47 protein-coding genes (2 of these 47 cut by a window edge) are annotated in these 57,671 nt (G+C 61.8%); 24 read left to right on the top strand and 23 right to left on the bottom strand.

Translation table 11 applies throughout. The features are described 5' to 3' along the window. Nucleotides 1–131, top strand: partial view of a dihydroorotase gene (locus MOP87_RS00975; protein WP_145279384.1) — the 3' portion only. Its footprint begins 1,141 nt before the window's first position; the window shows 131 of its 1,272 coding nt (coding positions 1,142–1,272); the start codon falls outside the window, past its left edge; it ends in the stop codon at nucleotides 129–131. A gap of 642 nt (nucleotides 132–773) precedes the next feature. Here MOP87_RS00975 and MOP87_RS00970 read toward each other — a convergent pair. After that, on the bottom strand, nucleotides 774–1,643 hold the full coding sequence (locus MOP87_RS00970; protein WP_242810018.1) for a DMT family transporter: 870 nt from the start codon (nucleotides 1,641–1,643) through the stop codon (nucleotides 774–776). A gap of 869 nt (nucleotides 1,644–2,512) precedes the next feature. Between MOP87_RS00970 and hslV the strand changes: the two genes are divergently transcribed. The 5 genes from hslV to phaZ all read left to right on the top strand — a co-directional run bounded on the left by hslV (nucleotide 2,513) and on the right by phaZ (nucleotide 7,785). Beyond that, nucleotides 2,513–3,043 (top strand): ATP-dependent protease subunit HslV, encoded by a 531-nt coding sequence (hslV, locus tag MOP87_RS00965; protein ID WP_023533032.1) that lies wholly within the window; start codon nucleotides 2,513–2,515, stop codon nucleotides 3,041–3,043. Nucleotides 3,044–3,118: 75 nt separating this feature from the next. Then, complete coding sequence (hslU, locus tag MOP87_RS00960; RefSeq protein WP_023533050.1) at nucleotides 3,119–4,462, top strand: ATP-dependent protease ATPase subunit HslU; 1,344 nt, start codon at nucleotides 3,119–3,121, stop codon at nucleotides 4,460–4,462. A gap of 134 nt (nucleotides 4,463–4,596) precedes the next feature. Further along, nucleotides 4,597–4,974: a DUF971 domain-containing protein gene (locus MOP87_RS00955; RefSeq protein WP_023532890.1), complete on the top strand. Its 378-nt coding sequence runs from the start codon at nucleotides 4,597–4,599 to the stop codon at nucleotides 4,972–4,974. Between the two features lie 259 nt (nucleotides 4,975–5,233). Further along, nucleotides 5,234–6,910 (top strand): class II poly(R)-hydroxyalkanoic acid synthase, encoded by a 1,677-nt coding sequence (gene phaC, locus MOP87_RS00950; RefSeq protein WP_027914042.1) that lies wholly within the window; start codon nucleotides 5,234–5,236, stop codon nucleotides 6,908–6,910. Nucleotides 6,911–6,972: 62 nt separating this feature from the next. Further along, a complete protein-coding gene (phaZ, locus tag MOP87_RS00945) occupies nucleotides 6,973–7,785 on the top strand; it encodes a poly(3-hydroxyalkanoate) depolymerase (RefSeq protein ID WP_042139516.1) in 813 nt (270 codons plus the stop codon). A 54-nt stretch (nucleotides 7,786–7,839) separates the two neighbouring features. Here phaZ and MOP87_RS00940 read toward each other — a convergent pair whose 3' ends face one another. Further along, entirely contained in the window at nucleotides 7,840–8,115 is a 276-nt protein-coding gene (locus MOP87_RS00940) for a polyhydroxyalkanoic acid system family protein (RefSeq protein WP_242810017.1), read from the bottom strand. Nucleotides 8,116–8,239: 124 nt separating this feature from the next. Here MOP87_RS00940 and ubiE point away from each other — a divergent pair, with 124 nt between their 5' ends. The 11 genes from ubiE to MOP87_RS00885 all read left to right on the top strand — a co-directional run bounded on the left by ubiE (nucleotide 8,240) and on the right by MOP87_RS00885 (nucleotide 18,465). Beyond that, nucleotides 8,240–9,010 (top strand): bifunctional demethylmenaquinone methyltransferase/2-methoxy-6-polyprenyl-1,4-benzoquinol methylase UbiE, encoded by a 771-nt coding sequence (gene ubiE / locus MOP87_RS00935; protein WP_027914043.1) that lies wholly within the window; start codon nucleotides 8,240–8,242, stop codon nucleotides 9,008–9,010. Then, nucleotides 9,010–9,633: an SCP2 sterol-binding domain-containing protein gene (locus MOP87_RS00930; RefSeq protein WP_027914044.1), complete on the top strand. Its 624-nt coding sequence runs from the start codon at nucleotides 9,010–9,012 to the stop codon at nucleotides 9,631–9,633. The genes ubiE and MOP87_RS00930 overlap by 1 nt, the downstream gene beginning before the upstream one ends. Then, nucleotides 9,630–11,246: a ubiquinone biosynthesis regulatory protein kinase UbiB gene (gene ubiB, locus MOP87_RS00925; protein WP_027914045.1), complete on the top strand. Its 1,617-nt coding sequence runs from the start codon at nucleotides 9,630–9,632 to the stop codon at nucleotides 11,244–11,246. The genes MOP87_RS00930 and ubiB overlap by 4 nt, the downstream gene beginning before the upstream one ends. A 72-nt stretch (nucleotides 11,247–11,318) precedes the next feature. Further along, on the top strand, nucleotides 11,319–11,711 hold the full coding sequence (hisI, locus tag MOP87_RS00920; RefSeq protein WP_023533064.1) for a phosphoribosyl-AMP cyclohydrolase: 393 nt from the start codon (nucleotides 11,319–11,321) through the stop codon (nucleotides 11,709–11,711). Nucleotide 11,712: 1 nt separating this feature from the next. Next, nucleotides 11,713–12,048, top strand: coding sequence for a phosphoribosyl-ATP diphosphatase (locus tag MOP87_RS00915; RefSeq protein WP_023532983.1), 336 nt, complete (start codon nucleotides 11,713–11,715; stop codon nucleotides 12,046–12,048). Between the two features lie 54 nt (nucleotides 12,049–12,102). Further along, the gene (locus MOP87_RS00910) at nucleotides 12,103–12,384 is read left to right on the top strand and encodes a twin-arginine translocase TatA/TatE family subunit (RefSeq protein WP_027914046.1); all 282 of its coding nucleotides are present in this window, start codon (nucleotides 12,103–12,105) and stop codon (nucleotides 12,382–12,384) included. A 3-nt stretch (nucleotides 12,385–12,387) separates the two neighbouring features. Further along, nucleotides 12,388–12,765 (top strand): Sec-independent protein translocase protein TatB, encoded by a 378-nt coding sequence (tatB, locus tag MOP87_RS00905; protein WP_027914047.1) that lies wholly within the window; start codon nucleotides 12,388–12,390, stop codon nucleotides 12,763–12,765. Beyond that, complete coding sequence (gene tatC, locus MOP87_RS00900) at nucleotides 12,762–13,547, top strand: twin-arginine translocase subunit TatC (protein ID WP_027914048.1); 786 nt, start codon at nucleotides 12,762–12,764, stop codon at nucleotides 13,545–13,547. The genes tatB and tatC overlap by 4 nt, the downstream gene beginning before the upstream one ends. After that, on the top strand, nucleotides 13,544–14,251 hold the full coding sequence (locus MOP87_RS00895) for a 16S rRNA (uracil(1498)-N(3))-methyltransferase (protein WP_028687261.1): 708 nt from the start codon (nucleotides 13,544–13,546) through the stop codon (nucleotides 14,249–14,251). Before tatC ends, MOP87_RS00895 begins: the two co-directional genes overlap by 4 nt. Before the next feature lie 97 nt (nucleotides 14,252–14,348). Continuing rightward, the gene (locus MOP87_RS00890) at nucleotides 14,349–16,265 is read left to right on the top strand and encodes a methyl-accepting chemotaxis protein (protein WP_145279380.1); all 1,917 of its coding nucleotides are present in this window, start codon (nucleotides 14,349–14,351) and stop codon (nucleotides 16,263–16,265) included. Nucleotides 16,266–16,521: 256 nt separating this feature from the next. Next, entirely contained in the window at nucleotides 16,522–18,465 is a 1,944-nt protein-coding gene (locus MOP87_RS00885) for a methyl-accepting chemotaxis protein (protein ID WP_028687263.1), read from the top strand. 69 nt (nucleotides 18,466–18,534) lie between these two features. On the opposite strand, the gene MOP87_RS00880 is transcribed toward MOP87_RS00885, so the two are convergent. The 7 genes from MOP87_RS00880 to pip all read right to left on the bottom strand — a co-directional run bounded on the left by MOP87_RS00880 (nucleotide 18,535) and on the right by pip (nucleotide 27,336). Next, nucleotides 18,535–19,269 (bottom strand): amino acid ABC transporter ATP-binding protein, encoded by a 735-nt coding sequence (locus MOP87_RS00880; protein WP_027914052.1) that lies wholly within the window; start codon nucleotides 19,267–19,269, stop codon nucleotides 18,535–18,537. Next, nucleotides 19,262–20,224, bottom strand: a complete 963-nt coding sequence (locus MOP87_RS00875) for an amino acid ABC transporter permease (RefSeq protein WP_027914053.1) — start codon at nucleotides 20,222–20,224, stop codon at nucleotides 19,262–19,264. The genes MOP87_RS00880 and MOP87_RS00875 overlap by 8 nt, the downstream gene beginning before the upstream one ends. Before the next feature lie 111 nt (nucleotides 20,225–20,335). Continuing rightward, nucleotides 20,336–21,136 carry a transporter substrate-binding domain-containing protein gene (locus MOP87_RS00870; protein WP_023533017.1) on the bottom strand — a complete coding sequence of 267 codons (801 nt, stop codon included), beginning with the start codon at nucleotides 21,134–21,136 and terminating at the stop codon, nucleotides 20,336–20,338. A gap of 242 nt (nucleotides 21,137–21,378) precedes the next feature. Continuing rightward, nucleotides 21,379–23,952, bottom strand: coding sequence for a glucans biosynthesis glucosyltransferase MdoH (gene mdoH / locus MOP87_RS00865; protein WP_027914054.1), 2,574 nt, complete (start codon nucleotides 23,950–23,952; stop codon nucleotides 21,379–21,381). Continuing rightward, nucleotides 23,945–25,666, bottom strand: coding sequence for a glucan biosynthesis protein G (locus MOP87_RS00860; RefSeq protein WP_201870985.1), 1,722 nt, complete (start codon nucleotides 25,664–25,666; stop codon nucleotides 23,945–23,947). The genes mdoH and MOP87_RS00860 overlap by 8 nt, the downstream gene beginning before the upstream one ends. A 264-nt stretch (nucleotides 25,667–25,930) precedes the next feature. Then, nucleotides 25,931–26,368 carry a D-aminoacyl-tRNA deacylase gene (gene dtd, locus MOP87_RS00855; RefSeq protein WP_028687265.1) on the bottom strand — a complete coding sequence of 146 codons (438 nt, stop codon included), beginning with the start codon at nucleotides 26,366–26,368 and terminating at the stop codon, nucleotides 25,931–25,933. After that, on the bottom strand, nucleotides 26,365–27,336 hold the full coding sequence (gene pip, locus MOP87_RS00850; protein ID WP_027914057.1) for a prolyl aminopeptidase: 972 nt from the start codon (nucleotides 27,334–27,336) through the stop codon (nucleotides 26,365–26,367). The genes dtd and pip overlap by 4 nt, the downstream gene beginning before the upstream one ends. 181 nt (nucleotides 27,337–27,517) lie before the next feature. On the opposite strand from pip, the gene MOP87_RS00845 reads away from it, so the two are divergent. Continuing rightward, entirely contained in the window at nucleotides 27,518–33,037 is a 5,520-nt protein-coding gene (locus tag MOP87_RS00845; RefSeq protein ID WP_242810016.1) for a DUF6543 domain-containing protein, read from the top strand. A gap of 48 nt (nucleotides 33,038–33,085) precedes the next feature. Here MOP87_RS00845 and hutG read toward each other — a convergent pair whose 3' ends face one another. The 7 genes from hutG to hutC all read right to left on the bottom strand — a co-directional run bounded on the left by hutG (nucleotide 33,086) and on the right by hutC (nucleotide 41,308). Then, on the bottom strand, nucleotides 33,086–33,889 hold the full coding sequence (gene hutG, locus MOP87_RS00840; RefSeq protein WP_027914059.1) for an N-formylglutamate deformylase: 804 nt from the start codon (nucleotides 33,887–33,889) through the stop codon (nucleotides 33,086–33,088). A 10-nt stretch (nucleotides 33,890–33,899) separates the two neighbouring features. Then, nucleotides 33,900–35,105 carry an imidazolonepropionase gene (hutI, locus tag MOP87_RS00835; protein WP_049696736.1) on the bottom strand — a complete coding sequence of 402 codons (1,206 nt, stop codon included), beginning with the start codon at nucleotides 35,103–35,105 and terminating at the stop codon, nucleotides 33,900–33,902. Nucleotides 35,106–35,120: 15 nt separating this feature from the next. Then, nucleotides 35,121–36,524, bottom strand: a complete 1,404-nt coding sequence (locus tag MOP87_RS00830; RefSeq protein WP_028687268.1) for an amino acid permease — start codon at nucleotides 36,522–36,524, stop codon at nucleotides 35,121–35,123. Nucleotides 36,525–36,591: 67 nt separating this feature from the next. After that, a complete protein-coding gene (gene hutH, locus MOP87_RS00825) occupies nucleotides 36,592–38,124 on the bottom strand; it encodes a histidine ammonia-lyase (protein WP_242810015.1) in 1,533 nt (510 codons plus the stop codon). A 98-nt stretch (nucleotides 38,125–38,222) separates the two neighbouring features. Then, on the bottom strand, nucleotides 38,223–39,896 hold the full coding sequence (gene hutU / locus MOP87_RS00820; RefSeq protein WP_027914063.1) for a urocanate hydratase: 1,674 nt from the start codon (nucleotides 39,894–39,896) through the stop codon (nucleotides 38,223–38,225). Between the two features lie 135 nt (nucleotides 39,897–40,031). Then, nucleotides 40,032–40,601 carry a HutD family protein gene (locus MOP87_RS00815; protein ID WP_059183449.1) on the bottom strand — a complete coding sequence of 190 codons (570 nt, stop codon included), beginning with the start codon at nucleotides 40,599–40,601 and terminating at the stop codon, nucleotides 40,032–40,034. Next, nucleotides 40,598–41,308: a histidine utilization repressor gene (gene hutC / locus MOP87_RS00810; RefSeq protein ID WP_173645899.1), complete on the bottom strand. Its 711-nt coding sequence runs from the start codon at nucleotides 41,306–41,308 to the stop codon at nucleotides 40,598–40,600. The genes MOP87_RS00815 and hutC overlap by 4 nt, the downstream gene beginning before the upstream one ends. Nucleotides 41,309–41,451: 143 nt before the next feature. On the opposite strand from hutC, the gene MOP87_RS00805 reads away from it, so the two are divergent. Then, entirely contained in the window at nucleotides 41,452–42,816 is a 1,365-nt protein-coding gene (locus tag MOP87_RS00805; RefSeq protein WP_145279372.1) for a formimidoylglutamate deiminase, read from the top strand. Nucleotides 42,817–42,920: 104 nt separating this feature from the next. Here MOP87_RS00805 and MOP87_RS00800 read toward each other — a convergent pair whose 3' ends face one another. From MOP87_RS00800 to MOP87_RS00780, 5 genes are all read right to left on the bottom strand, one after another. Next, nucleotides 42,921–43,493 (bottom strand): lipocalin family protein, encoded by a 573-nt coding sequence (locus MOP87_RS00800; protein WP_027914067.1) that lies wholly within the window; start codon nucleotides 43,491–43,493, stop codon nucleotides 42,921–42,923. Then, nucleotides 43,490–43,744: an outer membrane protein assembly factor BamE gene (gene bamE, locus MOP87_RS00795; protein ID WP_027914068.1), complete on the bottom strand. Its 255-nt coding sequence runs from the start codon at nucleotides 43,742–43,744 to the stop codon at nucleotides 43,490–43,492. The genes MOP87_RS00800 and bamE overlap by 4 nt, the downstream gene beginning before the upstream one ends. Nucleotides 43,745–44,034: 290 nt before the next feature. After that, nucleotides 44,035–44,631 carry a DUF924 family protein gene (locus tag MOP87_RS00790; RefSeq protein ID WP_027914069.1) on the bottom strand — a complete coding sequence of 199 codons (597 nt, stop codon included), beginning with the start codon at nucleotides 44,629–44,631 and terminating at the stop codon, nucleotides 44,035–44,037. A gap of 3 nt (nucleotides 44,632–44,634) precedes the next feature. Further along, nucleotides 44,635–45,645 (bottom strand): class 1 fructose-bisphosphatase, encoded by a 1,011-nt coding sequence (locus tag MOP87_RS00785; RefSeq protein WP_023532920.1) that lies wholly within the window; start codon nucleotides 45,643–45,645, stop codon nucleotides 44,635–44,637. Nucleotides 45,646–45,887: 242 nt separating this feature from the next. After that, on the bottom strand, nucleotides 45,888–48,338 hold the full coding sequence (locus MOP87_RS00780; protein WP_242810014.1) for a glycogen/starch/alpha-glucan phosphorylase: 2,451 nt from the start codon (nucleotides 48,336–48,338) through the stop codon (nucleotides 45,888–45,890). Between the two features lie 185 nt (nucleotides 48,339–48,523). Here MOP87_RS00780 and MOP87_RS00775 point away from each other — a divergent pair, with 185 nt between their 5' ends. Beyond that, nucleotides 48,524–48,928, top strand: a complete 405-nt coding sequence (locus MOP87_RS00775; protein ID WP_242810013.1) for a YkgJ family cysteine cluster protein — start codon at nucleotides 48,524–48,526, stop codon at nucleotides 48,926–48,928. Between the two features lie 141 nt (nucleotides 48,929–49,069). On the opposite strand, the gene typA is transcribed toward MOP87_RS00775, so the two are convergent. Continuing rightward, nucleotides 49,070–50,890, bottom strand: coding sequence for a translational GTPase TypA (typA, locus tag MOP87_RS00770; protein ID WP_023532979.1), 1,821 nt, complete (start codon nucleotides 50,888–50,890; stop codon nucleotides 49,070–49,072). A 126-nt stretch (nucleotides 50,891–51,016) separates the two neighbouring features. Continuing rightward, a complete protein-coding gene (thiI, locus tag MOP87_RS00765; RefSeq protein WP_027914071.1) occupies nucleotides 51,017–52,471 on the bottom strand; it encodes a tRNA uracil 4-sulfurtransferase ThiI in 1,455 nt (484 codons plus the stop codon). Between the two features lie 469 nt (nucleotides 52,472–52,940). Here thiI and glnA point away from each other — a divergent pair, with 469 nt between their 5' ends. The 4 genes from glnA to ntrC form a co-directional block, all read left to right on the top strand. Next, nucleotides 52,941–54,347 carry a type I glutamate--ammonia ligase gene (glnA, locus tag MOP87_RS00760; protein WP_023532915.1) on the top strand — a complete coding sequence of 469 codons (1,407 nt, stop codon included), beginning with the start codon at nucleotides 52,941–52,943 and terminating at the stop codon, nucleotides 54,345–54,347. Between the two features lie 153 nt (nucleotides 54,348–54,500). Further along, complete coding sequence (locus MOP87_RS00755; RefSeq protein WP_110606977.1) at nucleotides 54,501–55,043, top strand: chorismate mutase; 543 nt, start codon at nucleotides 54,501–54,503, stop codon at nucleotides 55,041–55,043. Between the two features lie 254 nt (nucleotides 55,044–55,297). After that, nucleotides 55,298–56,383 carry a nitrogen regulation protein NR(II) gene (gene glnL / locus MOP87_RS00750; RefSeq protein WP_027914073.1) on the top strand — a complete coding sequence of 362 codons (1,086 nt, stop codon included), beginning with the start codon at nucleotides 55,298–55,300 and terminating at the stop codon, nucleotides 56,381–56,383. After that, nucleotides 56,380–57,671, top strand: partial view of a nitrogen regulation protein NR(I) gene (gene ntrC / locus MOP87_RS00745; RefSeq protein WP_027914074.1) — the 5' portion only. It continues 151 nt past the right edge of the window; only the first 1,292 of its 1,443 coding nucleotides appear in the window; its start codon is at nucleotides 56,380–56,382; its stop codon lies beyond the right edge, outside the window. The genes glnL and ntrC overlap by 4 nt, the downstream gene beginning before the upstream one ends.

Raw genomic sequence — 57,671 nt, 5'->3', positions numbered from 1 at the left:
ATCCACAGGCCTCGACCGTGGCGGGTGAGCATTGGTACTCCCGTGGCGACAACTGCCCGTTCATCGGGCACTGCCTGCCGGGTGCTGTGCGCTATACGTTGGTCGATGGGCGCGTCTGTCACGAGGCGTGAGCGAGGTAGGCCGGTCAACGGGCTGCGGGGCGGTTTAGGGCTTCAGCTTCGCAGCTTGTATCGTTGGCACAGCCGTTATGGCTCACCGCTCCTGAGGGACAGAAGAAGTCCGACGCGCCCACATTGGAAATGAGCTGAACATTGACATCCGGAGATTGCGCTAGAAACCACGGGATTGGTTGATGACATCTTCCATGCAATGAGCGGGACACCGCGATACGAATAAGCCCTTGCGGGCTTTCGAGAAAGCTTTCCTTCAACCTAAATACAGTGGCCGAAGATTCCAGCAACTCTTTTCAGTGCGAATATATTTCGCGCACCCTCGGCATTAACCTTCAACCTACACGTACTGCGTTCCAGCAATCGAATCGAAAAGGCGTTCTCAAGCTTGGACACTTGCTTGCTGACTGCCGGTGCGGTCAAACTTAGACGGGCCGATGCATGAACAAAACTCCCCGTTTCTACAACAATTGCAAAAGCCGCCATGCAGGGCAACTTATCCACATGGCTTTTCGGTAGGTAGCCTCGATAGTCCATTATTAGGACCACTCCTGTCTACAGCCCAACAACGAAAACATAAGCCCTTGGCATTGCCCGCAAAAGTCCAAAAATCGCCGCCATCGTCTGCACCGTCGAAAAACTTCAACCATAAAGATGCAGAAGCACAGCCCCTAACAACACCAGACTGATCCCGCCAAGCTGAATGACCGACAGCCGCTCGCGGTAAAAGAAATACCCCAGAACTGCGGCAATACCGCCCGACAGGGTGCTGATCACGGTAACAACAGAAACCGAACCACTGAGTGCTCCCCAGGAAAAAGCGGAGAATCCCCCTAGGTTGAACAGGCTGGCGCCACATAGGGAGCCAAAGGTCTTGAACCTGATCGTTGCGAGGTGCCGCAGCAGCCTGAAAGCCTCAGGAATGAGCAAAATGACCCCCACTGCATAGCCCAGCGCCAGCATGTTCACCGGCCCCAGAGCCGGCAAGGCAAACTTGCCCTGGATCCAGAAGCTCATGCCGTAAAGCATGGCCGCCAGCAAAGCGAACCCTACTGAGGTCGTGCTGGTGGTCTTGCGTTCGAAATCACCTCCATGATCACTGCGACTGGCCAGTAAAACCCCAAAGAAGCAAACGAAAATACCACTCACCTGCCAGACTGACAGGGCATCACCGCTCAGCCACGCCAACAGTGTGGTAAAAACGCCATAGGAGGTGACCAAAGGTGCTACAACTGCAGTTTTGCCGATAGCAAAAGATTTCGACAGCGCGAGTGCTCCCACCACGGTACACAAAGAAGCAACTACCCCCATCCCTATCGCACGCCAGGGCGAAGAAATGAGCTTTTCCCACTGACTGGTTGAAATTACAACAATCATGCCCATTAATAAGAGCCCTAAAAACTGCCCGAAAAACACCGCCCGCTTTACCCCAACCGCTCGAGCGTTAACGCCAACCAAAAAATCTGTCGTCCCCCAACATACCGCCGCTAACAACCCCATTAATACGTCCAAAGCAGCCTTCCTTATTATGAGTGCTCCTAGGCTTCTCCAGACGATAATCGGACTTACGCCAAAAATCAAACACCTCTACGCGACGGCGCTTTATCCACAACGGCATTCCTGCCAGAACACTTACTCAAAAGCGAAATTAACGGATTAGTTAACACTGTCGAAGCAAAGGCCAGCATCAACAGAACACTGTAGGAACTTTCAGACAACACTCCCACCTGAAGTCCTACACTAAGTAATACTAATTCCACGAGCCCTTTCGTGTTCATCAACACCCCAACCTCAATGGAATAAACTGATTTCAATCCATATATTCTTGCACCGATATATGAGCCCAGCACCTTGCCCCCCGTACCCCCTAGTAGGAATCACAACAGCCACTGCCGAAGGGCTCGTTCAAAGTGCTCAGCGAAACCTGGATACCCGAGCAGGCAAAGAAGATCGGGGTAAGAAACAGATGAGCAAATCTGCCGATCCATCGACGTCATGCATGCTCCATCGAGAACAGGTCGTGAAACACTTACGCCGTCATGACCGCACCGATAGCCTGGTGGAAACCGAGCATCGCGGTAACCTGTGCTGATAACAGACAGTAAAAAAGCCAATTGCGACACGGGAGCGTTCACTCTGCGCAGTGTGGCTAGTCCGGTTTCTCAGCCATACCGCGGCCCCAACGATACGGGCTACGGAACCAAAATCCTGGGCTGCTGTGTACCCCATCTCAGCGTTTCTCAGAATTTGGGCAATACCCCGTTACTGATCCCGCACCCGCTCCCCCTCGAACCGTTCATCCCCCGCGGTTGAAATCCCGTCCTGCACCCCCATATGAGTTTGCAACAGGCATTTTCGCCCCGCTGCGTGGAGACTCTCCCTTGACCACCATCGTTTCAGTCCGCCGCAATGGCAAAGTCGTCATGGGCGGCGACGGCCAGGTATCCCTCGGCAACACCGTGATGAAAGGCAACGCCAAGAAAGTGCGTCGCCTGTACCACGGTCAGGTCATCGCGGGCTTTGCCGGCGCCACTGCCGATGCCTTCACCCTGTTCGAACGCTTCGAAGGCCAACTGGAGAAACACCAGGGCCACCTGATCCGCGCGGCCGTGGAACTGGCCAAGGAATGGCGTACCGACCGCTCCCTGAGCCGCCTCGAAGCCATGCTGGCGGTGGCCAACAAGGATGCCTCGCTGATCATCACCGGCAACGGTGACGTGGTCGAGCCCGAAGACGGCCTGATCGCCATGGGTTCCGGCGGCGCCTACGCCCAGGCCGCAGCCCGTGCACTGCTGAACAAGACCGACCTCTCGGCCCGCGAAATCGCCGAGACCGCGCTGAACATCGCCGGTGACATCTGCGTGTTCACCAACCACAACCTGACCATCGAGGAGCAGGACCTGGCCGAGTGATCAGCTGCTTTGGCGCCCCGTCTCGGTGACGGGGCTTTTCCACGCTGAATCATTCGTACGAGGACCCTATTGATCATGTCCATGACCCCCCGCGAGATCGTCCACGAGCTCAACCGTCACATCATCGGCCAGGACGACGCCAAGCGCGCCGTGGCCATCGCCCTGCGCAACCGCTGGCGCCGTATGCAGCTCCCTGCCGAGCTGCGCGCCGAAGTGACGCCCAAGAACATCCTGATGATCGGCCCCACCGGCGTGGGCAAGACCGAGATCGCCCGGCGCCTGGCCAAGCTGGCCAATGCCCCGTTCCTCAAGGTCGAAGCCACCAAGTTCACTGAAGTGGGCTATGTGGGCCGCGATGTGGAATCCATCATCCGCGACCTGGCCGACGCTGCTCTGAAGATGCTGCGTGAGCAGGAAATCATCCGTGTGCGCCACCGCGCCGAGGATGCCGCCGAAGAGCGCATCCTCGACGCCCTGCTGCCACCGGCACGGGCCAGCAGCTTCAGCGAGGAAGCCGCCCAGACCAGTTCCGATTCCAATACCCGCCAGCTGTTCCGCAAGCGCCTGCGTGAAGGCCAGCTGGACGACAAGGAAATCGAAATCGAGGTGGCCGATGCCGTGGGCGTCGAAATCGCCGCCCCCCCTGGCATGGAAGAAATGACCAACCAGTTGCAGAGCCTGTTCGCCAATATGGGCAAGGGCAAACGCAAGTCGCGCAAGCTGAAGGTTCGCGAAGCGCTGAAAATGGTGCGCGACGAAGAAGCCGGTCGCCTGGTCAATGAAGAAGAGCTCAAGGCCAAGGCGCTGGAAGCGGTCGAACAGCACGGCATCGTGTTCATCGATGAGATCGACAAGGTCGCCAAGCGCGGCAATGTCGGCGGCGCCGATGTCTCCCGTGAGGGTGTACAGCGCGACCTGCTGCCGCTGATTGAAGGCTGCACGGTCAACACCAAGCTGGGCATGGTCAAGACCGACCACATCCTGTTCATCGCCTCGGGCGCGTTCCACTTGAGCAAGCCGAGCGACCTGGTGCCTGAGCTGCAAGGTCGTCTGCCGATCCGCGTGGAACTCAAGGCCCTGACCCCGGAAGATTTCCAGCGCATCCTGCGCGAGCCGCATGCCTCGCTAACCGAACAGTACCAGGCACTGCTCAAGACCGAAGGGCTGAACATCGAGTTCGTCGAGGATGGCATCAAGCGTTTGGCCGAAATCGCCTACCAGGTCAACGAGAAAACCGAGAACATCGGTGCCCGTCGCCTGCACACCTTGCTTGAGCGCCTGCTCGAAGAGGTGTCGTTCAGCGCCGGCGACCTGGCCAGTGCCCATGACGAAGCGCCGATCCAGATCGACGCAGCCTATGTGAACAGCCACCTGGGCGAGCTGGCCCAGAACGAAGACCTGTCCCGCTACATCCTGTAACGGGCCCGCGCCAGGCTGCAAGCGCCCCGTGCGACGCTTGCAGCCTGGCAAAACAGGTTTTTTGCTCAAGAAGCTGGCGAGCATTTCGTGCAGCGGGTAGCGTGCGGTGTGTAACTCAAACAGAGATCACGCCCATGGCTCGCATGCCTACCGCCATCAACCTGCACAAAGCCTCCAAGACCCTGCGCCTCACCTATGGGCCCGATGAGGTCTACCACCTGCCCGCCGAATTCCTGCGCGTGCACTCCCCCTCGGCCGAAGTCCAGGGGCACGGCAACCCCATCCTGCAGTTTGGCAAGGTCAACGTCGGCCTCGTCGGGCTGGAACCGGCTGGGCAATACGCCCTGAAACTCACCTTCGACGATGGCCATGACAGTGGTCTGTTCACCTGGGAATACCTGGAACAGTTGTGTCTGCGTCAGGACGTCTTGTGGGCCGAATACCTTGAGGCACTGCACAAGGCCGGCAAGACGCGAGACCCTTCGGAATCCGTGGTCAAGCTGATGCTTTAACTGTTCTCCTGGCAAACGCCTTCGCCCGCCATGCCGACCCAACTGACAGTGATAAGGAACATACGACAGCGCCAGGTTGCTTCGCGCCTGAAACTCGGGTAACCAGTAGAGGTGGCCATTTACCAGCATGGCGCGGCAGGCGCCTGATCGCCCGTAGCAGTGCAGGACGTGGTCACGGATTACCCGAGTAGCGGTATCGGGGACACGTCGGTGCACCCCTCGGCAGCCGGTACTCGTCTCAGACAACGGAGCGTCGCGGATGAGTAACAAAAACAATGAAGATCAGCAGCAGGCCCCGCAACGCGCCGCGGGCCTGAACCCGATGGTCGGCGTTCAACGCAAGGACCTGTTGGGCACGGCCCAGACCGTGCTGCGCCAGGCCGTACGCCAGCCCTTGCACAGTGCCAAGCACGCGCTTGCCTTCGGGCTCGAACTGAAGAATGTGGTGCTGGGCAAATCGAGCCTCGCCCCTGCCAGCGATGACCGCCGCTTCAGCGACCCGACCTGGTCACAGAACCCGCTTTACCGACGCTACCTGCAAGGCTACCTGGCATGGCGTAACGAACTCCAGGCGTGGATCAGCAGCAGTGACCTGCCCCCTGAGGACATCAGCCGTGGGCAGTTCGTCATCCAGCTCATGACCGAAGCATTGGCGCCTACCAACAACCTGTCCAATCCTGCCGCACTCAAGCGTTTCTTCGAGACCGGCGGCAAAAGCGTGCTTGATGGCCTGTCGAACCTGGCCAGGGATGTGGTCCACAACGGCGGCATGCCCCGCCAGGTGAACATGGATGCTTTCGAGGTGGGCAAGGACCTGGGCAGCAGTCGCGGCGCGGTCGTGTACCGTAACGAGGTGCTGGAATTGATCCAGTACAGCCCCCTCACCGAGCAGGTGCATGAACGGCCATTACTGGTGGTGCCCCCACAGATCAACAAGTTCTACATCTTTGATCTGTGCCCGCAAAAAAGCCTGATGCGCTTCTGCCTGGACGCCCGCCAACAGACCTTCATGGTCAGCTGGCGCAACCCGACCAGGGCGCAGCGCGATTGGGACTTGTCCACCTATGTGCGAGCACTGGGCGAGGCAGTGGACGCCGTGCTGAGCATCACCGGCAGTGCGACCCTGAACATGCTCGGTGCATGCTCAGGGGGCATCACCTGCACCGCGCTGCTGGGCCACCTTGCGGCGCGCCATGAAACCAAGGTCAATGCCTTGACCTTGCTGGTCAGCGTGCTGGACGCCACGCTCGACAACGCGCTGGCGTTGTTCGTCGACGACCAGGCGCTGGATGCGGCCAAGCGTCAATCCCAGCAGGCGGGGGTGCTCGAGGGCAGCGATCTGGCCCGGCTGTTTGCCTGGATGCGTCCCAACGACCTGATCTGGAACTACTGGGTCAACAATTACCTGCTCGGCAACGAGCCGCCAGCGTTCGACATCCTGTACTGGAACAACGACACCACGCGCTTGCCCGCCGCATTCCATGCCGACCTGATCGAGATGTACAGGGGCAATCCGCTCACCCGTCCCGGTGGCATCACCGTTTGCGGTACCGCCATCGACCTCAAGCAGGTCAAGTGCGATCTCTTCAGCGTGGCGGGCAATGCCGACCATATTACGCCCTGGCAGGCTTGCTACCGCTCGGCGCGACTGTTCGGCGGCAAGGTCGAGTTCGTGCTCTCCAACAGCGGGCACATCCAGAGCATCATCAACCCGCCAGGCAACCCGAAGGCGCGCTTTCAGGCCGGCGGTGGCCAGCATGACGATCCGCTGGCGTGGCAAGAGGACGCCGTCAGGCATGTCGATTCATGGTGGCTGCACTGGCAGGGCTGGCTGGTCGAGCGGGCCGGGGCATTGATCGAGGCGCCGGGCCACCTGGGGTGCCCCAGTCATCCTGCAGCCGAGTCTGCGCCAGGCCGCTACGTGCACCAGCGTTGAACCCCTGCGCCGTGGCCACCTGCGCGGTGCCAAGGCGTTTACCTGCTCCAGGAGCCATGCGCATGCCGTCACCCTACGTGTTCAAAACGGTCGAGCTCGATGGCCTGTCCATCCGTACCGTCGTGCGGCCAGGTCAGTCGACCCTGGCGCCCTTGCTGATCTTCAACGGCATCGGGGCCAACTTCGAGCTGATATTTCCGTTCATCGAGGCACTGGACCCCGACCTGCAGGTCATCGCCTTCGATGCCCCGGGTGTGGGCGGTTCATCCACGCCGCAGCGGCCCTATCGGTTTTCAGGGCTTGCCCGGCTCGCCGCTCGGCTGCTCGACGCGCTAAATTACGGCCAGGTCAACGTCATCGGTGTGTCGTGGGGAGGTGGGCTGGCTCAGCAATTCGCCCATGACTACCCGCAGCGCTGCCGAAAACTCATCCTGGCCGCCACGGCGGCAGGGGCGGTGATGGTGCCTGGCAAGCCCAAGGTGCTGTGGAGCATGGCCAGCCCCCGCCGGTACGTAGACCCGGCGCATGTCATGCGCATCGCGCCGCTGGTGTATGGCGGCGGGTTTCGCCGGGATCCGCACCTGGCGCTAAAGCACGCGGCCACGGCACGCTCGGCTGGCAAGCTGGGTTATTACTGGCAACTGTTCGCAGCAGTTGGCTGGACCAGCATCCACTGGCTGCACAAGCTCCGCCAGCCCACCCTGGTGCTGGCCGGGGATGACGATCCGTTGATTCCGCTGGTGAACATGCGTCTGCTGGCCTGGCGTATTCCCAACGCGCAGTTGCACATCATCGATGATGGTCATCTGTTTCTGATCACCCGGCCGCACGCCATCGCGCCGGTCATCATGAAATTTCTTGCCGAGCCCACCTGAAACGCCCCGTTCGCCATCACCCGGCGAACCGGGCCGAATGGCCGGTGTCCAGATTCAGGCAAGCGCCTTGTCCAGCGCCCGTTCGATTTCGCCCTTGATGGTGCCGCTCATCATCGACATCATCATGCCGAGCTTGAGATCGACACGGATGCTGTCCTGGCCGATGTGGACGCTGCCGTTCGCACCGCTGCGTGCCACATCGACGCGGTCGCCATCCCATGAGGCCTTGAGGTCATACTCGCGGCTAAGGCGATCCACCAGCGCCTGGGCCTTGGCACGGGCGGCGTCGCGCCCAAGGATGTGTTTGCGTTCGACGCTGATCTGGGTCATGCGGGTGTTCCTGAACATGTAGACATAATCGACATTATGCCCGCCCCCGCCTGGCGGTACACCCCGCCAAGACAAATCCGCTCGTTCGCCCTAGAATGGCGTCAATTAATTTCGGTGAAGCGATATGAACGACCAGCGCAAAGGCGACCACGCCGAACCCACGACCCATTTTGGCTACCAGGACGTGCCTGAGAGCCAGAAGGCGCGCAAAGTCGCCGAAGTGTTCCACTCGGTGGCGGCCAAATACGACCTGATGAACGACGTGCTGTCCGGCGGCATGCACCGCCTGTGGAAGCGCTTCACCATCGAGCTGTCGGGCGTTCGCAGCGGCAACCGTGTGCTCGACATCGCCGGCGGTACGGGCGACCTGGCAGCCAAGTTCGCGCGCCTGGTGGGCCCGACCGGGCACGTGGTGCTGGCCGACATCAACGAGTCCATGCTCAAGGTCGGCCGCGACCGCCTGCTGGACCGTGGCGTGGCCGGCAACATCGAGTTCGTCCAGGCCGACGCTGAGAAGCTGCCGTTTCCGGACAACCATTTCGATTGCGTGACCATCGCCTTCGGCCTGCGCAACGTCACCCACAAGGAAGACGCCATTCGTTCCATGCTGCGCGTGCTCAAGCCGGGCGGCCGCCTGCTGGTGCTGGAGTTCTCCAAGCCGACCAACAAGCTGATGTCCAAGGCCTACGACGCCTATTCGTTCGCCTTCATGCCCCTGGCCGGCAAGCTCATCACCAACGACTCCGAGAGCTACCGCTACCTGGCCGAATCGATCCGCATGCACCCTGACCAGGAAACCCTCAAGGCCATGATGGTGCAAGCCGGGTTCGACCGGGTGACCTACCACAACATGACCAGCGGCATCGTGGCCGTGCACCGGGGGATCAAGCCCTGATGCTCATGGCCGGTCTGCTCGCCAGCGCCGAACATGGCCTGAACCGCGTCCTGCGCATGGACAGCACGGCATTGCCAAGGCTGGCGGCGCTGGAAGGCAAGGTCATCGAGATCGACTGCCGCCAACCGGCCATGCAGGTCTTCATCCTGCCCGACGAACAGGGCCTGATGCTGGCCAGTGCCTGGGAAGGCGAGGTCGACTGTCGGCTGCGTGCACCGGCAGCGAGCCTGGCGCACCTGGCGTTGTCGCGGGACAAGACAGCAGTCCTGCACAGCCCACAGGTGCAATTGCATGGCGACACCGCGGCCCTGCTCGATCTGTTCGGCATTCTCCAGGACCTCGAGCTGGACTGGGAGCATGAGCTGCAGAAGTGGCTGGGCCCAGTGCCCACGTCCCTGATCGCAGGGCACATTCGCCTGCGCACCCGCTGGACCCGCCAAGGCCTGGCGCGCTTGAGCCAGAGCCTGTCCGAGTACCTGGCGGAAGAATCGCGTACGCTGGTAGGCAAGCGCGAAGCCGAGGCCGCCTTCAGCGAACTCGATGCCATGAAGGTCGATACAGAACGCCTCGAGGCGCGCATCCTGCGCCTTTCCCGATCCCTTGATTCCAGCGATAACGCATGAAGCTGCTCGCCTTCCGCCGCCTTTTCCGCATCCAGCGCGTCGTCATCCGCTACCGGCTCGATGACCTGCTGTTCGACTACCCTCTGCCCTGGTGGTTGATGAGCCTGCGCCTGCTGTTGCCGTGGCGCTGGCTGCCGCGTCGGGCCTCCGAGCTGAGCCGCGGTGCGCGGTTGCGCATGGCGCTGCAGGACCTGGGGCCTATCTTCATCAAGTTCGGCCAGCTGCTGTCTACCCGGCGCGACTTGCTGCCCACCGATATTGCCGACGAACTGATGCTGCTGCAGGACCGCGTACCGCCGTTCGATCCGCAGAAGGCCGTGGCGCTGATCGAAGCCCAGCTTGGGGCCAAGGTGAGTGAGGTGTTCAGCCGCTTCGACGTGGAGCCCCTGGCCTCCGCATCGGTGGCGCAAGTGCACGCTGCACGCCTGAAAAGCGGTGAAGAAGTGGTGGTCAAGGTGGTCCGACCGGGGCTCAAGCCGATCATCGCTGCCGACATCGCCTGGCTGTTCCTGATCGCCAAGGGCGCCGAACGCATCTCTGCCGATGCACGCCGCCTGCACCCGGTGGACGTTGTCGGCGATTACGAAAAAACCATCTACGACGAACTCGACCTGCTTCGCGAGGCGGCTAATGCCAGCCAGCTGCGGCGCAATTTCGAGGATTCCGAGCTGATGTACGTGCCCCAGGTCTACTGGGACTGGTGCCGGCCGAAAGTGCTGGTGATGGAGCGTATCTATGGCGTACCGGTGACCGACATGGCCACCCTCGCCGATCAGCGCACCGACATGAAGATGCTGGCCGAACGCGGCGTCGAAGTGTTCTTCATGCAGGTGTTTCGCGACAGCTTCTTCCACGCCGACATGCACCCGGGCAACATCTTCGTGAGCACGGTCAAGCCGTGGAGCCCCAAATACATTGCCATCGACTGCGGCATCGTCGGCAGCCTTACCGATGAAGACCAGGATTACCTCGCGCGCAACCTGATTGCCTTCTTCAAGCGCGACTATCGCCGCGTCGCCCAGCTGCACATCGACTCGGGCTGGGTGCCGGCCAATACCAAGGTCAATGAGTTCGAAGCGGCCATTCGCACCGTGTGCGAGCCGATCTTCGAAAAACCCCTCAAGGACATTTCCTTCGGCCAGGTGCTGATGCGCCTGTTCCAGACCGCGCGCCGCTTCAACATGGAAGTGCAACCTCAACTGGTGCTGCTGCAGAAGACCCTGCTCAACATCGAAGGCCTGGGGCGTCAGCTGTACCCCGAGCTGGACCTGTGGAGCACGGCCAAGCCTTATCTTGAGCGCTGGATGCGTCAGCGCATGAGCCCCAAGGCGTTGCTGGGCAACCTGCACAGCCAGGCTGAGCAGTTGCCTCACCTGGCCAACATGACCCGGGACTTGCTCGAACGCCTGTCGCAACCGCACCTGCACGACCCCAAGATGCCCGAGCGCCGACATGGCGATCATTGGGCCCTGCGCCTGCTCGGTGCCGGCTTGCTGGGCGGGGGCGTGATCCTGGGCGGTGTCGCCCTGCAGGCCGGTAGCCTGGCGGCAGCTACTGCGTGGCCGGCCTGGTTGATGCTGGCCGCAGGCCTTTACCTGATCGTGCGCCAATAGCCAGCCGCGCCCGTGGCTGGCACACTAGCGCAAAAGGCCCGCGACGCAGACGGGCCCGTTTTGGAGTCGACGATGAAAGACTGGCTGGACGAGATCAAGTGGAACAGCGATGGCCTGGTGCCTGCCATCGCCCAGGACCACAAGACCGGACGCGTGCTGATGATGGCGTGGATGAACCGTGAAGCACTGGCGTTGACCGCTGCTGAGCAACGCGCCATCTATTGGTCGCGCTCGCGTGGCAAACTGTGGCGCAAGGGCGAAGAGTCGGGCCATGTGCAAAAGCTTCACGAAATGCGCCTGGACTGCGACGCCGACGTGATCATCCTCATGGTCGAACAGGTGGGCCACATTGCCTGCCATACCGGCCGGGAAAGCTGCTTCTACCGCGTCTATTCGAATGGCCAATGGGCCACCGTCGACCCGGTTCTGAAAGACCCGCACGCCATCTACGACGCAGGACACTGACATGAGCGACACCCTCAACCGGCTGGCCGCCGTGCTCGAAGAACGCAAGCAGGCAGCGCCGGACAGCTCCTATGTGGCCAGTCTGTACCACAAGGGCCTCAACAAGATTCTGGAAAAGCTCGGCGAAGAGTCGGTCGAAACCATCATTGCCGCCAAGGATGCTGCGCTTAGCAAGGACTGCAGCGACGTCATCTATGAGACGGCCGACCTGTGGTTTCACAGCCTGGTGATGCTCAGCGCCCTGGGTCAGCACCCGCAGGCCGTGCTCGATGAGCTCGACCGGCGCTTCGGGTTGTCGGGCCATGACGAAAAAGCCGCCCGCCAGCCTTCGGCCTGATGTATGTTCAGGGCTGACGCCCGGTGACCTTCACACAATTTTCGGGAGTACGAAATGGGTATCTTTGACTGGAAACACTGGATCGTCCTGCTGGTCGTGGTCGTGCTGGTGTTCGGCACCAAGAAGCTGAAGAACCTGGGCAGCGACCTGGGCGAATCGATCAAGGGCTTTCGCAAGGCCATGAACGAAGAGGAAACCAAGCCAGCTGAACCTACCCCTCCTCCGGCCCAGCCCGTACCCCCTGTGCAACCGGTGCACACCACCGCCCAAGCCAGCCAGGGCCACACCATCGAAGGCCAGGCCCAACCGGTCCAAGAGCCGCAGCGGAAAGACTGACTTATGTTCGGCATCAGTTTCAGCGAGCTGCTGCTCGTCGGCCTCGTCGCCCTGCTGGTGCTCGGCCCCGAGCGCCTGCCGGGCGCCGCCCGCACGGCAGGCTTATGGATCGGTCGGCTCAAACGCAGCTTCAACAGCATCAAGATGGAAGTCGAGCGTGAAATCGGCGCCGATGACATCCGCCGCCAGCTGCACAACGAGCACATCATGCACATGGAAGAGCAGGCCAAGCGCATCCTCAACCCCAATGCGCCGCCTGCCCAGCCTCCGGTGACCACGGCAACCGTGCAGCCGCCTGCCGGCCTGCCAGCCACATCAGCCGAAACCGATGCCACTGCGCACCCTACTCCCGTACCGCCCGAGCCGCCGCGAGCCCCATGAGCGAGAATCCGGAACACGACCAGCCCATGCCGCTGGTTTCGCACTTGACCGAACTGCGCACCCGCTTGCTGCGTTGCGTTGCCGTCATCTTCCTGATCTTTGCCGGGCTGTTTTCCTTCGCCCAGCAGATCTACACACTGGTCTCGGCGCCGCTGCGTGATCATCTGCCCGCCAATGCGACCATGATTGCCACCGACGTGGCCTCGCCCTTCCTGACGCCGTTCAAGCTGACCATGATCGTTTCGCTGTTCCTGGCGATCCCCTTCATTCTGCAGCAGATCTGGGGTTTCATCGCGCCGGGCCTGTACCGCCATGAAAAGCGCATCGCCATACCGCTGCTGATGTCGAGCATCGTGCTGTTCTACGCCGGCATGGCCTTTGCCTATTTCCTGGTCTTCCCGTTGATCTTCGGCTTCTTCGCCAGCGCAACGCCCGAGGGCGTCTCGATGATGACCGACATCGCCAGCTACCTGGACTTCGTGATGACGCTGTTCTTCGCCTTCGGCGTGGCCTTCGAGATTCCGGTGGCCGTGGTGCTGTTGGTCTGGATTGGCGTGGTCGATGTGAAGTACCTGAAGAAGATCCGCCCCTACGTGATCATTGGCTGCTTCGTGGTCGGCATGGTGCTGACGCCTCCGGACATCTTCTCCCAGACCCTGTTGGCCGTCCCCATGTGGCTGCTGTTCGAGGTCGGCGTGCTGTGCGGCAGCCTGATTCGCAAGCGTGGCAGCGACGAACAGCCTGCCGATGATCAAGACCAGCCACCCGCGACGCAGTCGTGAACCTGCTGTTGCTGGAGGAGGCCGATTTCATCGCGGCCGACCGCGTCGTATTGGCTGATCGGCGCTTCGTCCATATGCAGGATGTGCACGGGGTCGCCGTCGGCGACACCCTGCGCGTAGGCCGCATCAACGGCCTGATGGGCCTGGCGACGGTGCAGCGCCTGGAGCGTCATGAAGCCGAGCTTCACGTCAGCTTCGACCAGGCGCCACCGGCCAAGCTGCCGTTGACCCTGGTGCTGGCGGTGCCACGGCCCAAGATGCTGCGCAGGCTGTTCCAGACCGTCGCCACCCTTGGGGTGCCTCGCCTGATCCTGCTCAACAGCTACAAGGTGGAAAAGAGCTTCTGGCAGACCCCCTTCCTTCAGCCCGACGTCATCCGTGAAAACCTGATATTGGGGCTGGAGCAGGCACGTGACACGGTGCTGCCGGAAGTCATCATCGAAAAACGCTTCAAGCCGTTCGTCGAGGACCGTCTGCCCGCCATCGCTGAAGGCACCCTTGGGCTGGTCGGTCACCCAGGTGATTATCCTGCCTGCCCTCGCGCTGTAGAACAGCCAGTCACCCTGGCCATTGGTCCGGAAGGCGGCTGGATCCCCTACGAGGTCGATCTGCTGGGCAAGGCGGGTTTGGCCCCAGTGCAGCTCGGTGCGCGCATCCTGCGTGTGGAAACGGCCGTCACGGCCTTGCTCTCACGCATATTCTGACGACCTGGTCAGCTTTGCCCCATCAAGTTTCCGCTTCCCTGGCCGATGGCATTGGCAACAACAACGAATCGTGCTGCCAAGCCGCCAGGGAGTTTCTATGAATCGATGGTTAGCCCAGCTTTTGGGCAACGTGAGTGTAACCCGCAAACTGGCGCTGGGCTTTGGCCTGGTACTGCTGCTGACGCTGATCATCACCCTGACCGGTTGGCACGGCATGAACAGCATCACAGCCAGGGGTGACAAGCTGGGCAACATCTCGGTCATCCAGCAGTACGCCCAGGAGCTGCGCATTGCACGTCAGCATTATGAGCGCCAGCGCGACGACGCCTCGATCGGTGAGATGGAGAAGGCGCTTGGCACTCTGGATCGTCAGGTTCAGCTGATGCTCGGCCAGATCGACGAACCCGCCGATCACCAGCGACTCGAACAGCAGCGCGATGCAGTAGCGGCCTACCAGCAGGCCTTCGCGCAGCTCAAGCAGGCGAATGTGCGACGCGAGGCCAGCCGCGGCGTGCTGGGGGACAGCGCGGACAAGGCAGTCGAACTGGTAGGACGCGTTCAGCAGCGCCTGCTTCAAGCGGGCGATATCACCCAGTACCAATATGCCGTCACCGTCAACAGCCTGCTCCAGCAAGCGCGATTCCAGGTGCGTGGTTACACCTACAGCGGTAATGCCGATTATCAGCAGACCGCACTCAAGGCCATCGACCAGGCGCTGGACGAGTTGCGAGGGCTGCCCGCCAAGCTGCCTGCCGAATTCGCCGCCGGCCTGACCGACGCCAGTACCGCCATGGGCGGCTACCGCGACGCCGTGATGCAGTTCGGCGAAGCGCAGAGCGCCAGCGCCCAGGCGTTGCAGCAAATGGCCGATCAAGGCGTGACCTTGATGCAGACCAGCCAGGCCATGACCACATCGCAGACCCAGGTGCGTGACACCGCCGCTGCCCAGGCAAAAGCGTTGCTGGGGTTGGCCACTGGCCTGGCCGTCTTGCTGAGCCTGCTGGCGGCCTGGGTGATCACCCGTCAGATCATCCTGCCGCTGCGCGAGGCGCTGCGTGGAGCTGAACGGGTGGCCAACGGCGACCTCACCCTGCATGAACCTTCGTTGCGTAGAGACGAGCTTGGCCAGTTGCAGGCCAGCATGCAGCGCATGACCCAAGGCCTGCGCGAGCTGATTGGCGGCATCGGCGATGGTGTAACCCAGATTGCCAGTGCCGCCGAAGAGCTCTCGGCGGTGACCGAGCAGACCAGCGCAGGCGTTACCAACCAGAAAGTCGAGACAGACCAGGTTGCCACGGCGATGAACCAGATGACAGCGACCGTTCACGACGTGGCACGCAACGCCGAGCAGGCCTCGGAAGCAGCCGTCATGGCCGACCAGCAGGCCCGTGAGGGCGATCGTGTGGTCAGCGAAGCGGTGGCGCAGATTGAGCGGCTGGCCAGCGAGGTGGCCAACTCCAGCGAGGCCATGAGCCAGCTCAAGGGTGAAAGCGACAAGATCGGCAGCGTACTGGATGTGATCAAGTCGGTGGCCCAGCAGACCAACCTGCTGGCGCTCAACGCGGCGATCGAAGCGGCCCGTGCAGGCGAAGCCGGGCGCGGGTTTGCAGTGGTGGCTGACGAGGTGCGCAGCCTGGCACAACGCACACAGCAATCCACCGAGGAGATCGAGGAACTGATCGCCGGTTTGCAAAGCGGCACACAGCGCGCAGCGAGCGTGATGGACAGCAGCCGGCAACTCACCGACAGCACCGTCGAACTGACCCGCCGTGCAGGTAGTTCGCTGGAAAACATCACCCGCACCGTCTCCTCCATCCAGGCGATGAACCAGCAGATCGCCACGGCAGCCGAGGAGCAGACGGCGGTGGCCGAAGAGATCAACCGCAGCGTGATCAACGTACGGGACATTTCCGACCAGACCTCGGCGGCCAGCGAACAGACTGCCAGCTCCAGTGTGGAGCTGGCACGCCTAGGCACTCATTTGCAGGGTTTGGTGAGGCGTTTCAAGCTCTGACGGGCAGGCCTGTCGACACGGCCAATGACAGTGCCGGTCAATCGGCGCATTCAGACTGAGGCTGCCACGCAGCCTCTTTGAAAGACGTGCGGTTGCGCTCGAAAGGCTTATGTAACCGTAAAAGATCTGACCATATGGTCCGAATTTTCCTACGCGGGTTTCAGGTCAAGTCCTACAGGTCCTCCGCCGATGGGCAGGGATGGCTTGCACGCATTGCGCGTGCTCTTCATTCCTTCCACTTGCACGGAGAATCCCCATGCTCGGTTACCTCAACCGCAAGCTCGGCAACATCAGCGTCGCCGCCAAGTTGGCCCTCGGTTTCGCCGTGGTCCTGCTGCTCACGCTGGTCACCACGATCAGTGGCTGGCGCGCCCTGGACGGCGCCATCGTTCGTTCGCAGCAACTGAGTGAAATTGGCGAAATCAATGACCTGACCAAGGACCTGCGCGCTGAGCGCATCACGTACCGTGTGCTCGACGATGAGCAGAGCAAGACTCGGATCGGCCGCATCCTCGAGCAATTGAGCAACATGCTGACTACGCTGCAGCAGCGCAGCAATGTCGAAGAGTCACGGCAGATGCTGACCGAAAAACTGGGTTTGCTGCAGCAATTGCGCGATGATTTTGCCGAACTGCAGCGCACTGCCAACAGCCGCACCACCTTGCGCCAGGCCCTGCTCGTTCAGGGGCAGAAACTCAGCACGGCCATCGATGAACTTGAAACCCAGGCCCTGTTGAAGATGCCTGCCGATGGGCAGCAGACCAACGTGCTGGGCATGATGGACACACTGAGCCGGCATGTGGAGAGCGCCAACCAGCAAAGCCTGGTACCGGCCTACACCTTCTCCCCTGTCGAAGACTTCGCCAAAGTCGGTGAAAGCGCCTTGGAGGCCGCAAGTACCAGCCTGGCTCAACTGGTCAAGGGCCTGGCGCCTCTCGGGCTGCCGCGCACGGTGATCGAGCAACCAGGCACCGAATTGGCCCGATACCGCGCGACCCTGGACCAGTACCGCCAGGTCGCCGTCAAGGCCGAGCAACTGCAAAACACGATGGAGCGCCGCGGCGACGAGTTGCGCTCGGTGAGCCTGGAGCTTGGCAAGCGCAAAGTCGAACAACGCGACAGGGAAGCACTGGCCGCCCGCTCGCTGTTGACCACCGTGGCGCTGCTGGCGCTAGTGGTCGGTGTGATCGCCGGGTGGCTGATCACATTGCAGATCACCCAACCGCTGCGCCAGACCCTGGATGTGGCGGCACGTATCGCCAAAGGGGACCTGAGCCAGGTCGAACCGGTGCAGCGCCGCGACGAGATGGGCAAGCTCCAGGCCAGCATGCGTGAGATGACGATAAGTTTGCGCGAACTGATCGGCGGCATCGACCACGGTGTCGGGCAACTCTCGCAAGCCGCGTCGCAACTGGCCTCCAGCAGCGAAGACACCAAGGTGCGCATCAGCCAGCAGCGAGAAGAAACCGACCAGGTTGCCACTGCCATGAACCAGATGAGCGCCACGGTCCAGGAGGTGGCGCAGAACGCAGAGCAGGCATCGATGGCCGCCACCAATGCCGACCAACAGGCGCAGGTGGGCGATCAGGTGGTGACCGAAGCGATTGGCCGCATTGAACAGTTGTCCGGGCAGATGGACCATTGCCTGGCAGCCATGCAGCATCTGGCCGGCGAGAGTCAGCGCATCGGCAGTATTCTGGACGTGATCAAGTCGGTCTCCGAACAGACCAACCTGCTGGCACTCAACGCCGCGATCGAGGCGGCGCGGGCGGGTGAAGCCGGGCGGGGCTTCGCGGTAGTGGCCGATGAAGTGCGCGGCCTGGCCCAGCGCACCTCCACCGCCACGGAAGAAATCGGTCAACTGATCGACAGCCTGCACAACGGCACCGACGAAGTCACGCGCTTGCTGGACAGCAGCAAGAACCTCACAGAGCAAAGCGTGGAGTTAAGCCGCAGGGCAGGCGATGCGCTGAGCCAGATCACAGGGACGGTCTCGAGCATCCAAGGCATGAACCAGCAGATTGCCACGGCCAGCGAACAGCAGAGCGTGGTGGCCGAACAGATCAATCGCAGCGTGCTGAATGTGCGTGATGCGTCCGATCAGACCAGTGCAGCCAGCGAACAGACTGCAGCATCGAGTGGTGAGCTGGAGCAGTTGGGGCAGCAACTGCGGGGGATGGTAAGGCGGTTCAACATCTGAGCGCTTGGTTTGGGAGCCCTGTAGCGCACAATCCGAAGGCTACCCACTGCGCGAGGGTAGCCTTCACTTTCAGAGCACTTGCCGCAAAAACGCCTGCGCACGGGGGTCTTTCGGTGCGGCAAAGAATTCCGCGGGCGGCGAGTCTTCCAGCAGCTTGCCATGGTCGAAGAACAGCACGCGGTCGGCCACTTCTCGTGCAAAGCCCATTTCATGGGTGACGCAGACCATGGTCATGCCTTCCAGGGCCAGGGTCTTCATCACATCCAGCACCTCCCCTACCATTTCCGGGTCCAGCGCCGAGGTGGGCTCGTCGAACAGCATCACTTTCGGGTCCATGGCCAACGCGCGGGCAATCGCGACCCGTTGCTGCTGACCGCCCGACAACCGTGACGGATACTCGTTGGCTTTCTCCGCGATCCCCACCTTTTGCAACAAGGCCCGAGCCTTGGCCTCGCGGTCGGCCTTGCTGCGCTTGCGCACTACCTTCTGCGCCAGGCACAGGTTTTCCAGCACGGTCATGTGCGGGAACAGGTTGAAATGCTGGAACACCATGCCGACTTCGCGGCGATAGGCGTTGATGTCGGTCTTGGGGTGCGCCAGATCCAGGCCGGCGATGGCCACATGGCCCTCGTCGAAATGCTCCAGGCCGTTGAGGCAACGCAAGAAGGTCGACTTGCCAGAGCCTGAAGGGCCGAGGACCACGACCACTTCGCCTTTTGCCACGTGCGTGGTGACGTTGTCGACCGCCCGTACCACATGGCCACGGGTGTCGAATACCTTGAGCAGGTCACGGACTTCAATCACTTTGCGCAAGCCTCCGCTCGAGCCGGCTGGCAATGTGCGACAGCGGCAGGTTGATCAGCAGGTACAAACCTGCCACGCAGAACCAGATCTCGAAGGTCGAGAACGAGGTGGTGATGGCTTCCCGTCCGCTTTTCGTCAGTTCGGTAATGGCGATCACCGACACCAGCGACGTGTCCTTGACCAGGCTGATGAACTGACCGGCCAGCGGCGGCAGTACACGCTTGAATGCCTGGGGCAGTATCACGTGACGCATCGACTGGCCGGCATTGAGGCCCAGCGAGCGCGCCGCTTCGTTCTGCCCCTTGGCGATGGACTGCACGCCAGCACGCACGATTTCGGCCACATAGGCGCCTGTGAACAGCGCCAGGGCGGCGACACCGGCGAACTCGCGGGACAGGTTCAGGACCGTGCCGATGAAGAAGTAGAAGATGAAGATCTGAACCAGCAACGGCGTACCGCGCACCAGTTCGACATACACGGTCGACAGGTCATGCAGCGTCGGGTTGGTCGACAACCGGCACAGGCCGGCCACCAGCCCGATCACCAGCCCCAGCGCACCGGACACCACCGAAATCCACAGGGTGGTCCACAACCCCCAGGCCAGTGGACCTGCGGCCCAGTGCCGGGTCACGCCAATCTGGTCCCCTTCGGCCACATCGTCGCCGCGGCTCAGTTGCAGGCTGTCCTTGGCCACGTCCAGGACCTGAAGCTCCCCGCTTTCATCCTTCAGGGTGACGCGGGCTTCATCACCGGAGATGACGATTTCCTGCACGGTGCCATAGTCGGTCGCGCGCTGTACGTCTTCGGCTTGGTAAGCGAAATACTGAGGGACGCGGTTCCAGCGCCACTCGTAGGAAATCATCGAGGTCGCCATGTACAGGCTGACGGCCAGGCCTACCAGGACCAGTGCAGTCAGCCCATGCCAGGGCCACTGGGCCTTCTTGTGTTTGATCACTTTGGATACTCCGGAAAACGGCAGGCCGCAAGCCGCAAGCCGCAGCCTGTAGCCGACCCCACAAGGTCGGTCACTGGCTACGGCCTGCAGCTTGCGGCCTGAAGTTGCCTTTTATTCCATGTCCTTGAGCCAGTCCTTGTTCTTGAACCACTTGTCGTGAATACGATCGTAGGTCCCGTCATGCTTGATCTGGTGCAGGAAATTGTTGATGAAGTTGATGCTGTCGTAGTCGCCTTTCTTCAGGCCGAAGGCCAGCGGCTCGTAGGTGAAGGGTTCTTCGAGGAACAGCAGCTTGCCAGCACCGGCCTTCTCAACGGCCACTACGTTGTACGGCGCGTCATAGACGAAGGCGTCTGCCTTGCCGTTGACCACATCCATGACCGCTTCCTGCTCATTGTCATAGCCGTGGTACTTGGCTTTGCCGATCAGCTTCTTGGACACCATCTCGCCGGTGGTACCCAGCTTGGAGGTCAGGCGGTACTTCTCGTTGTTCAGGTCCTTGTACGACTTGATCTCGCCGGCCAGGTCCTTGCGGATCAGCAGGGTCTGGCCCACGACGATGAAAGGCTCGCTGAAGTTCAGGCGCAGGTTGCGCTCCTGGGTCAAGGTCATGCCGCTGCCGATCATGTCGAACTTGTCAGTCAGCAGGGCGGGGATGATGCCGTCGTAGGCGGTGGATACCGCTTCGAACTTGACGCCCATCGACTTGGCCATGGCCTTGAGGATGTCGACCTCAAAACCAATGATCTCGCCACGCTTGTTGGTCATCTGGAACGGCATGTAGGTCGGGTCCATGCCCACACGCAGCGTGCCACGCTTGACGGCCTCGTCGATGGCCCCGGCCTGGGCGGCGGACACCGCCACCAGAGCGGTCATGCCCACCAGCAGCCGCGAAAGGTATTTCTTGAACATCACCAAGTCCCCTGAAAGTAGAAGTAGCGCGTTTTCTTATTGGTACGGCCGTGCGGGCCGCCATGAGCTATCGGAGAGGGATGCTAACGCATGGCGCGCTGGCGATATAGCATCGGGGGGGACTTTGTTGGCCTAAATCGGCCCGAAGGGCAAAAGCGTCGCGGGCCAACCCGGTCCGGCGCTACCCTGCAAACGTCGGCTGCAGGGTAGGTCGGAACGGGCTGGCCCGCCAATGGCGCAGGTCAGGAGCCTGCGAGTGCCGGTTGACCCTCATGTTCAGGATGCAGCGGCAACAACGGTGAATGCGGGTCGCCCTTGATCGAGGCGCGCCAGGCATCGATCCATGCCGCGTGCTGCTGCGACCATACCTGCTCGTGCAGGCGGGTCAGCGCCACGGGGTCGCTCAGCAATGCCAGGCGCGTGCCCAGGTCGAGTCCATGGGGGCCAACTTCCAGAGCTTTGACGATGCGTTCGGCACGCATGGCCTCGATGGGCGCTGCCTGACCGTGCCGGGCAGTGGCCATGGCACACGCCAGAGCATTCTGCCGCGGGTCCACTACCGCGCGCACAAAACCGTCGCGCAGGGCGTGCCAGCGATTCTCGTGGGTGTACTGGTCCGTGGCCAGCAGCTCCTGCGGTGTGGCGTATTCCTCAGGAATCAGGAACAGCTTCTCGTCCTTGGCGGCCAGACCCAGGCGGGTACGGCTGGAAATGACCGAGACCGGAATGGACAGCATCAACGAGCCCACGATCGGCGTCAGCCACCACAGGAAACTGGGGTTCAGCCAGGCTACCAGACCTGCCCATGCCACGCCCAGCAAGGTCTGCGGACCATGACGCTTGACCGCTTCGCTCCAGGGTGTGGAATCGTCGTCGCGCTGCGGGGAGTTCCAGGTGGCGGCCCAGCCCAGGAACGCGGCAAGCACGAAGCGGGTGTGGAAGATCATGCGCACCGGCGCCAGCAACATGGAGAACAGCATTTCCATGAGCATCGACAAGGTGACCTTGATCCGCCCGCCGTACTCAACGGCGCCCTTGGCCCAGATCAGGATGACGCTGAGCAATTTGGGCAGGAACAGCAGCACGATGGTGGTGGAGAACAACGCCACGGCTTTTTCCGGGTGCCATTGAGGCCACAGCGGATACAGCTGGTACGGCTCGATGAAGTACTGGGGCTCCATCAGGGTGTTGGTCGCCAGCAACGCCGTGGACAGCACCAGGAACAGGAACCACAACGGCGCAGACAGGTAGGACATGACACCCGTCAGGAACACGGCACGGTGCACCGGGTGCATGCCCTTGACCAGGAACAGCCGGAAGTTCATCAGGTTGCCATGGCACCAGCGACGGTCGCGCTTGAGTTCGTCGAGCAGGTTGGGCGGCAGTTCTTCGTAGCTGCCCGGCAAGTCATAGGCGATCCATACGCCCCAACCGGCGCGGCGCATGAGCGCGGCTTCGACGAAGTCGTGGGAAAGAATGGCCCCAGCGAACGCACCCTTGCCTGGCAATGGCGCCAATGCGCAGTGTTCGATGAACGGCTTCATGCGAATGATCGCATTGTGCCCCCAGTAGTGCGACTCACCCAGCTGCCAGAAGTGCAGGCCGGCCGTGAACAATGGGCCGTATACGCGCGTGGCGAACTGCTGCATGCGCGCATACAGGGTATCCATGCCCGACGCCTTGGGCCCGGTCTGGATGATGCCGGCATCAGGGTTGGCCTCCATCAGGCGCACCAGGCTGCTCAGGCATTCGCCGCTCATGACGCTGTCGGCGTCCAGCACCACCATGTACTTGTATTCGCTGCCCCAGCGGCGGCAGAAGTCGTCGAGGTTACCACTCTTGCGCTTCACCCGACGCCGGCGACGGCGGTAGAAGATACGGCCGAACCCCTTGGTTTCACGGCACACGTCCAGCCATGCCTGCTGCTCGGCAACGGCAATGTCGGTGTCGTTGGTGTCGCTGAGCACAAAGAAGTCGAAACGGTCCAGGTTACCGCTGGCTGCTACCGACTCGAACGTTGCACGCAGGCCTGCAAACACCCGCGGCACGTCTTCGTTGCAGATCGGCATGACCAGCGCAGTACGTGCATCGGGCGCGATGGGTTCGTTGCCGGCACTGCTGCCGGAAATCTTGTACTTGTCGCGCCCGGTCAGCAGCTCAAGGAAGCCCATCAGGGCAGTCCAGAAGCCGGCCGACACCCAGCAGAACAGAATCCCGAAGAGAATCAGGATGGACGTCTGCAAGGCGTACGGCCATACCTGCACCACCGTATCCCAGATCGGCTGAGCGAAGATTTCGTCCAGATCGACGAACGACCAGCCCTGGTAGGGCAGGATGCTCTTCATGTACCAGCCAGCGACCAGTGTCTGCCCGATCATCAGCGCCAGCAGGATGTATCGGCGGATCGAGCCGACAGTGCGCCAGCGGGCCGCCGGCAACTCACGCTTGGGTGGCTGCGGTGCGTTGGTACGCCCGGTCAGGCGCCGCCATACCCGCACCAGCAGGTTGGTACGCCATGGCTCGGGAACGACCTTGGTACGCGTGATGGGCGGCGCGATCTTCAGGCACAGGCGCCCGTTACCGTCCACCCCGAGCATCTCGGCCTCTTCCAGTTCACCCGCGGTGCCGACCGTCAGGCGCGAGCCCACCGAGGCCTGCACGGCCTCGGCTGGGCTGGCGTGCGAGTTGGCCGCCAGGCGCTGGTGCAGCTCACTGAACGATGCGCAATTGGCCAGTTCCGCGCGCTGCTCATCGCTCATTGGAAGGTGGGCCAGGTACTCGCCAAGCGATACCGGCTTTGGGCTCGAGTTACTCATCGGCAGGCAACTGATAGGTCCAGGTCTCGGTCAGCACCTTTTCGGTGGTGGCCGCAGCCTCGGCGGTGGGCGCCGCGTCGGCGGCAGGTTGTTCGGCCTTGGCAGTTTTCTCGGCCTTGGCATGCTTGGCAGACGCCTTGTCCTGCTTGGCGTCCGTGGCAGGCGCTGGAGCCTCTACGGGCACATCGCGCACCAGCGCTGCACGCATTTCGGTAGACTTGTTGGCTTCTTTGACCTTCAGACGCAGCGTCAGGCGCCAGCCCTTGGTTTCAGGGTTGTAGCGCAGGTTGTTCTCGACCACCTCACCGTTGTCGCCCACGCTGATCTGGCTGCGCACCGGGGTGTCTTCAGGCAGGGCGGCAAGTGCCGGGCCCGCGAAGTCGACCAGGAAAGCCACGCTGCCATCAGGCTGGCGGATCAGGTTGGACTGCTTGACGTCGCCAGTGGAGCGCAGGGTCTGCTTGACCCAGCCCAACTCAGGCGCCTGGAACTTGGGTTCGTCGATGGTCCAATGCAGGCGGTAGGCGAACTCGGCCGCCTCGCCAGGCTCGGGCAGCTTTTCCGGGCTCCAGAAAGCAACGATGTTGTCGTTGGTTTCGTCGGCCGTCGGGATTTCCACCAGGTCGACGGAGCCCTTGCCCCAGTCGCCTTTGGGTTCGATCCAGGCACTTGGGCGCTTCTGGTAGTTATCATCCAGGTCTTCATAGTCGCTGAAGGCGCGCTGGCGCTGCATCAGACCGAAGCCGCGCGGGTTCTCGACGCTGAAATTGCTGACCGACAGGTGCTTGGGGTTATTCAGCGGGCGCCACAGCCACTCGCCGTTGCCGGCATGGATGGACAGGCCTTCGGAATCGTGCAGCGCAGGACGGTAGTTGAGGACCTTGGACGGCTGGTTCGGGCCGAACAGGTACATGCTGGTCAGCGGCGCGACACCCAGGCGGCTGACATGATCGCGCAGGTACACGCGCGACTGCACGTCAACGACCGTGTCGTTGCCCGGACGCAGGGTGAGCTTGTAGGCGCCGGTTGAGCGCGGGGAGTCCAGCAGCGCGTAGATCACCAGGTGCTTGTCGGCCGGCTGCGGCTTCTCGACCCAGAACTCGGTGAACCGTGGGAATTCTTCGCCCGAAGGCAGCGCCGTGTCGATGGCCAGGCCACGGGCCGACAGGCCATACACATGGCCCTTGCCCACGACGCGGAAATAACTGGCGCCAAGCAGGGTCATGATTTCGTCCTGCTTGTCGGCCTTGTTGATCGGGTACAGCACGCGGAAGCCCGCATAGCCCAGGTTCTTGGTGGCATCGGCATCATGCGGCACGTCGCCGAACTCGAAGCGGCTCGGGTCGTACTTGATTTCCTGGACCTTGGTCGCGGTGACTTCGTTGATTTTCACCGGCGTATCGAAGTGCATGCCCTGGTGGTAGAACGACAGCTTGAACGGTGTCTTGTCGTTGGCCCACTCGGCCTTTTCCTGCAGGAAGTGGATCTTCTGGTAGTCCGCGAACTTCATGTCGCGGAACACGGCCGGCAGGTTGCTTTTGGGCGCTTCGTACTTCTGGCCGGCCAGATCCTTTGCCTTGGCTGCAACATCGTCAAGATTGAATGCCCACAGCTGGCCCGCGCTCATCAGGCCAACGATTGCCATGCTGGCCATCAGCGCCTTGCGCAGCCTGACGCCGGGGATTCTTGATGCTTTTTGGGGACTAACAATCACGAGCAACCCTCGCCGAAAACAGATCATGAAACCAACGGCCAGCGACAAATGCCGGGTTGGCGAGCACTGTTCGGACCCCGTAAGGGCGTAATGATTCCCCAAACGGCTACGGACAATGCTCGAGTCAGAGTGAAACGGACCTGCGAACGCAGGCCTCATGCAGCGCGCGATTATCCAGCAGGTCGCGTGACAACGCATCAGGCTGCAACAACTATTTATGGTATAGAACCGCTTATTTATTCAAGAAAGCGGCTTTTTTTAACCTTAAATTTGTAACAGCAATGTTACAGGGCCATCATTGACCAGGTGGACCTGCATGTCGGCACCGAACTGACCGGTAGCGACGTCGGCGTGGCGGTCTCTGGCTTGCGTCACCAGGTAGTCGAACAGCTCGGCGCCCAAGGCCGGCGGCGCCGCCGTGGAAAAGCTGGGGCGCATGCCGTTGCGGGTGTCGGCCGCCAATGTGAACTGCGAGACCAGCAGCAGCCCGCCCCCCACTTCTTTCAACGACAGGTTCATCTTGCCCTGCTCATCGCTGAACACGCGGTAGTTCAACAGCTTGTGCAGCAGCTTGTCAGCATGCTCGCGGGTGTCGTCCGGCTCCACGGCCACCAGCACCAGCAGGCCTTGCTCGACAGCGCCGATGACCTGGCCCTGCACTTCCACCCGCGCGTTGCGCACCCGTTGCAGCAGGCCCTTCATGCTTCTTCCAGTGGCAAGTCGAGCAGGCGCCTGGCCATCTGGTCGGCTGCGCGCACCAGAGCATCGGTAATGCCCGGCTCGGATGCGGCATGCCCGGCATCGCGAATGACCTTCAGTTCACTGTTCGGCCACGCCTGGTGCAGTTCCCAAGCGTTGTCCAGTGGGCAGATCACGTCGTAGCGCCCGTGCACGATCACCGCCGGCAGGTGGGCGATGCTGGGCAGGTCGCGCACCAGCTGGTTCGGCTCCAGGAAGGCGTTGTTCATGAAGTAGTGGCATTCGATGCGGGCGATGGACAAGGCCCGCTGCGGCTCGGAGAACCGGTCCACTACCAGGGGGTTGGGCCGCAGTGTGGCCGTGCGGCCCTCCCAAGTGGACCATGCCTTGGCCGCGTGCATCTGGGCAATCTGGTCGGAGCCGGTCAGGCGCTTGTGGAACGCGCTGACCATATCGCCGCGCTCCTCCGGTGGGATGGGCGCAATGTAGTCCTGCCAGTAGTCGGGGAACAGGCGGCTGGCACCTTCCTGGTAGAACCACTGTATCTCCTGGGGCCTGCACAGGAAGATGCCGCGCAGGATCAGACCATGCACGCGTTCGGGGTGGGTCTGGGCATAGGCCAGCGCGAGCGTGGAGCCCCATGAGCCGCCGAACAGTACCCACTTGTCGATACCCAGGTGTTCACGGATGCGCTCCATGTCCTCCACCAGGTGCCAGGTGGTGTTGTTTTCCAGGCTGGCATGGGGGGTGGAGCGGCCACAGCCGCGCTGGTCGAAGGTGATAATGCGGTACAGGGTGGGATCGAAATAGCACCGGCTCTGGGCGTCGCAGCCTGCACCCGGGCCGCCGTGAATGAAGACCACTGGCAAACCTTCGGGTGAGCCGCTTTCATCGACGTACAGCACGTGTGGCGCTTCCACGGCCAGATCGTGCCGGGCGTAGGGTTTGATCTGCGGGTAGAGGGTCTGCATTGCGCACTCCGTGTGAAGGTTGTTCGACCGTGAGCCATCATAAACCTGAATTGAGCGCAGAGCATGCTTGTACATCAACTCCATGCCTGGCCCGGTACAGTTGCCGGGCAGATATATCTACCTCCTTTCTCCTTCCCCGGCCCTACAGAGTCCTTCACCTCATCGTGCAGAGGACTGCTAAATGCCAACACCCACCAGCGACACCCTACCCTCACAAGGTGTCCATTACTCCACCATTGCCAAGCGCATCCCCCAGTGGCTGAAAAAAAGCCCGACCCACACGCACCAGGCCATGCGCAATTGGCGGCAGGCACCTGCCTGGCTGGCGTCAGCGATCACGGAGCAACCGGCCGTCGCGCGTGCCTGGAGCATCGAACACGCACAGCACCGTCAGCACCAAGCGCAGGTCGCGGCGCTGTTCGAGCAGGTTGCAGAGCTGGAGATCTATGCCAGAAAGGCGTTGACCGAAGCCATTGCCGAACGCTTTGGTCTACAGGTCGATGTCGACAAGAGCTACCTGGTGGACGCGCGCCTGATCGAGGAGCACGACGCCCTGGACGGGCGGCAGGCCGTGGAGCGGGCGACCCGCTCACTGCTTCAGGCAGCCCTGCATAACTTCGAGGCGTCCGCCGCCGTTGAAGGTGGCATGGATGCACCCGATGGGCTCCTGAAAAAATCGGTGATTCTCGACCACCGGCGTTTCATGGGCACCGTGCCTATCACCAATGCACTGGACATCCCGGCAGAAGCCTTCGCCGACCTGTGTCGGACGTTGGACATTGGTGGGAAATATCACGACCTGATACACGCGATCTACTACCCGGCCGCAACGGCTGACCGCAGTGCGGACGAGGTAGCCCTGGAGGTGTATCAAACACTGGGGCGGGCGGAGGAATCGGCTTGGCGACAGTCCCTGCACTACGCTCGCTTGAAGGGCGATATCAGCGAGACGTTCTACACCGCCGCGCTGGAAGTACCGCTCGATCAAAAGCTGGATCCTCTCGCATCGGGGTTCAGGTTCAGCGAGCTGCAACTCTGGGGCTGCGTACTGACGGGAGTAGTGGTCATCGAGAGGCAATCGGGTGCCGATAGCCGCATTGCGCTGTATATCCCCGACGACGAGGAAACACCCCTCAAGGCGTTCGCCGATACGCAGGCCATGCATGACGCACTGCGGGATCGGCTCCAGGCTGACATGGGCTACCTGGACAAGCATGTGCCCGAGCGCGACAAGGGGATGGTTAGACAGCGCCTGCAAGCGCGTCTGACACCACCGGGCTGGAGTACCCGCGGCCTGCACGAGCCCGTACGCGATCCACATGCCAGGCTCTACCCCGTTCAAACGCCTTTCACCCACGCGTTCCAGGGGCTCATGGCCTTTCGCAAGGTGGAACGTCATGAACAGGACGTGCTCTTCCACGCTGTCCCAACCCAGATCGTGGACCGGCGTACGGCCCAGGCTCACCGCGAGCTCATTGCCGGGCGCGCGTTGCTGGCATTGAACATCGCCGGCTTCTTCGTGCCTGGCCTTGGGGAGGCCATGCTTTTGGTGGGCATCGTCCAGCTGGCCCATGAGGTGTATGAGGGGATCGAAGCCTGGGAGGCAGACGAGCGCGACACAGCTTACGACTACCTGATCGATGTCGTCGAGAACGTGGCGGTCATGGCTGCGCTGACAGCTGCCGGCCATGCGCTCAAAGGCGCGCCGCAAATCCCAGGGGGCGACGAACCCATCGTCGAAGAACCCGACGACGAATCGGGTGATGCGCGCATTCCCGTCGAGACCCCGTCATTCATCGAAGAGCTGGAAGACGTGGACATGCCTGATGGGCAGGTTAGCCTGTGGAAACCTGACCTGACGCCCTATCAAATCCAGGACCCACTGCCACAGTCATTGGCACCGGATGAGCAGGGCCTGTTGTTGCATGAGGGTCAGCAACGGCTGGTGCTGCAGGGTCGCCAGTATCAGGTCGTGTCAGACGCCGACACTGGCCAATACCGGCTGCAGCACCCACGGGGCGAGCATCGCTATCAGCCACCGCTGCGCTACAACGGCGCTGGCGCGTGGATACAGGTCACCGACCGCCCCGCTACCTGGACAGGTTCGACCTTGTTGCAACGAATGGGGCACCTGAGTGCTGACTTCGATGAGCCGACGCTGCAACGGATGCTGCAGATCAGTGACACGGACGAAGATACCTTGCGCAGGGCGCTGGTGGAGAGCGAGCGATTGCCAGCGTTGCTGCAAGACACCCTCCAGCGGTTCAAGCTTGACCAGTCGATCAGCCAGTTGCCCGTCACGGCAGACCGCTCAACCGAATTTTTCAGAGCCTACAGGCGCATGGCATCGGCCCAGCTGCCCGACGCCGAACCGGTCATGCGGGCATACCCCGGTCTTCCAGCCGCCATTGCCGACGAGCTGGTACGCAGCGCGACTGCCAACGAACGGGGCCTGCTGGCAAGCGGTAGGGTACCGCTACGCCTGAGCGAGGAAATTCGTGTTTATCTGCAACAGGTCCGTCTGGCGCGGGCTTACGAGGGGCTGTTTCTGGTAGGGGCTCAGAGCTGGGACAGCGATCGACTCGTGCTGCATACCTTGCCGACACTGAGGCAATGGCCTACCGGTACCAGGCTACAAATCCTGCGAGGTGGGTTCTGGCCCACTCAAGCCGAGGCAATCGGCCCCAAGCAAGGTAACCCCTGCGTAACCATCATCCATGCCCCTGCAGGGTACATCGTCCAGGATCAAGCCGAGTCATCTCGGTTGGTAACGGCACACCCGGACCTCTTTACCGCGCTTCACGAGGCGCTGCCAGACGTCATGGCACAACTCGGCGCGGCTGACGCTGCGGCCCTGCGGCACCTGATGCAGGAAAGTCCGTTGCTGCCTCGCCCAGCCTTGCGCAGGGCCCTGGGCATGCGGCCGGTGCGCCCCGGCTATCGGTCACCCATGCGCCTTGCCGAGGGCCGCCTGGGGTATCCGCTGAGCGGCGGTGGCCCGCAAGCCCATGCGGTCTCTTATTCGCAGCTCCTTGCAGAGGTCGAGGCATTGGAGTTGGCGCAGCGTACCGGCCGCTCTGCCGATCAGGTGATCAATACGCTGGCCAGCAGTGGCCGCACGCGCCTGCAGATTTTCGAACACCTGCAACAGTTGGCCGAGCAGCGCACCGAACTGCAAAGCAGGCTCGATGACTGGAGCGAGGCCATTTCGCCGTCGACCGATGCGGCAGCACGCAACTACGATGCGTTGCGCGAGGCTATCGTGCAGTTCTGGTATGACACGGCGTTGGACGAAGGCGACCGGAGCACGTCCGTGTTACGCCTGGCGCTGATCTCTCTGGCCGATATTCCGTTGAACTTACCCGAGTTCTTCTACCAGCGAGTGCGCAGCCTGACCCTCTATGACCTGCCCTCAGGCGCGATGGCCAGCTGGGCGCAGAACGAGCGTTTGCTGCAACGCCTGCTCCGCCAGATGCCGCAACTCCAGGCATTGGAAATTGACCGGCCCTACACACCGCGGGCAACACCCTCGGCATTCATATTCAGCATTCCCACCATTCTGGAAAACCTGCCACAGCTGCAGCGCTTGGTACTGACCAACCAGAACATTGCCTTGTCCTCCAGTGACCTGGACATGCTGACCGGTGCCCGGCAGCTGCGTCATCTGGACCTTTCCGGAAATCGCTTGGCACAAGGCAACCGTCCGAGCTTCCACGCGCTCACACTCGATTACCTCGGGCTCGACCGCATGCATCTGTCGCAATGGCCCATGGGCATCGACAGCGATGCCTTGAGCCGCATCGGTGAGCTGTCCCTGCGCGCCAATAACCTGCTCACGCTGCCATCGTTCCTGCTGCACGAAGCCGAATCACTGCGACTCCCGCCGGTCATCAACCTTGAAGGCAACCCGATCAACGAAATTCACGTGCAGCGTTTGCTCATGAACGAGCAGCTGGACACTTCTGGTATTCGCGTGGACCAGCCGCCGTCGCTTATCGAGGGAATCACGCGCCTGCGCACCGAGCGCTCGCAGGTACGAGAAGCGCTGGAGGGCTGGGCGCAGGCATCGAGTTCCAGCAACCCCCTGACACAAACCGCCCTGGCCGAGCGTCAACGCATTGAAACGGCGATCAATGATTTCTGGACATATCAGGAACAGGGCCATCGATACCTCAGGCTGCATCTGGAAGACGTGTCGATCGAGCACTTCCCGAGGCGCCTGCCCCCCTTCTTTGGCGAGCGTGTTCGCGCCCTGGCCTTGACCCGCTTGCGAGGCACGACTGCGCAGCTTGATGAGCTGCTCAGTCGGTTTCCGGGTATCACGCGCCTGACCATAGACGGTCATCAAGCGCCGCAATCGACACTGCCTACCGCCTTGCTGCGCTTGCCGGAGCTGGAGTACCTGGAGTTGCGCAACATGGGTTTGGAAATCGATGAGCCTATGTTCGAGATTTTTGGCCGCCTGAACCACCTTACTTCGCTGGACCTTTCGGGCAACCGGGTGGGCACCATCAATCGTGTTCCTGCACAGCTTGCAGCGAATCTCCAGTCCCTGGTGCTGAGCAACATGGACCTGCAGGGCTGGCCGCACTGGTGCGACCTGTTGCTGCCGCTCGAGTTGCTCGACCTCAGTTCGAACAACATCACCGAACTGCCGGACCGTGTCCTGTCGAACCTGGATAGCACCATTCCGATTTCTTCTGTGTCCCTGTTGGACAACCCGCTGCCAGCCGAAACCATCCAGCGGGTCCGCACGTTTTCCGACAGCCATCACAGCTTCTCCTTCGCCTTGGACATTCCCAACGACCTGCTCACCGATGGTTCCAGTGATGGCTCTCTGGACCACCCGCACTTTCCGGTGTCCGGTGACGATACCCCACGGATGGAATCGTGGATGTTGGGAAATGCACTGCAAAATGAATCCCTGCAGGTATGCTGGGACGCGCTTGCAGGCAGTGACTTGCTGCGCCTGGTGGGCCGTCTGCAAAACGCAGCCCCTTACGTGGAGCCCGCTACTCGGGGCAGGTTCTGCGAACGGGTGCGACTGATGCTGGTCGCGGCGGTCAGCAACCCGACCGAGCGGCCATTGCTGGAAAGCATCGCTGTAGCGGCGCTGCCTGACGAAAATGGCGCACAAACCTGTCATGACGGCGCGCTTCAGGCGTTCAACAACATCGAGTTGTACCTGATGCATCAACGTGTCGTGATCGATGCAGGAGATAGCCTGCAGCAGATGCGCCAAAGGCTGTTGCAGCTGTTCCGGGTAGAGGAACTCGAACACCTTGCCCAGCACCGCTCGATACCGGGGGATCTGGTTTCGGTGCGCCTGGCTTATCGCCGCGAACTGGCCAAGGAACTCGAGCTGCCCATCGCCGACCGCATGCGTTTCCGAAGTGCTGCCAACCTGGCGGCCGATGAGCTTTCGAGCGTGCTCGAACACGTGCGCAAGCGCGAACACAGCGAAGCGTTCATCGACTATCTGCTGTCCAACCAGGACTGGACCCAGCGCCTTCGCGATGAATACGCCGAGCGGTTCGAGGAGGTTGAAAACCGGTACCGCCAGCGGGTACTGGAACTGGCCAACACCAGCCATTCGCTGCAGGAAGAGGTGATCTTGCAACAAGGCTTGCAGATGGATCGGGAACTCGAGGAGCAGGCACTGCTGCGCGAACTCACGCTCAAGGAGGTCGCCAAAGGCTGACGATTGACCGGGCGGCGCGCATACCCCGCGCTGCCTGGCCGATTGCCTTCAGTTGCGATAATGCGCCTGACCCCAGGCTAGCAGTGCTTGCAGAAGCTGCTTGAGCACCGTCTGGGTGGGGCCTGCCAAATCTTCACGGTAGCTGAAAGGTTCACGCTCTAGCATGTAGGTGCTTTGCGCAAGCTCGAGCTGGACGGCGTGAACGTGCGCGGCTGGGTTGCCGTAATGACGGGTGATGTGCCCGCCCTTGAAGCGCCCATTGAGCGCATGATCGTAACCGTGCGCCTGTTGACAGACGTGCGTTAGCCGCTGGGCCAGGCTGGGGTCGCAACTCGCATCATTGAAGGTCCCGAGGTTGAAGTCCGGTAGCTTGCCGTCGAACAACCGAGGAATGTGCGAGCGGATGGAATGGGCGTCCCAGAGCAGGGCATAGCCGAACGTCTCACGCAAACGTGCCAGCTCATGCCTGATTGCCCTGTGATAAGGGTGCCAGATGTGCTCAAGGTAGTGCTTGCGCTCTGCCGGGCTTGGCGCCAGCCCCTCCTTGAACAAAGGTTCACCTTCAAAGAGCGTGTCCGGATAAAGCCCCGTGGTGGCCCCGGCATACAGCGGCTTGTCGTCCTCTGGGCGATTGAGGTCGATGACGAAGCGCGAATACTCGGCCGTCAGTACACTGGCGCCCAGCGCCTGGGCGAAATCGTACAGACGGGGAATGTGCCAGTCCGTGTCGGGCAAGCTGCGCGCCTGATCGACCAGGCCATCGGCCACTGCCGGGGTCAGCTTCAGGCCCGCATGGGGAATGCTGATCAACAGCGGCAATTGACCCTGGTGAAAGCTCAGTACCTTGTCCATCTCGCCTCGCTCAGATATCCAGTTCATGGCCGCCGCGCACGACGCGCTTGGGCAGGTCGCCGCCAAGCCAGTAGGCCAGGTCGGCAGGGCGTTCTATTTGCCAGGCAACGAAGTCGGCGGCCTTGCCCGCTTCAAGGGTGCCATGGCTGCTTCCCATGCCCAGCGCTTGCGCCGCATGGGTGGTGACACCGGCGAGGGCCTCTTCCGGCGTCATGCGGAACAAGGTGCAGCCCATGTTCAGCATCAGCCGCAGTGACAGGCCCGGTGAGGTGCCCGGGTTCAGGTCGCTGGCCAGGGCGATTTTCACGCCGTGCCGACGCAGGGCCTCCATCGGCGGAACTTGGGTCTCGCGCAGAAAGTAGAACGCGCCGGGCAGCAAGACGGCCACGGTGCCAGCCGTTGCCATGGCCACGGCATCTTCTTCTGTCATGAATTCCAGGTGATCGGCCGACAGTGCCTGGTAGCGGGCGGCCAAGCTGGAGCCGTGCAAGGAAGACAATTGTTCAGCGTGCAGCTTGACCGGCAAACCCAGTTGCTGTGCCTTGATGAACAGGCGTTCAACCTGGACGGGTGAGAAGGCCAGGTGTTCGCAGAAGGCATCCACCGCATCCACCAGCCCTTCTGCTGCCAATGCCGGCAGCATGTCATCACAGATGTGGGCAATGAAGTCGTCGCTGCGTTCGGCGTATTCCGGCGGCAAGGCGTGAGCCGCCAGGCACGTGGCCCGAACCGTGATACCCAGCTCGTCACCCAGACGCCGGGCTACACGCAGCATCTTGCGCTCGTTGACCAAGTCCAGGCCGTAACCGGACTTGATCTCCAGGGTGGTCACGCCGTCGCGCATCAACGCCCGGACGCGCTGCCGGGCGCTGGCGAACAGCATGTCTTCACTGGCGGCGCGGGTGGCCCTCACGGTGCTGGCAATGCCCCCGCCCTGCGCGGCGATCTCGGCATAGCTCACACCTTGCAGCCGCTGTTCGAACTCGCCGCTGCGGTTGCCGCCGAATACCGCGTGCGTGTGGCAATCGATCAGCCCGGGGGTCACCCAAGTGCCGCCCAGGTCGACCGTCTGCTCGGTCCCTTCGACTTGCCAGTCGGCACGTGGGCCGATCCACAGGATCCGCCCACCACCGGTCACGATGGCGGCGTCTTCGATGATCGAATAACGGCCTTGGGCCATGGTTGCCACGTGGCAGTGTTGCCAGAGGGTTTTCATGCAGGTTCTCCTTTGCTAGCGATGCAACTCGGCGGCTTCGGCCACCGACGCGCCCTGCCCTGTGCGCGGCTTGCACCACAACAGGTAGGACGCCACCAGAAAGACCAGCCAGACCATGCCGACCAACAACGCCGCCTGGGTGTCCGGGAAATAGCCAAGCACACCGAAGACGAAGACCATGAAGGCGATGGCCAATGCCGGGCCCCAGGGCCAGAACGGTACCGGGAACTTGAGCTCGGCCATCTGCTCACGGCTCATGCGCCTCCGCATCGCCACCTGAGTGATGAGGATCATCAGCCAGACCCAGACGGTGGCGAAGGTAGCGATCGAGGCGATCAGCAGAAACACGTTTTCAGGGATCAGGTAATTGAGCAGTACCCCAACCAGCAGTGCTGCCCCCATCACCACCACCGTCATCCACGGCACGCCATGCCTGGACAGCCGGCTGAAGCCCTTGGGGGCATGTCCCTGCTGGGCCAGACCATACATCATGCGGCCCGCACCGAAGATATCGCTGTTAATGGCAGAAACGGCCGCAGAGATCACCACCACGTTCAGCACCGCAGCCGCAGAGCCGATCCCCAGATTGCTGAAGATCTGCACGAAGGGGCTGCCCTGGCTGCCAATCTGCGGCCAGGGGTACAGGCACATCAGCACGAACAGGGTGAGCACATAGAACAGCAGGATGCGCAGGGGCACGGCGTTGATCGCCTTGGGAATTACCCGTTGCGGATCCTTGGCCTCGCCTGCGGTCACCCCGATGATCTCGATGCCGCCAAAGGCGAACATGACCACGGCGAACGAGGCGATCAACCCGGCGACACCGTTAGGCATGAAACCGCCATGCTCGAACAGGTTGCCCACGCCCACGGCCTGCCCGCTGCCCACCTGGCTGAAGCCGAAGACCATGATGCCAAGGCCCGCCAGGATCATGGCCACGATCGCGCCCACCTTGAGCAAGGACAGCCAGAATTCCAGTTCGCCGAATACCTTGACGTTGCACAGGTTGAGCGCACCGATGACCAAGACGATGCCCAGCACCCATGTCCAACGGGCGACCTCTGGGAACCAGAAGCCCATGTAGATGCCGAACGCCGTCACATCGGCGATGGCGACGATGACCATCTCGAACGCATAGGTCCAGCCGAGGATAAAGCCGGCCATGGGGCCCAGGTAGGTGCTGGCGTAGTGACCGAATGAGCCGGCCACGGGGTTGTGTACGGCCATTTCGCCCAATGCCCGCATGACCATGAATACCGCAGCGCCGCCGATCAGATAGGCCAGCAATACCGCCGGGCCGGCCATCTGGATGGCCGATGCCGAGCCGTAGAACAGGCCGGTACCGATGGCAGAGCCGAGGGCCATGAAACGAATGTGGCGGGCAGTCAGCCCGCGCTTGAGACCTTGTGCAGGTTGCATGTCACGTCCTTGAATTGTTTTTGTGGTCGTGAGATACGGGGGCCGCCACCAAAGGCCCCCGAGCGCATTACAGACTTGGTAGCACGCCCGCTGGCAATAGCGCGGTCAGGCTGCCTTCGGCCAGCACGTGCACGGCCTTTTCGATGTCCGGTGCAAAGAACCGGTCGCGGTCGTAGTGCGGCACTTCACGGCGTAATGCCTGGCGCGCCTGTTCGAGCCTGGCGGAGGTCTTGAGCCCCTTGCGCAGGTCCAGGCCCTGGCAGGCGCCCAACCACTCGATCGCCAGCACGCCCCGGGTATTTTCAGCCATTTCCCATAGGCGCTTGCCGGCAGCCGGGGCCATTGAGACATGGTCCTCCTGGTTGGCGGAGGTCGGCAGGCTGTCGACGCTGTGCGGGTGGGACAGGGCCTTGTTCTCGCTGGCCAGTGCGGCGGCGGTGACCTGGGCAATCATGAAGCCCGAGTTGACCCCACCGTTCTCCACCAGGAAGGGCGGCAACTGGGACATGTGCTTGTCCATCATCAGTGAGATGCGGCGCTCGCTCAACGCGCCCATTTCGGCGATGGCCAGGGCGATGTTGTCGGCGGCCATCGCCACCGGCTCGGCATGGAAGTTACCGCCGGAAACCACGTCGCCTTCGGCGGCGAACACCAAAGGGTTGTCCGACACGGCATTGGCCTCGACGCCGAGTACCTCGGCAGCCTGGCGCAGTTGAGTGAGGCAGGCGCCCATCACTTGTGGCTGGCAGCGCAGCGAGTAAGGATCCTGGACCTTGTCGCAGTTCTGGTGCGAAAGCGATACCTCGCTGGTGTCCCCCAGCAGGGCCCTGAAGCAGGCAGCGGTGTCGATCTGTCCGCGCTGGCCGCGCACTGCATGGATACGGGCATCGAAGGGCGAGCGCGAACCAAGGGCGGCTTCCACGCTGAGCGCGCCGCAGGTGACCGCGGCGGCGAACAGGTCTTCGCCATGGAACAGCCCGCGCAGGGCATAGGCCGTGGAGGCCTGGGTACCATTGAGCAGGGCGAGCCCCTCTTTGGCGGCCAGGGTCAACGGCTCAAGACCGGCGATGGCCAGGGCCTCGGTAGCCGCAAGCCACTGGCCCTTGTAGCGCGCCTTGCCCTCGCCCAGCAGTACCAGGGACATGTGGGCCAGCGGCGCGAGGTCACCGGAGGCGCCGACCGAGCCTTTGAGGGGGATGTGGGGATAGACCTCGGCGTTGACCAGCGCGATCAGCGCGTCGATGACCTTGCGGCGAATACCGGAGAAGCCGCGGCTCAGGCTGTTGATCTTCAGCACCATGATCAATCGGACCAGCGCGTCATCGAGCGGCGCACCGATCCCGGCGGCATGCGACAGCACCAGCGAACGCTGCAGGTTTTCCAGGTCGTGGCTGGCGATACGGGTCGACGCCAGCAGTCCGAAACCGGTGTTGATGCCGTAGGCGGTACGGTCCTGCGCGATGATCTGCTCGACGCAGGCCACGCTGGCATCGATGGCCGGGCCGGCGCTGGCGTCGAGTTGAAGCCGTACAGGGCCTGCATGCACAGTGCGCAGTTGCGCCAGGGTCAGGCAGCCGGGCTTGAGGGTAAGTTCGGTCACGTTGCTACTCCAGTTCGCGAGGCATGACCGGCAGCGCCAGCCCGCCTCTTCTTGTTGTCGAGTATCACCCTTGTGGGGTGCGTTGCAGAGGGAGGTGATCAGCCGGTGATCATCGGCAGGTCCAGCCCCTGCGCTTGCGCGCACTCAATGGCGATAGCGTAACCGGCATCGGCGTGACGCATGACACCGGTGCCTGGGTCATTGGCCAGCACGCGAGCGATACGAGCCGCCGCCTCGTCGCTGCCGTCACAGACGATGACCATGCCCGAGTGCTGGGAGAAGCCCATGCCGACACCGCCGCCATGGTGCAGCGACACCCAGGTGGCACCACTGGCGGTATTGAGCAGGGCATTGAGCAATGGCCAGTCGGAGACCGCATCGGAGCCATCGCGCATGGCTTCGGTTTCGCGGTTGGGGCTGGCGACCGAGCCCGAATCGAGATGGTCGCGCCCGATCACGATCGGTGCCGACAGCTCGCCACTGCGCACCATTTCGTTGAACGCCAGGCCCAGCTTGGCCCGCAGCCCCAGCCCTACCCAACAGATGCGGGCCGGCAAGCCTTGGAAGCTGATGCGCTCGCGGGCCATGTCCAGCCAGCGGTGCAGGTGGGCGTCGTCGGGGATCAATTCCTTGACCTTGGCATCGGTCTTGTAGATGTCTTCGGCTTCGCCGGACAACGCTGCCCAGCGGAAGGGGCCGATGCCCCGGCAGAACAGTGGACGGATGTAAGCCGGCACGAAACCTGGGAAATCGAACGCATTGGCCACGCCTTCTTCCTTGGCCATCTGGCGAATGTTGTTGCCGTAGTCGAAGGTGGGCACGCCCTGCTGCTGAAAATCGAGCATGGCCTGTACATGCACGGCCATCGACTGCTTGGCAGCCTTGACCACGGCCACCGGGTCGGTCTGGGCGCGGTCGCGGTACTGCTCCCACGTCCAGCCGGCGGGCAGGTAGCCATTGAGCGGGTCATGCGCGCTGGTCTGGTCGGTGACCATGTCTGGCCGCACCCCGCGCCTGACCAACTCAGGCAACACGTCGGCCGCATTGCCATGCAAGGCAATGGAAATGGCCTTGCCTTCGGCGGTGTAACGGGCGATGCGCGCCAGGGCATCGTCCAGGTCAGTGGCCTGCTCATCGACGTAGCGGGTTTGCAGGCGGAAATCGATACGGCTTTGCTGGCACTCGATGTTCAGCGAACAAGCCCCGGCCAAGGTCGCGGCCAGTGGCTGGGCCCCACCCATGCCACCCAGACCTGCGGTCAGCACCCACTTGCCCTTGAGGCTGCCGCCGTAGTGCTGGCGACCCGCCTCGACGAAGGTTTCGTAAGTGCCTTGGACGATGCCCTGGCTGCCGATGTAGATCCAGCTGCCAGCGGTCATCTGGCCATACATGGCCAGGCCTTTGGCGTCCAGCTCGTTGAAGTGCTCCCAGCTGGCCCAGTGAGGGACCAAGTTCGAGTTGGCGATCAGCACGCGTGGTGCGTTGCTGTGAGTCTTGAACACGCCGACCGGCTTGCCGGACTGGACCAGCAGGGTTTCGTCGTCTTCCAGACGGGTCAGGGTTTCGACGATCTTGTCGTAGCAGTCCCAGTTGCGCGCGGCCCGGCCGATGCCACCGTACACCACCAGTTCCTTGGGGTTCTCGGCGACCTGCGGGTCGAGGTTGTTCATCAACATGCGCAGTGGCGCTTCGGTCAGCCAGCTTTTGGCAGTGAGCGTATTGCCACGCGGGGCACGGATTTCAACGTCACGGTATTTGTTGTTGTCGGTCACGGGAATGTCCTTTGCGGTCGGCTGCAGCAGATGTGTCGTGGAGCAATACAAACACATCTTTACTTGTATGTACAAGCATGGACAAGTGAAATTCGCAGACCTTGACGCCGCAAGCGATGCCAGCCCAGGGTCAGCTCAACGGGGATCGAGTTCGATCAGGCAGCACTGCCCCTGTACGTCCAACGCCAGCAACGCTTCGTTACCTTCCAGTTGCAGGCAGTCATGACGCCCCAATTGCAGGGCCTGGTGCCCCGCCGCCACTTCTACCGCTTGGCTGGCGGCAAACAGCAGCACGGTCGAGGCCGAGGTGTGCAAACGGTTGAAACCTTCCAGCCATTGCAAGCGCGCCCGATAGCGCTGCGGTGCGTAGATGAGGTTGAAATCACGAATCGGCCCGCCGATAAGGTGGCAATCGACCTCGCTTGCCCCCTCGAACGCAAACCCGTCGAATGGCAGCAGCGGCCGGCTGAGTTGGCCGTCTACCCACAGACGCATGCCATCGCCCTGCAGCACGGTGATGATCCGCTGGTAGCCGGCGAAGCTCGAAAAAGCGCCCGACGCCTGGATATCGGCAATCGACAAGCGCCAGCCAAAACCGTCCAGGCCCTTGCCGTGGTCACGGGCGATTTCCTCGGTGAAGCCAGCGCCGTTTTTCCAGGGCATGCGCGGATAGTCCCGCGCCTGCAACACATGCAATCGGCTCATTTGCCAAAACGTCCTTCCAGGCGATGGCGCGAACCGGGGTGAATCAGGCGCGCGGCCGTGACCGGCTGGCGCCCGGACCAGGTACGGCGGCGGATCAGCAGGCATGGCTCGCCGCGTTCGATTTGCAGGAGCTGGCATTCTTCAGGCTCTGCCAGGATCGCCTCGACCACATGCTCGCCCTCCGTCAGCGGAGCTACCTGGGACAGATAGGCATAAGGCGTCTGACGGGTGAAGTCCTGCAGAAGGTATTCGGGCGCCACGGCCGCATTGACGTATCGATCTTCGATCTGCACCGGGGTATCGTTCTCGAAATGCACGATCAGCGAATGAAATACCCGCTGACCTTCGCGCATGTTCAAGGCCAGCGCTCGCTCGGAACCTGCAGCTTCCTCGGCAAGCACCACGACCTGGCAGCTATGCCGGTGCCCGCGTGCGGCGATTTCGTCGGCGATGTTGTTCACTTCGAACAGCGCCGAGCGGCCTTTGGGCTCGGCTACGAAGGTGCCGACACCTTGCATGCGCACCAACAGCCCCTCGGCTGTGAGCTCGCGCAGGGCGCGATTGATGGTCATGCGGCTGAAGCCCAGTTGGCTGACCAGTTCGCTTTCCGAGGGCACACGGTGATGCGGCGGCCAGCTACCGTCGTCGATGTGCTGCTTGATCATCTGTTTGACCCGCGCGTACAGCGGCGCCGGGCCTTCGCCCATGGGGGCAACCAGCGCGTTGGCAGGAGGTGTCGGCACGGCCAGAAATCCTTGTGCATAAGAAATGAGCGTTAGCTTGCCGGAGTTTACCCGGCAGGCAAACGCCTGTATATGTATATACAAGCTAACAAGAACAGGAGCCTGCAATGCCCGCCTATTTTGCCCAACGCGCCTTGTTGCCTACGGGGTGGGCCCGAGACGTGCGCTTAGACGTCGGTACGGACGGGTTCCTGACACGCATTGAAGCCGGCGCTTGCGCCGACGGCGCAGAGCGTCTGGCGGGGCCCCTACTTCCCGGTATGCCGAATGTGCACTCCCACGCGTTCCAGCGGGCCATGGCCGGGCTTGCCGAGGTCGTCGGCGACCCCAATGACAGCTTCTGGACCTGGCGCGACCTCATGTACCGGCTGGTCGGGCAGATCACGCCTGAGCAGCTGCAGGTCATCGCCCGCCAGCTCTACATCGAGATGCTCAAAGCGGGCTATACCGCGGTGGCGGAATTCCATTACGTGCACCATGACCAGGCAGGCAATGCGTATGCAGACCCGACCGAGTTGTCTCGCCGGATCAGCGCAGCGGCCACGCAGAGCGGCATCGGCCTGACCCTGCTGCCGGTACTCTACAGCCATGCAGGGTTTGGCGGCCAAACGCCAAGCGATGGCCAGCGCCGGTTCATCCAGTCCACCGATCACTACCTGCGTTTGCAGGCGCAATTGGCGCCGCTGCTGGCCGCGCAACCGGCGCAGGGGCTGGGCTTGTGCTTTCACTCGCTGCGGGCCGTGACGCCTGGGCAGATCGCCGAGGTATTGGCGGCCAGTGACGACAAATGCCCGGTGCACATTCATATTGCCGAGCAGCAACGGGAAGTCGATGACTGCCTGGCCTGGAGCGGCCTGCGACCCTTGCAATGGCTGTATGAGCACGTGGCCGTGGATGAGCGCTGGTGCCTGGTGCACGCCACACACGCCCAGCCGGACGAAGTGACAGCCATGGCCCGCAGCGGCGCCGTGGCGGGATTGTGCCTGACGACCGAAGCCAACCTGGGCGACGGCATTTTCCCGGCCACGGACTACCTGGCACAGGGCGGGCGCCTGGGGATTGGTTCGGACAGCCATGTCTCGCTAAGCGTGGTTGAAGAGCTGCGCTGGCTGGAGTACGGCCAGCGCCTGCGCGACCAGCGACGCAACCGCTTGCATCGCCGCGACCAACCGATGGTCGGGCGCACCTTGCTCGACGCTGCGTGGGCAGGGGGTGCACAGGCGCTGGGTCAGCCCATTGGCGAACTGGCTGTAGGCAAGCGCGCCGACTGGCTGGTGCTTGATGATCAGGACCCCTACATCGCCATGGCCGACGGTGATGGCATTCTCAATCGGTGGCTGTTTGCCGGCGGTGACCGGCAGGTTCGCGACGTGATGGTCAATGGCCAATGGGTGGTACGCCAAGGCCATCATCTGCAAGAGGAGCAAAGCCGCGCGGCATTCGCTCAGGTACTGCGGCAGCTTTTGGGATGACCCGACCAAGGCCGCTTAGCGGCGGCCGCGATTCGAGCTGAGGCGCTACAGCACGCCCCGGGTAGGCATGACGTTCGCTTCCGCCCACCACGCCTGCAACCCACTCAGTGCATCTTGACGATCTGCTGGTCGGAAGCTCGCCAGATCAACCGGCTGGTGTCGTAGCCCTGCTGGCGGGCCTTGGCGAGCAAGTGTTCGCGCTCCCAGGCCGGCAAGCTGGGCGTGCGTGACAGAATCCACAAGTACTTGCGGTCCGGGCTGCCGACAACCGCGGTGCGGTAGCGCTCGTCCACATACAAGATCCAGTATTCGCCCCTGGCAACGCCAGGGACCAGCCGTGTGAACCAGTTGTCGAATTCCACCCACAGCCTGTCGGTATGCCCTGGCGCCTCGATGTAGGCACGGCCTTCGGCACGCAGCCACTCGTCACCCAGGGTGCGGCAGCGGTTCAGCAAACCGAATGACCCGTCGGGTTTGAGGTTGTAATGGGCCTCCGACTGTTCGCAGCCGGCCTGATAGCGCATGGGCAAGCGTGCAAGCTCGTACCACTTGCCCTGATAACGCTTGAGATCCACCTGCCCTGCGGTCTTCGGTGCAAGCGGGTCGTTCATCGACCCCGCGCACCCGCCGAGCAAGAGGGTCAGGCACAGGCCCAACAGTAGCCCGGCAGCCCTCATTTGAGACCCTGCCCCGAATACATCAAGACCTTGTCCGACGCGTACTGCACGCTAATGAAGCTCCGCTCGTCCCCCCACGTGCAACTGCTCATGCCCAAGGCGCCAGAACACTCGGTCGGCGTGCCGAGCAATTGCTCGACCTCGGCCTTGCTCATGCCGGCTTTGAGTTTGGAATAGTTTTCCTGATTGATCTTGCTGCAGGCGGCGAGCACGACACACAGCGACAACAGGGCGAGGGAACGCAACGACATGAAGACACTCCTGAACGAGGGAGCAGGCGAGTGGCCTGCAGTGCCCTTCGACGGGAAAATGCCTCCCAGGTTCCCTGTTGGACCTGCCCAAGACCGCTACCGCTGATCGGGAAAATGGCTTATTCGAATGAGCCGCCCGGGGCTTGGAGTGTTCAATATGGGGTTTTACGTGCCTGGGCCGGGTCTGAAACAGCAGACACTAATGGGGCCGCTGTGCGGCCCCATTAGTGTCAAGTCAATCGCATTAGCCCATGGAGGACGGCCTCAGTCATTGGACGTAGAGCGCTGCTTCAGAACCTGGAACCCGGCTCGAGCAGAAAATCCATCTCTTCACTGGTACTGGGCCTGTCCAGCACGAGGTTGCGGTGCGGGAACCGGCCAAACCGCTCGATTACCCGCTGGTGTTGCTGGGCATAATCCAGGAAGCCTTCGAACAACCGACGGTTGGCTTCAGGTTGCTCGTCAAGCAGCACCTGGTAGCGCTCGACGGACATGTTCTGCCAGTCCAGCACTTCGGCATGCTCGAGCACCAGCAGCACGAATACCCGCTGGATCGGGAGCAACTGATAATCCCAGTCCTTCTGCAACCCCTGAAGGGCGACCACTTGCGCACGCCGATCACCCTCGAACGCACGTGGCGTGTCGCGGTAGATCATGCGTGGCAGCTGATCGAGCAGTAGCAGAAGCCCAAGCCAGCCCTGAGGGCTCTGCTGCCACTCGTCGAGCCCACCTGCCAAGGCCTGGTCGACAAGCTCACCGAACAGCGCCTGGGCCTCGGCGTCGTGATGCTTGCCGAACCATTGGGCGCTCTTCTCGTCAGCCACGGCCTGGGCGCTGGTGCCCCAACCGAACCACCATTCCAGCAAAGGCTGCCAAGGTGCGAGCATGACTTACTCCTTGTGGTAGGCGGTGACGCGCTCAACCTCTTCCTTCGAGCCCAGGATCACCGACACACGCTGGTGCAGGCTCTCTGGCTGAATGTCGAGGATGCGGTCGTAGCCGTTGGTGGACGCGCCACCGGCCTGTTCGATGATGAACGACATCGGGTTGGCTTCGTACATCAGGCGCAGCTTGCCCGGCTTGCTCGGCTCACGGGCATCGCGCGGGTACATGAACAGGCCGCCACGGGTGAGGATACGGTGTACGTCGGCCACCATCGAGGCGATCCAACGCATGTTGTAGTTCTTTTTCAGCGGGCCGGTCTCGCCTGCCAGCAGCTCGCCCACGTAGCGCTGTACCGGGGCTTCCCAGTGACGCTGGTTGGACATGTTGATGGCGAATTCGGCGGTGGTTTCCGGAATGCTGATGTTCTCGTGGGTCAGCACGAAGCTACCCAGTTCGCGGTCCAGGGTGAAGCCCTTGACGCCGTTGCCCAGGGTCAGAATCAGCATGGTCTGCGGGCCATAGATGGCGTAGCCGGCCGCAACCTGCTCGGTGCCCGGCTGCAGGAAGGCATTTTCGTTCAGGGTTTCGTTCTGGCTCAGGTACTCGTTAGGGCAACGCAGTACCGAGAAGATGGTACCGACCGACACGTTGACGTCGATGTTGGAGGAGCCGTCGAGCGGGTCGAAGACCAGCAGGTAGGCACCTTTGGGGTAGCGACCCGGAATCTGGTAGGCGTTGTCCATTTCCTCGGACGCCATGCCGGCCAGGTGACCGCCCCATTCGTTGGCTTCGAGCAGGATGTCGTTGGAGATGACGTCCAGCTTCTTCTGGACTTCGCCCTGGACGTTTTCGGTGCCCATGCTGCCCAGCACACCGCCAAGGGCGCCCTTGGACACGTGATGGCTGATTTCCTTGCACGCACGCGCCACCACTTCGATCAGGAAGCGCAGATCGGCAGGGGTATTGTTGCTGCGGGTCTGCTCAATCAGATAGCGACTCAGGGTAACGCGGGACATGTATGGCTCCAACAGGATTGGGGATGGAAAACCCACGCAGTTTACAGGGAGAGCGGCGGGCTAGCGAGCAATGAGACACGCCACGGCTGTCAGACGGCACAATGGATCGGGAGTTCAGCGCTCGCCAGGCCGACGGTCGGCACAGGGCTGCCCGGCCCCATGCTGGCGCCGGGCGGACTGTGATCGCTGCTGCTGGCAACGTCGACGAGCCAGGTGGCGGTGCCCACCTGGCCTGCCCTGTGTCAGTCCAGCGCCTTCCAGATCTCGGTCGCGTACTCGCGGATGGTCCTGTCCGACGAGAACCAGCCCATGCGTGCCGTGTTCAGCACTGCCATGCGCCACCACTGCTGCGGCTTGTGCCACAGGTCTTCCACCCGCTGCTGAGCGTCCCAGTAGGCATCGAAATCGGCACAGACCATGAAGCGGTCGTAGCCAATCAGGCCATCGATCAGACCGGTGTAACGCGAAGGGTCGTCCGAGGAAAACACACCACTGCGGATGGCCTGCAACACGTCGTTCAAGCGCCCGGAAGCGGCGATGGCAGCCGAGGCGCCGAAATCACCGGCGCGCTTGCGCGCTTCCACTTGCTGCGCCGTCAAACCGAAGATGAACATGTTGTCGGGGCCGACCTGCTCGCTCATCTCCACGTTCGCGCCATCGAGGGTGCCGATGGTCAGGGCGCCATTGAGGCCGAACTTCATGTTGCTGGTACCCGAGGCCTCGTAGCCGGCCGTGGATATCTGCTCGGAAAGGTCCGCCGCCGGGATGATGCTTTCGGCCAGGCTTACGTTGTAATTGGGCAGGAATACGACCTTGAGCAGGCCGCGCACGGTGGGATCGTTGTTGACCACCCGGGCGATGTCGTTGGTCAGCTTGATGATGAGTTTGGCCTGATGGTAGCTGGCCGCTGCCTTGCCCGCGAAGATCTTGACCCGGGGTACCCAGTGCGTACCCGGGTCGTGGCGAATAGCCTGGTACAACGCTACGGTGTGCAGCAGGTTGAGCAGTTGCCGCTTGTACTCGTGGATGCGCTTGACCTGCACGTCGAACATCGCTTCCGGGTTCACCGTAACGCCCACGCGATCCTGGATGATGCTCGCCAATGCACGCTTGCTGTGCAGCCGCTGCGCTGCGAACTGCTTGCAGAAACTGGTTTTGTCGGCGAACGGAACCAGCCCGGTCAGCAGGCGCTCAGGGTCGTCCAGCAGCTCGGGGCCCAACGCCTCCACCAGCATGCCGGTCAGTTGGGGGTTGGACTGATAGAGCCAGCGGCGGAAGGTGATGCCGTTGGTCTTGTTGTTGATCCGCTGGGGGTACAGCTTGTGCAGCTCGGAAAAGACCGTGCTTTTCATCAACTGGCTGTGCAGCGCCGATACGCCATTGACGCTGTGCGAGCCAAGGAACGCCAGGTTGCCCATGCGCACCCGCCGGCCGTTGTCTTCTTCGATCAAGGACACGGCACGCAGCAGGTCGAAATCATGCATGCCTTTGGCACGCAACGAATCGATATGGTAGGCGTTGATCAGGTAGATGATCTGCATGTGCCTGGGCAGCATGCGCTCCATCAGGGCCACCGGCCAGGTTTCCAGGGCCTCGGGCAGCAAGGTGTGGTTGGTGTAGGCCAAGGTGCCCACGGTCACTTCCCAGGCGGTGTCCCAGGGGATTTGATGTTCGTCGACCAGCAACCGCATCAGCTCGGCCACGGCGATGGAGGGGTGGGTATCGTTGAGCTGGATAGCCGCCGCGTCGGGCAGGTTGAGCAAGCTGTCATGCATGTTCAGGTGCCGACGCAGCAGGTCTTGCAGCGATGCCGACACGAAGAAATACTCCTGGCGCAGGCGCAGCTCCTGGCCAGCCTCGGTACTGTCGGCCGGATACAGTACGCGGGAGATGCTTTCGGCGCGCGCCACCTCGGCAACCGCGCCCAGGTGGTCCCCTGCGTTGAAGCGCTCCAGGTGCAGTTCCTCCAGCGCCCGTGCACGCCACAGGCGCAAGGTATTGACGCTGGAGCCTCTCCAGCCAACGACCGGCGTGTCGTACGCCACCGCCCGGACGGTTTCGCTGGGAGACCACACCTGGCGCTGGTTGCCATGCGTGTCGCTGACCGTTTCGACGCTGCCACCAAAACTGATGGGGTAGATGACTTCGGCCCGCTCGAATTCCCATGGGTTGCCGAAATCCAGCCAGTTTTCCGTCTGTTCCTGCTGCCAACCGTCCACCATGGCCTGCCGGAACAGCCCGTGCTCGTAGCGGATACCGTACCCATGCGCGGCAATGCCCAGCGTTGACATGCTTTCCATGAAGCACGCTGCCAACCGGCCCAAACCGCCGTTGCCCAGCGCCGCGTCGGGCTCAAGCAGGCGAATGCGCTCCAGGTCCACGTCCAGGCCATCCAGCGCGTCGCGCGCGATGTCCAGCAAGCCCAGGTTGCTCAGGCTGTCATACAGCAGCCGACCGATCAGGAACTCCAGGGAGAGGTAATACACCCGCTTCTGACTGCGTCGGTAGGATTGCCGGGTATGGTCCATCCAGTGATCGACCATATGGTCGCGCGCAGCCAGGGCGATGGCTTCGAACCAGTCATGGTCGAAAGCATGCTCCGGGTCCTTGCCGACGGCATAGGTAAGTTTATCCAGCACTGCAGCGCGAAAATCCGCGACTTCAGCGTCACGCGCTTTGGGTTCCTGGGACATGCGTCATCCTCGGGGCAAATGGACAAGAGCAGAAAGCAAATGTTGAGCCTAGACGCTTCGACCGGCCGCAATCACCAGTGTTCGAGTATTTGCGTGGCCGCATGCAACCGGTCATAAAATTGTTCATAAATTGAGCAATTCCGGTATCATCGCGCGCCCTATACCGTGATCCGCCTCATAAAACGATGAAAACGACCCTGATCGCCGCTGCCGAAGTCGACCGCCTGGAGACTTGGCAGCGCTATGCCAGCCACATGTGCGGCGGCTGCCATTCAACTTGCTGCACCTTGCCGGTGGAGGTCAAGATCAAGGACCTGATCCGCATCGGCGTGGTGGATGAATTCGAACAAGACGAGCCGCCTAAAAACGTGGCCAAGCGTTTGCAGAAAGAAGGCATCATCGAGCGCTTCAACCAGAAGTCGGGCATCTTCACCCTGACGCGCATGAGCAACGACGATTGCATGTACCTGGATCGTAAGAGCCGCCTGTGCACCATTTATGACAAGCGCCCCGACACCTGCCGCAACCATCCGAAGGTCGGGCCACGGCCGGGGTATTGTGCGTACAAGCCGAAGGTGGTTGGGCGCTAAGACCCAATAGGGGTCGATAACCTGTCGGTATTTGCATACCGCTGGAGCCGCGCTGGCCGCCGACAGGACAACGAGTCGCCAGACAAACAAAAACGCCCCCGGCCTTTCGACCGGGGGCGTTTTCATTCAGCCTGAGCTAACTCAGTTCTTGGCTTTCTTGGCAGCGCGGGTACGCTCGCCTTCGTCCAGGATCTTTTTGCGCAGACGGATCGACTTCGGCGTGACTTCGCACAGCTCGTCGTCCTGGATGAATTCCAGGGCCTGTTCCAGGGTGTGACGCACTGGCGGTACCAGGGCGATGACTTCGTCTTTGCCCGAAGCACGCATGTTGTCGAGCTTCTTGCCTTTGGTCGGGTTCACACCCAGGTCGTTGTCGCGGCTGTTCAGGCCGATGATCTGACCACCGTAGATTTCCTGACCGTGCTCGACGAACAGCTTGCCGCGCGCTTGCAGGGTTTCCAGGGAGTAGGTCAGGGCCTTGCCGGTTTCGACCGACACCAGTACACCGTTCAGACGGCCGGACATCTGGCCCGACTTCATGGTGTCGTAGCGATCGAAGATCGAGGTCAGGATGCCTGCACCGTTGGTCAGGGTCAGGAACTGGTTACGGAAGCCGATCAGGCCACGGGCCGGGATGTTGTACTCAAGGCGCACACGGCCCTTGCCATCCGGAACCATGTTGGTCAGGTCGCCCTTACGCAGGCCCATCTCTTCCATGACCTTGCCCTGGGATTCTTCAGGGATGTCGATGGTGACGTTTTCGAACGGCTCTTGCTTGACGCCGTCGACTTCACGAATGATCACTTCCGGACGGCCCACGGCCATCTCGAAGCCTTCGCGACGCATGGTTTCGATCAGCACCGACAGGTGCAGCTCGCCACGGCCCGATACCTTGAACTTGTCAGGAGAATCGGTTTCCTGAACGCGCAGGGCTACGTTGTACAGCAGTTCCTTGTCCAGACGGTCCTTGATGTTCCGGCTGGTGACGAACTTGCCTTCCTTGCCGCAGAACGGCGAGTCGTTGACCTGGAAGGTCATGGACACGGTTGGCTCGTCAACGGTCAGTGGCTTCATCGCTTCGACGGCGGTTGGGTCGCACAGGGTGTCGGAGATGAACAGCTCGTCGAAACCGCTGATGCAGACGATGTCGCCAGCCTGGGCTTCTTCAACGTCGACGCGGTGCAGACCGTGGTGGCCCATCAGCTTGAGGATACGGCCGTTACGCTTCTTGCCATTGGTGTCGATGGCGACAACCGGGGTGTTCGGCTTGACGCGACCACGGGCGATGCGGCCAACGCCGATCACACCCAGGAAGCTGTTGTAGTCCAGTGCCGAGATTTGCATCTGGAACGGGCCGTCACGGTCAACCGAAGGCGCAGGTACGTTGTCGATGATCGACTGGTACAGCGGGGTCATGTCTTCGGCCATGTCGGTGTGGTCCAGGCCGGCAATGCCGTTCAGGGCCGAGGCGTAGACGACTTTGAAGTCCAGCTGCTCATCGGTGGCGCCCAGGTTGTCGAACAGATCGAAGATCTGGTCCAGAACCCAGTCAGGACGCGCGCCCGGGCGGTCGACCTTGTTGATGACCACGATTGGCTTGAGGCCAGCTTCGAAGGCCTTCTTGGTCACGAAGCGGGTCTGTGGCATCGGGCCGTCCTGGGCATCGACCAGCAGCAGCACGGAGTCAACCATCGACATCACACGCTCAACCTCGCCACCGAAGTCGGCGTGGCCGGGGGTGTCGACGATGTTGATGTGGTAGCCGTTCCAGTTGATGGCGGTGTTCTTCGCCAGAATGGTGATGCCGCGCTCTTTTTCCTGGTCGTTGGAGTCCATCACGCGCTCGTCGTTGAGCTCGTTACGCTCGAGCGTGCCCGACTGGCGCAGGAGTTTGTCTACCAGGGTGGTTTTGCCATGGTCAACGTGGGCGATGATGGCGATGTTACGCAGATTTTCGATCACAACTGTATCTCGATCAGAGGATTCGGTTGCCGCCAGTGTAGGCGGCGAATAAGTACGTTTGAGGCTCAGCGGGCCCGCAGGTCGGGAGGGCGATGGCGGATGCTGCCGCCATACAGCCCTGGCGTCTTATGCCGGACGATAAACACGCACATTGGCATGTCCCTCACTGAGCAGGTGGTGTGCGTGCAGACGGCTCATCACACCTTTGTCGCAATACAGCAAGTACTGGCGCGTGGGGTCCAGGTGCTTGAACTTGCTGTTGATGGCATAGAACGGAAGCGCCTGGACTTCGATACCGTCGATCGCCAGAGGCTCGTCCTCCTGGGCGTCGGGGTGGCGGATATCGATGACGATCTGGCCCGGCAATGCCTCGGCCACTTCTTCGATCTCGATGTCCTTGCCCAGCTCATCGATCACATGGTCGATGGAGATGAACTTGGCGCGCTCGATGGCGCGCTCGAGTACCTGCATCTCGAACTGCTTTTCTTCGTGCTCCATGCGGTGACGCTTGGCATGGGTAGTCGGGTTCACCGAAATCACGCCGCAGTATTCGGGCATGTGCTTGGCGAAATCGGCGGTACCGATGGCGTTGGCCTGGTCGATGATGTCCTGCTTGTGGGTCGCCAGCAGAGGGCGCAGCACCAGCTTGTCGGTGGCCGAGTCGATGATCGACAGGTTCGGCAGGGTCTGGCTGGATACCTGGGATATGGCTTCGCCAGTCACCAGCGCGTCGATCTCAAGGCGCTCGGCCATTCGCGCCGCGGCACGGAGCATCATGCGCTTGAGGGTGACGCCCATGTAGCTGTTGTCGACCTTGTTGAGGATCTCGCCGACCACTTCCTCGAAGGGTACGCTGATGAACAGCACGCGCTGGCTGCTGCCGTACTTCTTCCAAAGGAAGTGTGCCACTTCCATCACGCCCAGTTCGTGGGCACGTCCGCCGAGGTTGAAGAAGCAGAAGTGCGTCATCAGGCCGCGACGCATCATCTGGTAGGCGGCCACGGTAGAGTCGAACCCGCCGGACATCAGGACCAGGGTCTGCTCCAGGGCGCCCAGCGGGTAGCCGCCAATCCCTTGGTGCTGGTTGTGGATCACGAACAGGCGCTGGTTGCGGATTTCGATGCGTACCAGCACTTCCGGGTTCTTCAACGTGATGCCGGCCGCACCGCACTGCTGGCGCAGCTGGCTGCCCACGTAGCGGTCGACGTCCATCGACGTGAAGTCGTGGTGCCCACCGCGCTTGCAACGCACCGCAAAGTGCTTGCCGGCCAGCAGGTGGCCGAAGTGCTGCTTGCACTTGGCGACGATGTCGTCGAAGTCGCCCAGGGGGTACTCCTCGACCTGCAGGAAGTGGGTAATACCCGGTGTACAGGTCAGGCGCTCGACGATCTCGCGCTGAACCTTCTCGTCCTCGATGCGGGTGATTACCTCGAGGTTGTCCCAGACACCATCGACCACGAGCTCAGGATCCAGATCCTTGAGCACGTTGCGGATGTTCTTGGCGAGCTGACGGATGAAGCGCTTGCGCACCGGCCGGCTCTTGATGGTGATCTCTGGGAAGACTTTGACGATAAGTTTCATTGGTTTACAGCGCGCGCAGGGCCTGCCGAAAATGAGGGGCGCGAATTATATCGGAAATTGCTCAGGATTTGACCAACTTTTGAGCAGAAGCTTGCAGAAAAATGCAGGAAGCCAACTTCAGACACCGCGCGTCGGGGCTTGAAGGCGGTATCTGCGATCTTGGGCAGACGGCCCATTGCATCCAGTCGGCCTCATACGTCGAGTACGATCCCATTCAACGCCATTCGACCCAATGCACCTTATTGGTGCGACAATTAAAAAAATCGCATCGTAAGGGTGCACATTTCTCCCTGCAGCCCCAGCCAGATGCCCACAAACGCCCCCTTCTGTCCCGACCTCGCCATTTTCGGGCACTGGCATGCAATTTGCTCCCTTGTGAGGCAGGTAAGCTTGGCCGACTATCCGCGCCCGGCAACACCCTTTTTCCAGGGCGGCGGCCAACCGTGCCCTAGACCATCCGGAGGACAACATGTCGAAGTCGGTTCAGCTCATCAAAGATCATGACGTCAAGTGGATTGATCTGCGTTTCACGGACACCAAAGGTACTCAGCACCACGTGACCATGCCGGCGCGTGATGCGTTGGACGAAGACTTCTTCGAAGTCGGCAAGATGTTCGACGGCTCCTCCATCGCTGGCTGGAAAGGCATCGAAGCCTCCGACATGATCCTGATGCCGGTAGACGAGACTGCCGTTCTGGACCCGTTCACCGAAGAGCCGACGCTGATCATTACCTGTGACATCGTCGACCCGTCGAGCATGCAGGGCTACGACCGTGACCCACGTGCGATCGCCAAGCGCGCCGAGGAATACCTCAAGAGCACTGGCATCGGTGACACCGTGTTCGCCGGCCCGGAGCCTGAGTTCTTCATCTTCGACGAAGTGAAGTTCCAGTCGGACATCTCCGGCTCGATGTTCAAGATCTTCTCCGAGCAAGGCTCGTGGATGACCGGTGCCGATATCGAAGGCGGCAACAAAGGCCACCGCCCAGGCGTCAAAGGTGGCTACTTCCCAGTACCGCCATTCGACCACGACCACGAAATCCGTACTGCCATGTGCAACGCACTGGAAGAGATGGGCCAGCTGGTCGAAGTGCACCACCATGAAGTGGCCACCGCCGGCCAGAACGAAATCGGCGTCAAGTTCAACACCCTGGTGAAGAAGGCCGACGAAGTCCAGGCCCTCAAGTACGTCGTGCACAACGTTGCCGACGCCTACGGCCGCACCGCTACCTTCATGCCGAAGCCGCTGTACGGCGACAACGGCTCGGGTATGCACGTGCACATGTCGATCTGGAAAGACGGCAAGAACACCTTCGCAGGTGAAGGCTATGCCGGCCTGTCCGACACCGCCCTGTACTTCATCGGCGGCATCATCAAGCACGGCAAGGCCCTGAACGGCTTCACCAACCCGTCGACCAACTCGTACAAGCGTCTGGTCCCAGGTTTCGAGGCACCCGTGATGCTGGCCTACTCGGCACGCAACCGTTCGGCTTCGATCCGTATCCCTTATGTCGGCAGCCCGAAAGCCCGCCGTATCGAGGCGCGTTTCCCAGACCCATCGGCTAACCCGTACCTGGCCTTCGCGGCCTTGCTGATGGCTGGCCTGGACGGCATCCAGAACAAGATCCACCCAGGCGATGCAGCCGACAAAAACCTGTATGACCTGCCGCCTGAAGAGGCCAAGGACATCCCACAGGTGTGCGGCAGCCTGAAGGAAGCCCTGGAAGAGCTGGACAAGGGCCGTGCGTTCCTGACCAAGGGCGGCGTGTTCTCCGATGATTTCATCGACGCGTTCATCGAGCTCAAGAGCGAAGAAGAAATCAAGGTCCGTACCTTCGTCCATCCGCTGGAATACGAGCTGTACTACAGCTGCTGATCTGATCGGCGCCTGGCGCCGATGACTGGATCGAAACGGCCTCCCTTGGGAGGCCGTTTGCGTTTTGGACTTCAGGCATTTCGGAAGTTACCTACCTCGGTGCGTTGCCCATCCCTCTCAGAATCAGACCTCCACCCCTAGGAGGCACCCTGTATGCGCAATCGACTGCTTTGTCTGTTTACAGCGTTCAGCTTGACTGGCTGCACTGCTGCTGCACCGCAACACCCTGCTCTTGAGCCGTTGTTAGCTACCATTGAGCAGCGCCTGGCCATTGCGCAGGCCGTTGCCTTGCACAAGTGGGACAAAGGGCAACCCGTGCAAGCCACTGAACGCGAGCAAGAGGTCCTGATGCGCGTGCAGGTGGCTGCACCTGTGTTTGGCCTGGCCCCGCACGATACCGAAGCCTTTTTTGCCGACCAGATGGAAGCCAACAAGCTTGTGCAGTACACCCTGCTGCACCAATGGCGCTTGGCAGGACAAGCGCCGCACCACCTGCGGGCGGACCTGCAAACGGTCATTCGCCCGCAGCTGGACAGGCTCGAAAGTCAATTGCTTGAACAGCTTGCGGCATTCAGGCGTCAGGACGGGCAGGCCTGTGCGCAGCGCGTAGCTAGCGCTATTGCAAGCCGGCCAAGTGCACCGCTGATGAAGCAGGGCATGATCAGGGCAACTGGCCAGCTTTGCGATCCCTCGTAAAAGCCCTATGCTCCAAAATGGTGCAGCAATTACCTGGTTGCACCGTTATTTATTCCAAAATGAAGCACCTGAAACGTTAATGCAGCGTCTTCTGGTGCGAATCTGGGCGAAAAGTTACAGGATCCTGTCGAATCTGCCTCTTTTCGGCGCCTTGGTTTGTTTCTTGCATTTCCAGACCAACAGCAACCACTGGATGTGTCGCGCACAGCGCGGCTCCTTTGCCAGCAAGCACCGAAAGAGGTCGACGCCGCACCATGACCATCAGTGATGCACAACACCGTCTGCTTCTGGACAACCTGACCACGGCCACGCTGCTGCTCAACGCCGAGCTGCGGCTGGAATACATGAACCCGGCCGCCGAAATGCTGCTGGCCGTCAGTGGCCAGCGCAGCCACGGGCAGTTCATCAGCGAGCTGTTCACCGAGTCCACCGAAGCGTTGAGCTCGCTGCGCCAGGCCGTGGAGCAGGCACACCCCTTTACCAAGCGTGAAGCCCAGTTGACCTCGCTGACGGGGCAGACCATCACGGTGGACTATGCCGTTACACCGATCCTGCACCTGAGCCAGACCCTGCTGCTGCTGGAGGTCCACCCACGCGATCGCCTCCTGCGCATCACCAAGGAAGAAGCCCAGCTAAGCAAGCAGGAGACCACCAAGATGCTGGTGCGCGGCTTGGCCCATGAGATCAAGAACCCCTTGGGCGGCATCCGCGGTGCAGCACAATTGCTGGCGCGTCAGTTACCCGAAGAGAGCTTGCGCGATTACACCAACGTGATCATCGAGGAAGCTGACCGCCTGCGTAACCTGGTCGATCGCATGCTGGGCTCGAACAAGCTGCCGTCGCTGGCCATGACCAACATCCATGAGGTGCTGGAGCGGGTATGCAGCCTGGTGGAGGCCGAGAGCCAGGGCTGCATCACCCTGGCGCGTGACTATGACCCTAGCCTTCCGGACGTGCTGATCGACCGCGAACAGATGATCCAGGCTGTGCTCAACATCGTGCGCAACGCCATGCAGGCCATCAGCTCGCAAAATGAGCTGCGCCTGGGCCGCATCACCTTGCGCAGCCGGGCACTGCGCCAGTTCACCATCGGTCACGTGCGCCATCGCCTGGTGGCGCGCGTCGAGATCATCGACAACGGCCCCGGCATCCCTGCCGAGCTGCAGGATACCCTTTTCTATCCCATGGTCAGTGGTCGCCCGGACGGTACCGGCCTGGGCCTGGCCATTACCCAAAACATCATCAGTCAGCACCAGGGGCTGATCGAGTGTGAAAGCCACGCAGGTCACACCGCCTTCTCTATCTATTTGCCCCTGGAACAAGGAGCCACCGCCTCATGAGCCGAAGTGAAACCGTATGGATCGTCGACGATGATCGCTCCATTCGCTGGGTCCTTGAAAAAGCCCTGCAACAGGAAGGGATGACCACCCAGAGCTTCGACAGCGCCGAGGGCGTCATGGGCCGACTGGCCCGTCAGCAGCCAGACGTGATCATTTCCGACATCCGCATGCCTGGCTCCAGTGGTCTGGAGCTGTTGGCGCAGATACGCGACCAGCACCCTCGTCTGCCGGTCATCATCATGACCGCGCACTCGGACCTGGACAGCGCCGTGGCGTCGTACCAGGGCGGTGCTTTCGAGTACTTGCCCAAACCTTTCGATGTGGATGAAGCGGTTGCCCTGGTCAAGCGTGCCAACCAGCACGCCCAGGAGCAGCAAGGGTTGGAAGTGCCACAAAACCTGGCGCGAACCCCTGAAATCATCGGTGAAGCGCCGGCGATGCAGGAGGTGTTCCGCGCCATCGGCCGTCTGAGCCATTCCAACATCACCGTGCTGATCAATGGCGAGTCCGGTACGGGCAAGGAATTGGTCGCCCACGCGCTGCATCGGCACAGCCCGCGCGCAGCCGCCCCCTTCATCGCCCTGAACATGGCGGCGATCCCCAAGGACCTGATGGAGTCGGAGCTGTTTGGCCATGAAAAAGGCGCTTTCACCGGCGCGGCCAACCTGCGTCGAGGGCGCTTCGAACAAGCGGACGGCGGCACGCTGTTTCTCGATGAGATCGGCGACATGCCGGCCGATACCCAGACGCGCCTGCTGCGTGTGTTGGCCGACGGCGAGTTCTATCGCGTAGGCGGCCACATTCCGGTCAAGGTCGACGTGCGCATCATTGCTGCTACCCATCAGAACCTGGAAGCGCTGGTGCAGGCCGGAAAGTTCCGCGAGGACTTGTTCCATCGCCTGAACGTCATCCGCATTCATATCCCTCGGTTGGCGGACCGCCGTGAAGACATTCCCGCCCTTGCCCGCCACTTCCTGGCCCGGGCGGCCCAGGAGCTATCGGTAGAACCCAAGGTACTCAAGCCAGAGACCGAGGAGTTCATCCGCAACCTGCCATGGCCGGGCAACGTGCGACAGATGGAAAACACCTGCCGCTGGATCACGGTAATGGCTTCGAGCCGTGAGGTATTGATCGGCGACCTGCCACCTGAGTTGTTGAACCTGCCACAGGATGCCGCACCGGTTACCAACTGGGAGCAAGCACTGCGCCAGTGGGCGGACCAGGCACTGGCGCGCGGGCAGACCAGCCTGCTTGACAGCGCCGTTCCGAGTTTCGAGCGCATCATGAT

The sequence above is a fragment of the Pseudomonas sp. I3-I5 genome (genome assembly GCF_022699445.1).
Taxonomy (GTDB): Bacteria; Pseudomonadota; Gammaproteobacteria; order Pseudomonadales; family Pseudomonadaceae; genus Aquipseudomonas; species Aquipseudomonas fulva.
The sequence above is the reverse complement of the archived record's forward strand: the minus strand, read 5'-3'. Positions and strand labels throughout refer to the sequence as shown.

Excerpts from the sequence above, each read along its gene's own strand:
- hutI (WP_049696736.1), bottom strand. The coding sequence starts at position 35,105 with ATGAAAACCCTCTGGCAACACTGCCACGTGGCAACCATGGCCCAAGGC.
- phaZ (WP_042139516.1), top strand. The coding sequence starts at position 6,973 with ATGCCGTCACCCTACGTGTTCAAAACGGTCGAGCTCGATGGCCTGTCC.
- MOP87_RS00755 (WP_110606977.1), top strand. The coding sequence starts at position 54,501 with ATGCGCAATCGACTGCTTTGTCTGTTTACAGCGTTCAGCTTGACTGGC.
- MOP87_RS00890 (WP_145279380.1), top strand. The coding sequence starts at position 14,349 with ATGAATCGATGGTTAGCCCAGCTTTTGGGCAACGTGAGTGTAACCCGC.
- tatC (WP_027914048.1), top strand. The coding sequence starts at position 12,762 with ATGAGCGAGAATCCGGAACACGACCAGCCCATGCCGCTGGTTTCGCAC.
- MOP87_RS00790 (WP_027914069.1), bottom strand. The coding sequence starts at position 44,631 with ATGCTCGCACCTTGGCAGCCTTTGCTGGAATGGTGGTTCGGTTGGGGC.
- thiI (WP_027914071.1), bottom strand. The coding sequence starts at position 52,471 with ATGAAACTTATCGTCAAAGTCTTCCCAGAGATCACCATCAAGAGCCGG.
- MOP87_RS00885 (WP_028687263.1), top strand. The coding sequence starts at position 16,522 with ATGCTCGGTTACCTCAACCGCAAGCTCGGCAACATCAGCGTCGCCGCC.
- MOP87_RS00780 (WP_242810014.1), bottom strand. The coding sequence starts at position 48,338 with ATGTCCCAGGAACCCAAAGCGCGTGACGCTGAAGTCGCGGATTTTCGC.
- MOP87_RS00830 (WP_028687268.1), bottom strand. The coding sequence starts at position 36,524 with ATGCAACCTGCACAAGGTCTCAAGCGCGGGCTGACTGCCCGCCACATT.
- MOP87_RS00785 (WP_023532920.1), bottom strand. The coding sequence starts at position 45,645 with ATGTCCCGCGTTACCCTGAGTCGCTATCTGATTGAGCAGACCCGCAGC.
- MOP87_RS00915 (WP_023532983.1), top strand. The coding sequence starts at position 11,713 with ATGAGCGACACCCTCAACCGGCTGGCCGCCGTGCTCGAAGAACGCAAG.
- MOP87_RS00955 (WP_023532890.1), top strand. The coding sequence starts at position 4,597 with ATGGCTCGCATGCCTACCGCCATCAACCTGCACAAAGCCTCCAAGACC.
- pip (WP_027914057.1), bottom strand. The coding sequence starts at position 27,336 with ATGCAGACCCTCTACCCGCAGATCAAACCCTACGCCCGGCACGATCTG.
- glnA (WP_023532915.1), top strand. The coding sequence starts at position 52,941 with ATGTCGAAGTCGGTTCAGCTCATCAAAGATCATGACGTCAAGTGGATT.
- MOP87_RS00870 (WP_023533017.1), bottom strand. The coding sequence starts at position 21,136 with ATGTTCAAGAAATACCTTTCGCGGCTGCTGGTGGGCATGACCGCTCTG.
- hutG (WP_027914059.1), bottom strand. The coding sequence starts at position 33,889 with ATGGACAAGGTACTGAGCTTTCACCAGGGTCAATTGCCGCTGTTGATC.
- hutC (WP_173645899.1), bottom strand. The coding sequence starts at position 41,308 with ATGGGCGAAGGCCCGGCGCCGCTGTACGCGCGGGTCAAACAGATGATC.
- hslU (WP_023533050.1), top strand. The coding sequence starts at position 3,119 with ATGTCCATGACCCCCCGCGAGATCGTCCACGAGCTCAACCGTCACATC.
- MOP87_RS00800 (WP_027914067.1), bottom strand. The coding sequence starts at position 43,493 with ATGAGGGCTGCCGGGCTACTGTTGGGCCTGTGCCTGACCCTCTTGCTC.
- MOP87_RS00930 (WP_027914044.1), top strand. The coding sequence starts at position 9,010 with ATGCTCATGGCCGGTCTGCTCGCCAGCGCCGAACATGGCCTGAACCGC.
- MOP87_RS00910 (WP_027914046.1), top strand. The coding sequence starts at position 12,103 with ATGGGTATCTTTGACTGGAAACACTGGATCGTCCTGCTGGTCGTGGTC.
- phaC (WP_027914042.1), top strand. The coding sequence starts at position 5,234 with ATGAGTAACAAAAACAATGAAGATCAGCAGCAGGCCCCGCAACGCGCC.
- MOP87_RS00940 (WP_242810017.1), bottom strand. The coding sequence starts at position 8,115 with ATGACCCAGATCAGCGTCGAACGCAAACACATCCTTGGGCGCGACGCC.
- ubiE (WP_027914043.1), top strand. The coding sequence starts at position 8,240 with ATGAACGACCAGCGCAAAGGCGACCACGCCGAACCCACGACCCATTTT.
- MOP87_RS00805 (WP_145279372.1), top strand. The coding sequence starts at position 41,452 with ATGCCCGCCTATTTTGCCCAACGCGCCTTGTTGCCTACGGGGTGGGCC.
- ubiB (WP_027914045.1), top strand. The coding sequence starts at position 9,630 with ATGAAGCTGCTCGCCTTCCGCCGCCTTTTCCGCATCCAGCGCGTCGTC.
- MOP87_RS00775 (WP_242810013.1), top strand. The coding sequence starts at position 48,524 with ATGAAAACGACCCTGATCGCCGCTGCCGAAGTCGACCGCCTGGAGACT.
- hisI (WP_023533064.1), top strand. The coding sequence starts at position 11,319 with ATGAAAGACTGGCTGGACGAGATCAAGTGGAACAGCGATGGCCTGGTG.
- bamE (WP_027914068.1), bottom strand. The coding sequence starts at position 43,744 with ATGTCGTTGCGTTCCCTCGCCCTGTTGTCGCTGTGTGTCGTGCTCGCC.
- dtd (WP_028687265.1), bottom strand. The coding sequence starts at position 26,368 with ATGAAGGGCCTGCTGCAACGGGTGCGCAACGCGCGGGTGGAAGTGCAG.
- MOP87_RS00845 (WP_242810016.1), top strand. The coding sequence starts at position 27,518 with ATGCCAACACCCACCAGCGACACCCTACCCTCACAAGGTGTCCATTAC.
- tatB (WP_027914047.1), top strand. The coding sequence starts at position 12,388 with ATGTTCGGCATCAGTTTCAGCGAGCTGCTGCTCGTCGGCCTCGTCGCC.
- glnL (WP_027914073.1), top strand. The coding sequence starts at position 55,298 with ATGACCATCAGTGATGCACAACACCGTCTGCTTCTGGACAACCTGACC.
- mdoH (WP_027914054.1), bottom strand. The coding sequence starts at position 23,952 with ATGAGTAACTCGAGCCCAAAGCCGGTATCGCTTGGCGAGTACCTGGCC.
- MOP87_RS00815 (WP_059183449.1), bottom strand. The coding sequence starts at position 40,601 with ATGAGCCGATTGCATGTGTTGCAGGCGCGGGACTATCCGCGCATGCCC.